Source organism: Agrococcus phoenicis, assembly GCF_047302415.1.
In the GTDB taxonomy this organism is placed as follows: Bacteria; Actinomycetota; Actinomycetes; order Actinomycetales; family Microbacteriaceae; genus Agrococcus.
The window spans coordinates 1625456-1681453 of the sequence record NZ_CP154854.1 but is presented as its reverse complement, the minus strand read 5'-3'; the positions used below and the strand labels follow the sequence as shown (position 1 = coordinate 1681453).

General features: G+C 72.8%; 54 protein-coding genes and 2 pseudogenes (2 of these 56 only partly in view). 39 read left to right on the top strand and 17 right to left on the bottom strand.

The window, feature by feature from the left end; genetic code table 11:
• From AA0Z99_RS08080 to AA0Z99_RS08065, 4 genes are all read right to left on the bottom strand, one after another.
• Positions 1–1729, bottom strand: the 5' portion of a protein-coding gene (locus tag AA0Z99_RS08080) for a prolyl oligopeptidase family serine peptidase (protein ID WP_413316582.1). Its footprint begins 350 nt before the window's first position; 1729 of the gene's 2079 nt are visible here — the first part of the coding sequence; it begins with the start codon at positions 1727–1729; the stop codon falls past the left edge of the window.
• 179 nt (positions 1730–1908) lie between these two features.
• Entirely contained in the window at positions 1909–3312 is a 1404-nt protein-coding gene (locus AA0Z99_RS08075) for a class II fumarate hydratase (protein ID WP_413316581.1), read from the bottom strand.
• A 43-nt stretch (positions 3313–3355) separates the two neighbouring features.
• Positions 3356–4003, bottom strand: a complete 648-nt coding sequence (locus tag AA0Z99_RS08070) for a DUF4245 family protein (RefSeq protein WP_413316580.1) — start codon at positions 4001–4003, stop codon at positions 3356–3358.
• Positions 4000–4245 (bottom strand): exodeoxyribonuclease VII small subunit, encoded by a 246-nt coding sequence (locus tag AA0Z99_RS08065; protein WP_413316579.1) that lies wholly within the window; start codon positions 4243–4245, stop codon positions 4000–4002. Before AA0Z99_RS08065 ends, AA0Z99_RS08070 begins: the two co-directional genes overlap by 4 nt.
• Before the next feature lie 96 nt (positions 4246–4341).
• Here AA0Z99_RS08065 and argE point away from each other — a divergent pair, with 96 nt between their 5' ends.
• Together argE and AA0Z99_RS08055 are read left to right on the top strand one after the other, a co-directional pair.
• Positions 4342–5517, top strand: coding sequence for an acetylornithine deacetylase (argE, locus tag AA0Z99_RS08060; protein WP_413316578.1), 1176 nt, complete (start codon positions 4342–4344; stop codon positions 5515–5517).
• 78 nt (positions 5518–5595) lie between these two features.
• Entirely contained in the window at positions 5596–6870 is a 1275-nt protein-coding gene (locus AA0Z99_RS08055; protein ID WP_413316577.1) for an MFS transporter, read from the top strand.
• A 4-nt stretch (positions 6871–6874) separates the two neighbouring features.
• Here the strand turns inward: AA0Z99_RS08055 and xseA are convergent.
• Positions 6875–8142, bottom strand: a pseudogene (gene xseA, locus AA0Z99_RS08050) (exodeoxyribonuclease VII large subunit); the annotation flags it as partial.
• A 126-nt stretch (positions 8143–8268) separates the two neighbouring features.
• Here xseA and AA0Z99_RS08045 point away from each other — a divergent pair.
• On the top strand, positions 8269–9264 hold the full coding sequence (locus tag AA0Z99_RS08045; protein WP_413320815.1) for a 4-hydroxy-3-methylbut-2-enyl diphosphate reductase: 996 nt from the start codon (positions 8269–8271) through the stop codon (positions 9262–9264).
• A gap of 59 nt (positions 9265–9323) precedes the next feature.
• Positions 9324–9821, top strand: coding sequence for a hypothetical protein (locus AA0Z99_RS08040; protein WP_413316576.1), 498 nt, complete (start codon positions 9324–9326; stop codon positions 9819–9821).
• 76 nt (positions 9822–9897) lie between these two features.
• On the opposite strand, the gene fbaA is transcribed toward AA0Z99_RS08040, so the two are convergent.
• Positions 9898–10923 (bottom strand): class II fructose-bisphosphate aldolase, encoded by a 1026-nt coding sequence (fbaA, locus tag AA0Z99_RS08035; RefSeq protein ID WP_413316575.1) that lies wholly within the window; start codon positions 10921–10923, stop codon positions 9898–9900.
• Positions 10924–11355: 432 nt separating this feature from the next.
• On the opposite strand from fbaA, the gene AA0Z99_RS08030 reads away from it, so the two are divergent.
• The 26 genes from AA0Z99_RS08030 to AA0Z99_RS07905 all read left to right on the top strand — a co-directional run bounded on the left by AA0Z99_RS08030 (position 11356) and on the right by AA0Z99_RS07905 (position 36766).
• On the top strand, positions 11356–13083 hold the full coding sequence (locus tag AA0Z99_RS08030) for a dihydroxyacetone kinase family protein (protein WP_413316574.1): 1728 nt from the start codon (positions 11356–11358) through the stop codon (positions 13081–13083).
• A 2-nt stretch (positions 13084–13085) separates the two neighbouring features.
• Positions 13086–13541, top strand: coding sequence for a ribose-5-phosphate isomerase (locus AA0Z99_RS08025; RefSeq protein ID WP_413316573.1), 456 nt, complete (start codon positions 13086–13088; stop codon positions 13539–13541).
• Between the two features lie 3 nt (positions 13542–13544).
• The gene (locus tag AA0Z99_RS08020; RefSeq protein WP_413316572.1) at positions 13545–14303 is read left to right on the top strand and encodes a triose-phosphate isomerase family protein; all 759 of its coding nucleotides are present in this window, start codon (positions 13545–13547) and stop codon (positions 14301–14303) included.
• The gene (locus AA0Z99_RS08015) at positions 14300–15055 is read left to right on the top strand and encodes a GntR family transcriptional regulator (protein ID WP_413316571.1); all 756 of its coding nucleotides are present in this window, start codon (positions 14300–14302) and stop codon (positions 15053–15055) included. Before AA0Z99_RS08020 ends, AA0Z99_RS08015 begins: the two co-directional genes overlap by 4 nt.
• A 157-nt stretch (positions 15056–15212) precedes the next feature.
• Positions 15213–16148 carry a sugar phosphate isomerase/epimerase family protein gene (locus AA0Z99_RS08010; protein ID WP_413316570.1) on the top strand — a complete coding sequence of 312 codons (936 nt, stop codon included), beginning with the start codon at positions 15213–15215 and terminating at the stop codon, positions 16146–16148.
• 2 nt (positions 16149–16150) lie between these two features.
• Positions 16151–17107 (top strand): 3-hydroxyacyl-CoA dehydrogenase family protein, encoded by a 957-nt coding sequence (locus tag AA0Z99_RS08005; RefSeq protein ID WP_413316569.1) that lies wholly within the window; start codon positions 16151–16153, stop codon positions 17105–17107.
• A gap of 26 nt (positions 17108–17133) precedes the next feature.
• Complete coding sequence (locus AA0Z99_RS08000) at positions 17134–17904, top strand: SDR family NAD(P)-dependent oxidoreductase (RefSeq protein ID WP_413316568.1); 771 nt, start codon at positions 17134–17136, stop codon at positions 17902–17904.
• A 151-nt stretch (positions 17905–18055) separates the two neighbouring features.
• Entirely contained in the window at positions 18056–19435 is a 1380-nt protein-coding gene (locus AA0Z99_RS07995; RefSeq protein WP_413316567.1) for an MFS transporter, read from the top strand.
• A 192-nt stretch (positions 19436–19627) separates the two neighbouring features.
• Positions 19628–20236 carry a DAK2 domain-containing protein gene (locus AA0Z99_RS07990; RefSeq protein ID WP_413316566.1) on the top strand — a complete coding sequence of 203 codons (609 nt, stop codon included), beginning with the start codon at positions 19628–19630 and terminating at the stop codon, positions 20234–20236.
• Positions 20237–20445: 209 nt separating this feature from the next.
• Positions 20446–21384, top strand: coding sequence for a class II fructose-bisphosphatase (gene glpX, locus AA0Z99_RS07985; RefSeq protein ID WP_413320813.1), 939 nt, complete (start codon positions 20446–20448; stop codon positions 21382–21384).
• Between the two features lie 36 nt (positions 21385–21420).
• The gene (locus AA0Z99_RS07980) at positions 21421–22590 is read left to right on the top strand and encodes a heparan-alpha-glucosaminide N-acetyltransferase domain-containing protein (protein ID WP_413316565.1); all 1170 of its coding nucleotides are present in this window, start codon (positions 21421–21423) and stop codon (positions 22588–22590) included.
• Between the two features lie 102 nt (positions 22591–22692).
• Positions 22693–23130 carry an ArsR/SmtB family transcription factor gene (locus tag AA0Z99_RS07975; RefSeq protein ID WP_413316564.1) on the top strand — a complete coding sequence of 146 codons (438 nt, stop codon included), beginning with the start codon at positions 22693–22695 and terminating at the stop codon, positions 23128–23130.
• Positions 23127–23603, top strand: coding sequence for an SRPBCC domain-containing protein (locus tag AA0Z99_RS07970; protein WP_413316563.1), 477 nt, complete (start codon positions 23127–23129; stop codon positions 23601–23603). Before AA0Z99_RS07975 ends, AA0Z99_RS07970 begins: the two co-directional genes overlap by 4 nt.
• Before the next feature lie 260 nt (positions 23604–23863).
• Positions 23864–25081 carry a substrate-binding domain-containing protein gene (locus tag AA0Z99_RS07965; protein WP_413316562.1) on the top strand — a complete coding sequence of 406 codons (1218 nt, stop codon included), beginning with the start codon at positions 23864–23866 and terminating at the stop codon, positions 25079–25081.
• Positions 25082–25092: 11 nt separating this feature from the next.
• Entirely contained in the window at positions 25093–25848 is a 756-nt protein-coding gene (locus tag AA0Z99_RS07960) for an ABC transporter ATP-binding protein (RefSeq protein ID WP_413316561.1), read from the top strand.
• On the top strand, positions 25845–26552 hold the full coding sequence (locus AA0Z99_RS07955; protein ID WP_413316560.1) for an ABC transporter ATP-binding protein: 708 nt from the start codon (positions 25845–25847) through the stop codon (positions 26550–26552). Before AA0Z99_RS07960 ends, AA0Z99_RS07955 begins: the two co-directional genes overlap by 4 nt.
• On the top strand, positions 26549–27427 hold the full coding sequence (locus tag AA0Z99_RS07950) for a branched-chain amino acid ABC transporter permease (RefSeq protein ID WP_413316559.1): 879 nt from the start codon (positions 26549–26551) through the stop codon (positions 27425–27427). Before AA0Z99_RS07955 ends, AA0Z99_RS07950 begins: the two co-directional genes overlap by 4 nt.
• A gap of 6 nt (positions 27428–27433) precedes the next feature.
• On the top strand, positions 27434–28543 hold the full coding sequence (locus tag AA0Z99_RS07945; RefSeq protein ID WP_413316558.1) for a branched-chain amino acid ABC transporter permease: 1110 nt from the start codon (positions 27434–27436) through the stop codon (positions 28541–28543).
• A 4-nt stretch (positions 28544–28547) separates the two neighbouring features.
• Positions 28548–30158: a class I adenylate-forming enzyme family protein gene (locus AA0Z99_RS07940; protein WP_413316557.1), complete on the top strand. Its 1611-nt coding sequence runs from the start codon at positions 28548–28550 to the stop codon at positions 30156–30158.
• Positions 30155–30793, top strand: coding sequence for a TetR/AcrR family transcriptional regulator (locus AA0Z99_RS07935; protein WP_413316556.1), 639 nt, complete (start codon positions 30155–30157; stop codon positions 30791–30793). The genes AA0Z99_RS07940 and AA0Z99_RS07935 overlap by 4 nt, the downstream gene beginning before the upstream one ends.
• On the top strand, positions 30790–31536 hold the full coding sequence (locus tag AA0Z99_RS07930; protein ID WP_413316555.1) for a 3-hydroxybutyrate dehydrogenase: 747 nt from the start codon (positions 30790–30792) through the stop codon (positions 31534–31536). The genes AA0Z99_RS07935 and AA0Z99_RS07930 overlap by 4 nt, the downstream gene beginning before the upstream one ends.
• Positions 31521–32486, top strand: a complete 966-nt coding sequence (locus AA0Z99_RS07925) for an alpha/beta fold hydrolase (protein ID WP_413316554.1) — start codon at positions 31521–31523, stop codon at positions 32484–32486. Before AA0Z99_RS07930 ends, AA0Z99_RS07925 begins: the two co-directional genes overlap by 16 nt.
• The gene (locus tag AA0Z99_RS07920; protein ID WP_413316553.1) at positions 32486–33256 is read left to right on the top strand and encodes a CoA transferase subunit A; all 771 of its coding nucleotides are present in this window, start codon (positions 32486–32488) and stop codon (positions 33254–33256) included. The genes AA0Z99_RS07925 and AA0Z99_RS07920 overlap by 1 nt, the downstream gene beginning before the upstream one ends.
• A gap of 1 nt (position 33257) precedes the next feature.
• Complete coding sequence (locus AA0Z99_RS07915; protein ID WP_413316552.1) at positions 33258–33887, top strand: CoA transferase subunit B; 630 nt, start codon at positions 33258–33260, stop codon at positions 33885–33887.
• The gene (locus tag AA0Z99_RS07910; RefSeq protein ID WP_413316551.1) at positions 33884–34972 is read left to right on the top strand and encodes an alpha/beta fold hydrolase; all 1089 of its coding nucleotides are present in this window, start codon (positions 33884–33886) and stop codon (positions 34970–34972) included. Before AA0Z99_RS07915 ends, AA0Z99_RS07910 begins: the two co-directional genes overlap by 4 nt.
• A 255-nt stretch (positions 34973–35227) precedes the next feature.
• The gene (locus tag AA0Z99_RS07905; RefSeq protein ID WP_413320900.1) at positions 35228–36766 is read left to right on the top strand and encodes a hypothetical protein; all 1539 of its coding nucleotides are present in this window, start codon (positions 35228–35230) and stop codon (positions 36764–36766) included.
• A 126-nt stretch (positions 36767–36892) separates the two neighbouring features.
• On the opposite strand, the pseudogene AA0Z99_RS07900 reads toward AA0Z99_RS07905, so the two are convergent.
• From AA0Z99_RS07900 to AA0Z99_RS07880, 5 genes and pseudogenes are all read right to left on the bottom strand, one after another.
• Positions 36893–37267 (bottom strand): annotated as a pseudogene (locus AA0Z99_RS07900) (DUF222 domain-containing protein); the annotation flags it as partial.
• A 223-nt stretch (positions 37268–37490) separates the two neighbouring features.
• Complete coding sequence (locus AA0Z99_RS07895) at positions 37491–38408, bottom strand: glycine betaine ABC transporter substrate-binding protein (RefSeq protein ID WP_413316550.1); 918 nt, start codon at positions 38406–38408, stop codon at positions 37491–37493.
• A 34-nt stretch (positions 38409–38442) separates the two neighbouring features.
• Positions 38443–39411 carry an ABC transporter permease gene (locus AA0Z99_RS07890; RefSeq protein ID WP_413316549.1) on the bottom strand — a complete coding sequence of 323 codons (969 nt, stop codon included), beginning with the start codon at positions 39409–39411 and terminating at the stop codon, positions 38443–38445.
• Positions 39401–40717, bottom strand: coding sequence for a quaternary amine ABC transporter ATP-binding protein (locus AA0Z99_RS07885; protein WP_413316548.1), 1317 nt, complete (start codon positions 40715–40717; stop codon positions 39401–39403). Before AA0Z99_RS07885 ends, AA0Z99_RS07890 begins: the two co-directional genes overlap by 11 nt.
• A gap of 342 nt (positions 40718–41059) precedes the next feature.
• On the bottom strand, positions 41060–41803 hold the full coding sequence (locus tag AA0Z99_RS07880; protein ID WP_413316547.1) for a 3'-5' exonuclease: 744 nt from the start codon (positions 41801–41803) through the stop codon (positions 41060–41062).
• Between AA0Z99_RS07880 and AA0Z99_RS07875 the strand changes: the two genes are divergently transcribed.
• Positions 41802–42173, top strand: coding sequence for an SseB family protein (locus AA0Z99_RS07875; RefSeq protein WP_413316546.1), 372 nt, complete (start codon positions 41802–41804; stop codon positions 42171–42173). The two genes, AA0Z99_RS07880 and AA0Z99_RS07875, sit on opposite strands and share 2 nt — an antisense overlap.
• 48 nt (positions 42174–42221) lie before the next feature.
• Here the strand turns inward: AA0Z99_RS07875 and AA0Z99_RS07870 are convergent, their stop codons facing one another.
• A complete protein-coding gene (locus AA0Z99_RS07870; protein WP_413316545.1) occupies positions 42222–42695 on the bottom strand; it encodes a DUF3515 family protein in 474 nt (157 codons plus the stop codon).
• A 112-nt stretch (positions 42696–42807) separates the two neighbouring features.
• On the opposite strand from AA0Z99_RS07870, the gene thiL reads away from it, so the two are divergent.
• Positions 42808–43809, top strand: a complete 1002-nt coding sequence (thiL, locus tag AA0Z99_RS07865; RefSeq protein ID WP_413316544.1) for a thiamine-phosphate kinase — start codon at positions 42808–42810, stop codon at positions 43807–43809.
• Here thiL and AA0Z99_RS07860 read toward each other — a convergent pair.
• Together AA0Z99_RS07860 and rsmD are read right to left on the bottom strand one after the other, a co-directional pair.
• Positions 43794–44405: a GNAT family N-acetyltransferase gene (locus AA0Z99_RS07860; protein ID WP_413316543.1), complete on the bottom strand. Its 612-nt coding sequence runs from the start codon at positions 44403–44405 to the stop codon at positions 43794–43796. The two genes, thiL and AA0Z99_RS07860, sit on opposite strands and share 16 nt — an antisense overlap.
• Positions 44402–45013, bottom strand: coding sequence for a 16S rRNA (guanine(966)-N(2))-methyltransferase RsmD (gene rsmD, locus AA0Z99_RS07855; protein WP_413316542.1), 612 nt, complete (start codon positions 45011–45013; stop codon positions 44402–44404). Before rsmD ends, AA0Z99_RS07860 begins: the two co-directional genes overlap by 4 nt.
• A 100-nt stretch (positions 45014–45113) precedes the next feature.
• On the opposite strand from rsmD, the gene AA0Z99_RS07850 reads away from it, so the two are divergent.
• The 7 genes from AA0Z99_RS07850 to cofC all read left to right on the top strand — a co-directional run bounded on the left by AA0Z99_RS07850 (position 45114) and on the right by cofC (position 53953).
• Positions 45114–47390 carry an ATP-dependent DNA helicase RecG gene (locus AA0Z99_RS07850; protein WP_413316541.1) on the top strand — a complete coding sequence of 759 codons (2277 nt, stop codon included), beginning with the start codon at positions 45114–45116 and terminating at the stop codon, positions 47388–47390.
• 72 nt (positions 47391–47462) lie between these two features.
• Positions 47463–47945, top strand: coding sequence for a pantetheine-phosphate adenylyltransferase (coaD, locus tag AA0Z99_RS07845; protein WP_413316540.1), 483 nt, complete (start codon positions 47463–47465; stop codon positions 47943–47945).
• Positions 47942–48763 (top strand): coenzyme F420-0:L-glutamate ligase, encoded by an 822-nt coding sequence (gene cofE, locus AA0Z99_RS07840; protein ID WP_413316539.1) that lies wholly within the window; start codon positions 47942–47944, stop codon positions 48761–48763. The genes coaD and cofE overlap by 4 nt, the downstream gene beginning before the upstream one ends.
• Complete coding sequence (locus AA0Z99_RS07835) at positions 48760–49740, top strand: AAA family ATPase (RefSeq protein WP_413316538.1); 981 nt, start codon at positions 48760–48762, stop codon at positions 49738–49740. Before cofE ends, AA0Z99_RS07835 begins: the two co-directional genes overlap by 4 nt.
• A complete protein-coding gene (locus tag AA0Z99_RS07830; protein ID WP_413316537.1) occupies positions 49740–50972 on the top strand; it encodes a DUF58 domain-containing protein in 1233 nt (410 codons plus the stop codon). The genes AA0Z99_RS07835 and AA0Z99_RS07830 overlap by 1 nt, the downstream gene beginning before the upstream one ends.
• Positions 50969–53248 carry a transglutaminaseTgpA domain-containing protein gene (locus AA0Z99_RS07825; RefSeq protein ID WP_413316536.1) on the top strand — a complete coding sequence of 760 codons (2280 nt, stop codon included), beginning with the start codon at positions 50969–50971 and terminating at the stop codon, positions 53246–53248. Before AA0Z99_RS07830 ends, AA0Z99_RS07825 begins: the two co-directional genes overlap by 4 nt.
• Before the next feature lie 27 nt (positions 53249–53275).
• Positions 53276–53953 (top strand): 2-phospho-L-lactate guanylyltransferase, encoded by a 678-nt coding sequence (gene cofC / locus AA0Z99_RS07820; RefSeq protein WP_413316535.1) that lies wholly within the window; start codon positions 53276–53278, stop codon positions 53951–53953.
• Here cofC and cofD read toward each other — a convergent pair.
• The 3 genes in view from cofD to AA0Z99_RS07805 are tightly spaced (each overlapping or abutting the next) and all read right to left on the bottom strand, a layout consistent with a single transcriptional unit that may run on beyond the window.
• Positions 53950–54924, bottom strand: coding sequence for a 2-phospho-L-lactate transferase (gene cofD / locus AA0Z99_RS07815; RefSeq protein WP_413316534.1), 975 nt, complete (start codon positions 54922–54924; stop codon positions 53950–53952). The genes cofC and cofD overlap by 4 nt on opposite strands.
• Complete coding sequence (locus tag AA0Z99_RS07810) at positions 54921–55799, bottom strand: ABC transporter ATP-binding protein (protein ID WP_413316533.1); 879 nt, start codon at positions 55797–55799, stop codon at positions 54921–54923. The genes cofD and AA0Z99_RS07810 overlap by 4 nt, the downstream gene beginning before the upstream one ends.
• Positions 55796–55998: the 3' end of an iron chelate uptake ABC transporter family permease subunit gene (locus AA0Z99_RS07805; RefSeq protein WP_413316532.1), read on the bottom strand. It continues 967 nt past the right edge of the window; only the last 203 of its 1170 coding nucleotides appear in the window; its start codon lies off the right edge, out of view; the stop codon is at positions 55796–55798. Before AA0Z99_RS07805 ends, AA0Z99_RS07810 begins: the two co-directional genes overlap by 4 nt.

Below are 55998 nucleotides of genomic sequence, written 5' to 3'. Positions count from 1 at the left end.
TGAAGCGGTGGAACCGCAGCATGTCGAGCACGCCCACGCCCGGCAGCACCGCCGCCCACAGCTCCGGCCGCTGCGTGAGCGCCGCGCCCGCGAGCAGCCCGCCGTTCGAGCGACCGTGCAGCGCGAGCTGCTCGGCGGTCGTGACGCCGGTCGCGATGAGGTGCTCGGCGATCGCGAAGAGGTCGTCGAAGACCTGCTGCTTGCGCTCCTTCGTGCCGCCCTTGTGCCACTCCGAGCCGAACTCGCCGCCGCCGCGCAGGTTCGGCACGACGAGCACGCCGCCCGCACCGACCCACGCCGCCAGCACGGCGCGGAACCCCGGGTTCATCGGGATGTTGAAGCCGCCGTAGGCCCAGATGAGCGTGGGGCGGTGCCGGTCGCCGACGTCGCCCTCCGGCCGCACCAGGAAGGCGGGCACGATCTCGCCGTCGGTCGAGGCGGTGCGGATCCGTGCTGTCACCGCCGCGGGCGCGCTCGTTCCGGGCGTGGCGAGCGCGCGGTGCGAGACGAGCCGCGCGCCGTCGGTCTCGATGACGTGCCGCGTGCCGCGGTCGACGAAGCTCTCGGTGCTGACGAGGACGGTGCTCGAGGCCTCCGTCGCATCCGATCCCGTGATCGAGATGCCCTCGCCGAGCGGCACGACGTCACCCAGCAGCCCGTCGAAGGTCGCGAGCTGCATGCGGTGGCTCGCGTCGTGGGAGTACTCGAGCACGATGCCGGATGCGGTGAGCGAGGCGTCGAGGAGCACGTCCTCGGGGTGCTCGGGCACGAGCGTCGTCTCTGCCCCCGTCTCGAGGTCGAGCACCGCGAGTCGGTAGCGAGCCGCGTCCGCGTCGGTGACGGCGTAGAGCCGGCCCTGGCGCACGCCGATCGCGCTCCACTCGTGCTCGTGGCCCTCGACGAGCTGCGTGAGCCCGTCGTCGCCGTGGCGGCCGACGGCCAGGTCGTTGCCGCTCGACGAGCCGGTGTCGGTCGAGAGCACGAACCAGGTGTCGTCGCGGGGCCAGTGGCGCGCGAACATGCGCGGCTCCTCCGGGTTCGACCACAGGATCGTGTCCTCGGCGGGGTCGGTGCCGACGCGGTGCGCCATCAGTCGGCCGGCGCCCATCTCGTCGGTGAGCGCATCGCCGGTGGGCGCGTCGTAGCGCCAGTAGGAGAAGGAGGCGTCGTCGAACCAGACCGCGCTGTTCCACTTCGTCCACGGGATCTCGTCGGCGAGGTCGTCGCCCGTGGCGACGTCGCGGACGCGGATCGTGCGCCAGTCGGAGCCGCCGTCGGCCGCGCCGTAGGCGAGCAGGCGCCCGTCGGGCGAGACGCTCGCCATCGTGACCGCCACGGTGCCGTCGGCCGAGAGGGCGTTCGGGTCGAGCAGCACGCGAGGCCGCTCCGCGCCGCCACCGTCGGCAGCGCTGCCCTCGAGCCCGTCGACCGAGTCGGCGACGACGAGCACCGGCTGGTTCTGGCCGTCGCTGTGCCATGCGAAGACGCGGCCGCCGCGCATCCACGGGCACCCGCGCGTCGGTGCCTGGAGCAGCGCCGTCAGGCGCTCGCGGAAGGCGGCGCGCGCCGGCAGCGCGGCGAGCACCGGCTCGGCGAACGCGTTCTGCGCCTCGATGAAGGCGCGGGTCTCGGGGGAGTCGCCGTCCTCGAGCCAGCGGTACGGATCAGCGATCGCCTCCCCGTGGATCGTCTCGACCGTGTCGTCTCTCCGCACCTCGGGGTATCGCATCCGACCACCCTACGAGGCGAGCCCTGCGCCGTGCTGCAGGTGACGCGGCCCAGGCGAGGGAGGTGCTCCCTCGCAGCAGCCGCATCGCCTGCAGAGCGCGAGGAGACAGGGGGATGGCCAGCCGAGAGGGGCACCCGCCGCAGCGGGTGCCCCTGGTGCTCGTGGCCGGCGCGTCGTCGCTACTTCGCGACGCCCGGGTGCGTCATCGACAGCAGGTCGAGCGCCTTGTCCATGTCGGCCTCCGAGAGCTCGCCGCGCTCGACGTAGCCGAGGTCGATGACGGCCTCGCGCACGGTGATGCCCTGCGTGACCGAGTGCTTCGCGATCTTCGCAGCGGCCTCGTAGCCGATGAGGCGGTTGAGGGGGGTGATGATCGACGGGCTCATGCCGGCGAGGGCCGCGGCGCGCTCCAGGTTGGCCTCGAGCCCCGCGACGGTCTTGTCGGCGAGCACGCGCGAGGCGTTCGAGAGCAGCCGGATCGACTCGAGCAGCGCCGTCCCCATCACCGGGATCTGCACGTTCAGCTCGAACGAGCCAGAGGCGCCGGCCCAGGCGATCGTCGCGTCGTTGCCGATGACGCGCGAGGCGACCATGAGCACGGCCTCGGGCACGACCGGGTTGACCTTGCCGGGCATGATCGACGAGCCCGGCTGCAGGTCGGGGATCGCGAGCTCGCCCAGACCCGTGTTGGGGCCGGAGCCCATCCAGCGCAGGTCGTTGGTGATCTTCGTCAGCGACACGGCGATGGTGCGCAGCGCGCCGGATGCCTCGACGAGGCCGTCGCGGTTGGCCTGCGCCTCGAAGTGGTTGCGCGCCTCGGTGATCGGCAGGCCGCTGGAGGCGGCGATCTCGGCGATGACCCGCTCGGGGAAGCCGAGGGGGGTGTTGATGCCCGTGCCGACGGCCGTGCCGCCCTGCGGCACCTCGGCGACGCGGGGGAGCGCGGCCTGGATGCGCTCGATGCCGTAGCGGATCTGCGCGGCGTAGCCGCCGAACTCCTGGCCGAGGGTCACGGGCGTCGCGTCCATGAGGTGCGTGCGCCCGGGCTTGACGGCGTCGGCCCAGAGGGCCGCCTTCTCCTCCAGCGCGCCGGCGAGGTGCTCGAGGGCGGGGATCGCCTGCTCGAGCAGGGCGCCGGTGACGGCGATGTGCACCGAGGTCGGGAACACGTCGTTCGACGACTGGGAGGCGTTCACGTGGTCGTTCGGGTGCACGGCCTCGCCGCGGTGCTTCGTCGCGAGCGTCGCGAGCACCTCGTTCATGTTCATGTTCGACGAGGTGCCGGAGCCGGTCTGGTAGGTGTCGACCGGGAACTGGTCGTGGTGGGCGCCGCCGATGACCTCGTCGGCCGCGGCGACGATCGCGTCGGCGATCGACGCCTCGAGGATCCCCAGGTCGCGGTTCGCGATCGCCGCGGCGTGCTTGATGCGGGCGAGCGCCACGATCTGGGCGGGTTCGAGGCCCGAGCCCGAGATCGGGAAGTTCTCGACGGCGCGCTGCGTCTGCGCGGCGTACAGCGCGTGCGTGGGCACGCGCACCTCGCCCATCGTGTCGTGCTCGATCCGGTAGTCGACGTCGTTCACTGCGCTGTGCCTTTCGTTGGCGGTATCGGTCGTGTCTGGAGGTCTAGTCGCCGGCGGGCTCGCCCGCGTCGAGCGCAGCGGTCACCGCTTCGGCGAAGTGCTGCAGCTCGGCGTCGTCGGCGGTGCCGGCGACGATCACGGTGGAGGCGCCGCGCTCGGTCGTGAGCACGAACTCGAGGTTGCCGGGATCCTCGGTCGCGCGCTGGTCGTGCTCGACCCAGGTCGTGCCGTCGATCACCCGCTCACCGGTCGGCACCGCATCCTCGATCTCGGTCACGAGCCAGGTGGGGTTCGCGTCGACCGCCTGCTGGAAGTACACGAAGTCCTCCTCGGGCGTGACGTAGCCGGCGTACCAGGTGAAGACCTGGTCCGAGCCGGTGCGGATCTCGGCCGCGTTCGACGCCCACGCGGCGTCCAGCTCCGGCACGATGAGCGGCTCGTCGGTGGTGGCCTGCGCCGCAGCCGCTGCCGCCGGGACGTCGATGGGCTCGCGCTCCGGCAGGCCGGGGCGCACGACGACGAGCACCATCACGAGCACGACACCGAGGCTGACCGCGACGGCGGCGACCAGGTTGATGAAGCTGCGGTTCTCGCGGTGTCGACGCGACGCCTCCGCCTTGCGCGCAGCGGTCTCCTCCGGCGTCTCGGGGCGCCCGAGCTCTGCGACGATGCGCGGCTCCTTGCGGCTCATGCCTCGTCGGCCTCCGCGGGCGTCGCCGCCGGAGCCGTGCCGCGAGCGGCGTCGAGCCGCTGCTTCGCGCCCTGCAGCCACTGCTCGCAGCGGTCCGCGAGGGCGTTGCCGCGCTCCCACAGCGCGAGCGACTCCTCGAGCGTCGCGCCGCCCGACTCGAGGGCGGTCACGACGCGCACGAGCTCGTCGCGCGCGGCCTCGTAGGAGAGCGCGTCGACGTCGCTGTTCTCGGGGGTGCTCACCCCGCCAGCCTACCGCTCGCCCCCGACATGCGAGACGTCGTCGCAGGCCTGTGCGACGATTGCCGCTTGCGCATCCGCCGACCGTCAGGAGCTCTCGTGCCCGCCTCGCCAGCCGCATCCACGATGGCCGAGATCACCCGCCTGAACCGCCTCGACACCACGAGCCGCGAGTCGAACCTCGCGCTCGTCGAGCACGTCGTCGAGCAGCTGCGGGCCGCCGGCGTCGAGCCGGTGCTCGTGCCGAGCCCCGACGGCACGAAGGCCAACGTGCTCGCGACCTTCCCCGCGGCCGACGGCGCGGTCGAGGGCGGCATCGTGCTCTCGGCCCACACCGACGTCGTGCCGGTCGACGGCCAGCGCTGGAGCAGCGAGCCCTTCGAGCCCGCCGAGCGCGACGGCCGGCTCTACGCGCGCGGCAGCGCCGACATGAAGTCGTTCCTGGGCGTGCTGGTGGCGAAGGCTCCGGCGCTCGCCGCCGTGCGGCTCGCCGAGCCCGTGCACCTCGCGCTCTCCTACGACGAGGAGGTCGGATGCGTCGGCGCGGTCGACCTCGTCGACGAGATCGTGCGACGCGGGCTGCGACCTCGCGGCTGCGTCGTGGGCGAGCCGACGAGCATGCGCATCGTGCGCGGACACAAGTCGATGAACGTCTTCCGCGCCGACGTGCGCGGCGTCGCGATCCACTCCTCGCTCGCGCCGCACGGCGTCAACGCCATCCGCTTCGCGACCGAGCTCGTGCGCTTCGTCGAGGGCGTCGCCGACGAGATGCGGGAGCACGGCCCCTTCGACGAGGGCTACCTCGTGCCCTCCACGACGGTCAGCGTCAACCGCATCGACGGCGGCATCGCCATCAACACCGTGCCCGCCGAGTGCGCGGTGCACTTCGAGTTCCGCGGACTGGCGAGCATCGACCACGATGCGCTCACCGCGCGCTTCGCCGAGGAGTGCCGTCGCATCGAGGCAGCCATGCGCGAGCTCGACGACTCGTGCCGCGTCGAGCTCGCGGTCACCGCCTCCGCGCCCGGCGTCGACACCCCGGCCGGCGCCGAGATCGTCGTGCTCGCCGAGCGGTGGGGCGGCGAGCCGAGCGACGCCAAGGTCACCTACGGCACCGAGGCCGGCCTGTTCGCCCGGGCCGGCATCCCGACCGTCGTCTGCGGCCCGGGCGACATCGCCCAGGCCCACGGTCCCGACGAGTTCGTCGAGCTCGACCAGATCGCGCGCTGCGAGGCCTTCGTCGATCGGCTGATCGACGACCTCCGCGCCGCCTGACCACCTGGTCCCGCACCCCTCCCTCCAGCGCGGCGACCGCAGCGCCGCCCGACCACCACGTCCCACCCAGGAGCACCCATGACCACGACCGCGCCCCAGGCCACGCCAGCTCGGCTCGCCGCCGCCCGCAAGGCGGTGATCTCCAGCTCGATCGGCGCCGCCCTCGAGTGGTTCGACATCATCGTCTACGCCTCGTTCGCGGTGGTGATCACCGAGGTCTTCTTCCCCGACGCCGGTGCCTACGGCCTCATCTACACGTTCGCGACCTTCGCGACGACCTACCTGATCCGGCCGCTCGGCGGCATGGTCCTCGGCAGCTTCGCCGACCGCAAGGGGCGCAAGAACGCCCTCACCATCACGCTGCTGCTCATGATGGTCGGCACGCTGCTGATGGCGGTCGCGCCCACGTACGCGATGGTCGGCGTCTGGGGCGGCGTGGTGATCCTGCTCTCGCGGCTCATCCAGGGCTTCTCCGCCGGCGGCGAGTTCGGCACGGCGACGACGTTCCTGATCGAGACCGCGCCCCACCGGAAGATGTTCTACGCCTCCTGGCAGATCGCCGCGCAGGGCGCCTCGATGCTGCTCGCCTCGGGCTTCGGCTTCGCGCTCAACACCTGGCTGTCGGAGGAGGACCTCTACGCCTGGGGCTGGCGGGTGCCGTTCTTCGTCGGCCTGCTCATCGGCCCCGTCGGCCTGTACATCCGCGCTCGCCTCGCGGAGCCGGATGAGCTCGGCGCGAACGAGCGCACGAAGTCGCCGCTCGGCTCGCTGCTGCGCGACCACGCAGGCCGGGTGCTGGCGGGCTCCGCCGTCATCGGCGTCGCGACCATCTCGGTCTACATGATCCTCTACATGCCGACCTTCGCCGTCTCGAACCTCGACATCCCGCCGACCGCCGCCTACCTCGGCGGCGTGGTGGCCGGGACGATCACCGTCTTCGGCTCGCCCCTCGTCGGGCGCCTCGCCGACCGCTTCGGGCCCGCGCGCATCATGACCTACGCCGCCGTCGCCGCGCTCGTGCTGGCGTGGCCGATCTTCCAGATCATCGTGACGCTGCGCAGCGTGCCGGCGCTGATCATCGCGATCGCGCTGCTGGGCACCATCATGGCGTTCTACTTCGCGCCGCTGCCGGGGCTGCTGTCGAACATGTTCCCCAAGGAGGTCCGCGGCACCGGGCTCTCGGTCGCCTACAACGTCGGCGTCACCCTGCTCGGCGGCATCGCGCCGCTCGTGCTGACCTGGCTCCTGCAGACCACCGGCTCGCTGAACGCACCGAGCTTCTACTACATGGCGATCGCCGTGCTGTCGCTCGTCGGCCTCTTCTTCGCGCGGAAGCGGTACGGCCAGCGCTGACGGCGGGCGCGGCCCCGGGCTGCGGCCCGGCGTCGCCGGGCGGCAGCGTCAGCGCTCGGGATGCGCGGCGCGTACGTCGGCGTCGAGGGTGCCGGAGGCGAGGGTCACCAGCAGCGCGTCGCCGGCCGCGATCGTCGCGGCGTCGCGCGCGACCGAGCCCGCGGCGGTCTGCACGACGGCGTAGCCGCGGTCGAGCGTCGCCTGCGGGCTGAGCGCGCGCAGCGTCTGCCGCAGGTGGTCGAGGCGCTGGCCGTGCTGCTCGACGCTGCGCGCCGCCAGCTCGTCGCTGCGCGCGGTCAAGCGGGCGAGATCCTGGCCGAGCGGCTCGAGGATGCTGCCGGGGCGCGCGAGCGCGGGCCTCGAGCGGAACGACTCCAGCCGCTCCGCCTCGCGCTGCACGTGCTGCGTGACGCGCGCGCGCAGCTGCGCCCGCGCCTGCGCGATCCGGTTCCGCTCCTCCGCGACGTCGGGCACGATGCGCTTGGCTGCATCCGTCGGCGTCGACGCTCGCAGGTCGGCGACGTCGTCCAGCAGCGGGCGGTCTGCCTCGTGGCCGATCGCCGAGACGATCGGGGTGGTGGCGGCCGCGACCGCGCGCACGAGCGACTCGTCGCTGAAGCCCAGCAGGTTCTGGAAGTCGCCGCCGCCGCGCGCGATGACGATGACGTCGACCTCGGGGTCGGCCTCGAGCCGCGCGAGCGCCGCGAGCACGGTCGGCACCGTCTGCTCGCCCTGCACGGCCGCGTGCTCGACGCGGAACTCCACGTCGGGCCAGCGCAGCTGGGCGTTGCGCAGCACGTCCTTCTCGGCGTCGGAGTCGCGGCCGGTGATCAGGCCGATGCGGTTCGGGAGGAACGGCAGCTGCCGCTTGCGCGAGGCGTCGAAGAGGCCCTCCTGCGCGAGGCTGCGGCGCAGCGCCTCGAGCCGGGCGAGCAGCTCGCCGAGCCCGACGTGACGGATCTGCGCGGCGACCATCGACAAGGTGCCGCCGCGCGGCCAGTAGTCCGGCTTGACGAGCAGCACGGCGCGGTCGCCCTGCGCGAAGTCGCCCTCGATGCGGCTGAGCGTCGAGCTCCAGACGTTGAACGAGATCGTGGCGTCGGCCGAGACGTCCTTGAGCTTGCCGAAGACGTTGCCCCTCGAGTTCGACCACTGCGTGATCTCGCCCTCCACCCAGAGGTGCCCGAGGCGCCCGATGTAGCCCTTCAGCTCTGCGCCGAGCCGCTCGACGCTCCACGGCTCGTCGGGGGTGCCGGTGATGCGCTCGGTCATCCTGCTCCTCTGCTGCGCGTGCTGCTGCGCTCGTGCTGTTCGCCCTGCGCGACCGCGGGGGTCGCCGGCTGGCTCCAACGGTAGACTGGGCCGGTGACGATCACGAACGGAAGGGTGCCGCTGGACATGCCGCGGCCTGCGCTCCGGAGGGGTCGGCTCCAGGATCTCCCGGTCGACGGCGGAAAGCGGATCCTGCTCGCGACCCCGCGGGGCTACTGCGCCGGCGTCGACCGCGCGGTGCTCGCGGTCGAGAAGGCGCTCGAGCAGTACGAGGGGCCGATCTACGTGCGCAAGGAGATCGTGCACAACAAGCACGTCGTCTCGCAGCTGACCGAGCAGGGCGCGATCTTCGTCGACGAGGTCGACCAGGTGCCCGAGGGCGAGCGCGTGATCTTCAGCGCCCACGGCGTCAGCCCCGCCGTCGTGCAGGGAGCCGCGGATCGCGGCCTCGACGCGATCGACGCGACGTGCCCGCTGGTGACGAAGGTGCATCGCGAGGCCGTGCGCTTCGCGCGCGACGACTACGAGATCCTGCTGGTCGGCCACGAGGGCCACGAGGAGGTCGAGGGCACCGCCGGGCACGCGCCCGAGCGCGTCACGATCGTGAACAACCCCGACGAGGCCGACACCGTGCAGGTGCAGAACCCCGACCGGCTGGTCTGGCTCAGCCAGACCACCCTCTCCGTCGACGAGACCATGGAGACCGTGCGCCGCCTCCGCGTGCGCTTCCCGAACCTCCAGGATCCGCCGAGCGACGACATCTGCTACGCCACGCAGAACCGCCAGGTGGCCATCAAGAAGGTCGCGGCGGATGCGGATCTCGTGATCGTCGTCGGCAGCGCCAACTCGTCGAACTCGGTGCGACTGGTCGAGGTCGCGCTCGAGTACGGCGCGAAGGCCGCCTACCGGGTCGACTACTCGACCGAGATCCAGCAGGAGTGGCTCGAGGGCGTGCGCTCGATCGGCGTCACGAGCGGCGCGAGCGTGCCGGAGGGCCTCGTGCACGAGGTGCTGCAGGAGCTCGAGGATGCCGGCTACCGCGATGTCGCCGAGATCCGCACGGCGGAGGAGGACCTGATCTTCTCCCTGCCGAAGGAGCTGCGCCCCAGCCGCAAGCGCTGACCCGCAGGCAGCCGGTCGATTCCTGGCGCGCTCCCAGCGGTCCTGGATACGCTCGCGGCATGACGGATCAGCAGCTTCGAGACGAGGACAGCACCCAGGTGACGGCGGCGGGCGCCGCTGCAGACGGCGCCGGCGGGATCGCGCCCGAGGGCACCGACGCGGTGCGCCAGGCGAGCGCGATCGACGCCGACCAGGTCGACGACGAGGAGGGCGCGCTCGGCTCGATGTCGACCGCCCCGGTCGACGCGGGCAGCGATGACGGCGCCGATCAGTGGGCCGAGCAGATGGCCGACGGCGAGGACTTCGACGAGTCGATGGGCGACCCTGCCGACGGTGACCGCGTACTCGCGACCGACGAGCTCGACGAGATCGACGACGAGGACGCGCCCGAGGGCGCCGAGGCGCGCGACGAGGAGTTCGAGGGCGACGATCCCGCCGACATCCCCGACGAGCACGGCGGCACGCAGGCCGGCGTGGACACCGACGACAACGGCGTCGACGACACGGTGATGCCCGAGGGCACCGACCGCATCATCGACGCGAGCGATTGGGAGTAGCGCGCGAGCGCACTGGCGGCGAGACCACGCAGGACGGGCACCCCGAGGGGTGCCCGTCCTGCGTCTGCCGCTGTGGCTACTTGCCGGACCAGCCGGCGGAGCCGAGCTGCTGCGTGGCGGAGGCGACGCGAGCGGCCATGGCGGTCTCGGCGGCCTTGCCCCATGCGCGGGGGTCGTAGACCTTCTTGTTGCCGACCTCACCGTCGATCTTGAGCACGCCCTCGTAGCCCCCGAACATGCTGCCCGCGACCGAGCGGGTGTAGGCGTACTGCGTGTCGGTGTCGATGTTCATCTTGATGACGCCGTTGCGCACCGCCTCGGCGATCTCCTCGTCGCTCGAGCCCGAGCCGCCGTGGAAGACGAGGTCGAGCGGCTTCGCGTCGGTGCCGTACTTCTCGGCGATCCCCGCCTGGATCTGCCCCAGCAGCTCGGGGCGGAGCTTGACGTTGCCGGGCTTGTACACGCCGTGCACGTTGCCGAAGGTGAGCGCCGCCATGTAGCGCCCGCGGTCGCCGAGGCCGAGCGCCTCGACGGTCGCGATGGCGTCGTCGAGCGTCGTGTAGAGCTGGTCGTTGATCTCGTGGCTGACGCCGTCCTCCTCGCCGCCGACGACGCCGATCTCGACCTCGAGGATCTGGTCGAGCGCGTGGGTGCGGGGGAGGATCTGCTTCGCGATCTCGAGGTTCTCCTCGAGCGGCACCGCCGAGCCATCCCACATGTGCGACTGGAAGAGGGGAGCGCGGCCGGCCTTGACCTCCTCCTCGCTCGCCTCCAGGAGCGGGAAGACGAAGCCGTCGAGGGCGTCCTTCGGGCAGTGGTCGGTGTGGAGCGCGACCTTGATCGGGTAGGCCTTCGCGACCTCGGTGGCGAAGCGCGCGAAGGCGATGGCGCCGCCGGCGCGGTTCTTGACGCTCTGGCCGGCGAAGAAGTCGGCGCCGCCCGTCGTCACCTGGATGATGCCGTCGGAGCCGGCGTCGGCGAGGCCCTGCAGCACCGCGTTGATCGTCGACGACGACGAGACGTTGATGGCGGGGTAGGCGAAGGCGTTCTTCTTCGCCTTGTCGAGCATCTCTGCGTACTCTTCTGGCGTTGCGACGGGCATGGCACAGCTCCTGTCAGGTCCGGGGTGCGGACCGCGGATCGCGGCCGCGCGGGTCTTGGTCAGTCTAGGTCGGCGCGCGTGCGGGCGCGCGCGTCCGTCACACCTCCCCGCCCCGTGCGCCTCCGCCACCGTCGCGCCCCGCAGTCCCGATGGCGCCTCGCAGCAGTCCGCGTCGCCTGCAACACGTGAGTGGCGCCTCCCGTGCCTGAGTGGCGCCTCCCGCGTCTGATTGGCGCGTTCCGCACGTGAGCGGCGCCTGCTGCGTCTCCGTGGCGCCGCTCGAGCGCGGCAGGCGCCGATGGATGGATGGAGGGAGGCGGCTGCGGCGGCCGGGCTGCCCGGGGGTGGCGGCGGTGTGACAGGGAACCCAACTTCCTATAGGATTTTGCGGACGCCTGCGGGACCGCGGGCATCCGATGCGAGGAGGCCGCGATGACGCGACTGTTCAATGACCCCAGCAGGTTCGCCGACGAGATGATCGAGGGCTTCGTCGCCGCCGCAGGCCGCTGGGTGCAAGCCGCACCGGGCGGCGTCGTCCGCTCCACCCAGGCGGACGAGGCCACGGTCGCCCTCGTGATCGGCGGCGGCAGCGGCCACTACCCGGCCTTCGGCGGCCTCGTCGGCCCGGGCCTCGCCCACGGCGCCGCGATGGGCAACCTCTTCGCCTCGCCCTCGTCGCAGCAGGTCTTCGCGATCGCGAAGGCCGCCGACCAGGGCAGGGGCGTGCTGCTGAGCTACGGCAACTACGCCGGCGACGTGCTGCACTTCGACCAGGCGCAGGAGAAGCTGCGCGCCGAGGGCATCGACGTGCGCACCGTCACCGTCACCGACGACATCTGGAGCGCGCCGAAGGATCAGCTGCACAAGCGTCGCGGCATCGCCGGCGACCTCGCGGTCTTCAAGGTGGCCGGTGCCGCTGCGGCGGCCGGCTACGACCTCGACGGCGTCGAGCGCGTCGCGCAGCTGGCCAACGCCCGCACCCGCTCCTTCGGCGTCGCGTTCTCGGGATGCACGCTGCCGGGCGCGGGCGAGCCGCTGTTCACGGTGCCCGAAGGGAAGATGGCGGTCGGCCTCGGGATCCACGGCGAGCCGGGCATCGACGAGGTGGACGTGCCGACGGCGGACGAGCTCGCCGAGCTGTTCATCGAGAAGCTGCTCGAGGAGGTGCCCGACGGCGTCTCGCTCGAGGGCGCACGGGTCGTGCCGCTGCTGAACGGCCTCGGCAACCTGAAGTACGAGGAGATGTTCGTCGTCTTCCGACGCGTCGCGCAGCTGCTCGACGAGCGCGGCATCGCCATCGTCGAGCCCGAGGTGGGCGAGCTCTGCACGAGCTTCGACATGTCGGGCGTCTCGCTCACGCTTCTGTGGCTCGACGACGAGCTCGAGACGCTCTGGGCCGCGCCGGCCGACAGTTCGGGCTTCACCAAGGGCTCGGTCGCGCCGCAGCGCGCCGCCGACGCGGTCTCCGCGACCGTGGCCGACACCGCGATCCCCGCGGCGAGCGACGAGTCGCGCGCCGCCGCAGCCGTGATCGATGCGGCGCTGACCGCCGTCGCCGCGGCGATCGACGAGGCCGCGGACGAGCTCGGCCGGATGGATTCGGTCGCCGGCGACGGCGACCACGGCATCGGCATGCAGCGCGGCTCTCGCGCGGGCGCCGACGCCGCGTCGACCGCGGCGGGGGCCGGGGCCGGCGCGCAGACGACGCTCGAGCGTGCGGCGGATGCGTGGAGCGACCGGGCCGGCGGCACGAGCGGAGCGCTCTGGGGCGAGATGCTCCGCACGCTCGGCGCGCACCTGGGCGACACCGATGCCGTGGCGGCCGAGGCCGTCGCCGAGGGTGTCGCGGCCGCGAAGGACGCCGTGATGGCGTTCGGCAAGGCCGCGGTGGGCGACAAGACCATGGTCGACGCCATCGTGCCCTTCGTCGACGAGCTCGCGCGCCGCGTCGGCGGCGGCGAGGGGCTGCGCGAGGCATGGGGCGCGGCGGCCGAGGTCAGCGGGGAGGCAGCGCGGTCCACGGCCGAGCTCGCGGCCACGCTCGGCCGCGCCCGCTCGCACGGCGACAAGTCGATCGGCACGCCCGACCCGGGCGCGATCTCCTTCGCGCTCATCACCACGACCGTCCACGACGTCCTCACGACATCCAAGGAGCAGTGACCATGGGCATCCGCCTCATCATCGGCAGCGACAAGGCCGGGTTCGACTACAAGGAGATCCTGAAGCGCGACATGGAGGCGAACGAGCTCGTCGACTCCGTCGTCGACGTGGGGGTCGACGACCCCGACGGCTCCACCTCGTACCCGAAGGTCGCGATCGAGGCCGCCGAGCGCGTCGCGCGCGGCGAGGCCGACCGCGCGCTGCTGCTGTGCGGCACCGGCATCGGCGTCGCGATCGCCGCCAACAAGGTGACCGGCATCCGCGCGACCGTCGCGCACGACTCCTTCTCGGTCGAGCGCTCGGTGCTCTCGAACGACTGCCAGGTGCTCACGATGGGCCAGCGGGTCGTCGGCATCGAGCTCGCGCGCCGACTGGCGGGGGAGTGGCTGACCTACACCTTCGACCCGTCGAGCCACTCGCAGGCGAACGTGGACGACATCTGCGCGTACGAGGGCTGAGCGGTGCTGATCGGCTCGAGCCTGAAGATGTACTTCGGGCGCGCCCGCACGCTCGAGTGGACGCGGGCCGTGGCCGCGATCTGCGCCGAGCACCCCGCCGTGCGGCGGGGGCTGGTCGAGCCGTTCGTGCTGCCGAGCTTCCCCTCCATCCCCGACGTCGTGCCGATCGCGACGGGGGCGGGGATGCTCGTGGGCGCGCAGGATCTGCACTGGGAGGACGCCGGGGCCTTCACCGGCGAGGTCTCGGCCGCCGAGCTCGCCGAGCACGGCGTCGCGCTCGCGGCGATCGGGCACGCGGAGCGTCGCCGGATGTTCGGCGAGACCGACGAGACGGTCGCGCTGAAGGTCGCGGCGGCGCTGCGGCACGGCATCGCGCCGGTGCTCTGCATCGGCGAGGAGGTGCGCGGTGACCACGACGCGGCCGCCCGCGCGTGCGTCGCGCAGCTCGACGCATCCCTCGCCCTCGCGCTCGAGGAGGGGCGCAGCGGACGACTGGTCGTCGCCTACGAGCCCGTCTGGGCGATCGGCGCGCCGGAACCTGCGGGCGACGAGCACATCCGCGCCGTCGGGCAGGCGCTGCGCGAGCACGCCGCGGGTCTGCCGCTCGACGTGCAGGTGATCTACGGCGGCAGCGCGGGCCCCGGGCTCCTGCCGCGCATCGCCGACTCGGTCGACGGCATGTTCCTCGGCCGCTTCGCGCATGACCCCGAGGCCTTCGCGGCGATCCTCGACGAGGCGCTGGGGCTCGAGGCGCCGCGATGAGCGTCACGGCATCGGCTGGAGGAGCGCAGGGCGGGGATGCCGACGACGCAGTGTCGATGCGCGTGAGCGAGATCGAGCGGCGCGGCCTGCGCGACCGCGTGTACGACCGCATCCTGGAGCTGCTGCTCGAGGGGCGCGTGGAGCCCGGATCGCGGCTGTCGATCGACATGCTCGCCAAGCAGCTCGACGTCTCGCCCACGCCCGTGCGCGAGGCCATGGTGCAGCTCGAGCGCACCGGGCTCGTCACGCGCGAGGCGCTCAAGGGCTACCGCGTCGCGCCGCCGCTGGATGCGCAGCAGCTCGATGAGCTCTTCGGCGCCCGGCTCATGCTCGAGCTCGAGGCGACCCGGCTGGCCCTGCCGCGCGCGGCGGCCCTGCTGCCGCGCCTGCGCCAGGCCCACCAGCTGCACCAGGAGCGCGCGGACCGCGTGATCGAGACGCTGCGCGGCGAACCGAGCCTGCGGGTGACGCAGGAGTACTTCGCGGCCGACGCCGCCTTCCACCGCGCCATCTTCGAGGGCACCGGCAATCGCTACCTCGTCGCGATGCACGACGACCTCGGAGCGATGACCCACCGGCTGCGGCAGGCCGTGATCCGCGGCGCGAACGACGTCAGCGAGGCGCATGCGGAGCACGGGGCCGTGCTGGAGGCCTTCGAGGCCGGCGACGCCGACACCGCGATCGCCGCGATGCGCGCGCACATCGACGGCGTGCGCGCCCGGTCGGTGGGCGAGGAGTCCGCGCCCGGCTGAGCGCGCCCGTGCCGGCGGTGCGGCGCGTCGCCCGCCGCTCGCGACGCGGTCGCCCGCCTGCGTGCACCTGCTTGCGCGCAGGCGATCCGACGGCTACATTTCCTATAGGATCTTCGATCAGGGCGCAGAGCCCGACGATTGCAACGGAGCAGACGACATGGCAGCGCAGCCCGCATTCACCGCAGAGACCTGGCCGATCGCCACGTGCCTGCACGGCATCCCCGCCGTCTCGACGGACGGGGTGGCCCTGCACGACGCGGATCCGCAGGTCTGGGACGACGCCTTCGCCCAGGTCGCCGACGTCGGCTTCAGCCTCGCCGAGCTGCCCGACAGCCACATCCGCCCGGCAGACCTCGAGCCGAGCCGCAAGGACGAGCTCTTCTCCATCCTCGAGCGGCACGGCGTGCGGATCCCCTCGGTGCACCTGCAGCGCCAGAGCGTCATCATGCCGGGCCACGAGGAGCGCAACCTCGCGTACGCCCACCGCACGATCGACGCCGCAGCCGAGTGGGGCATGGAGGTCTTCTCCACCGGCCTGCACCAGCCCTTCACCGAGGCCCAGCGCCGGGCGCTCTGGTTCTGGACGGCCCAGGGGCCGAAGGACCCGGACGACCCCGAGGTGTGGAGCGCGGCCGTCACGCGCCTGCGCGAGCTCGGGAAGCACGCGGCGGACGTGGGCCTGCGGATGTCCCTCGAGATGTACGAGGACACCTACCTCGGCACCGCCGACTCCGCCGTGCGCCTCGTCGAGGAGATCGGCCTCGACAACGTGGGCCTCAACCCCGACATCGCCAACCTCATCCGCCTGCACCGCCCGATCGAGGACTGGCGCGAGATGCACGCGAAGACGCTGCCCTACGCGAACTACTGGCACGTCAAGAACTACACGCGCGACGAAGCCGCGGACGGGTCGTGGGCGACGAGCGTGCCGAGCACGATGGAGGGCGGCCTCATCAACTACCGCCAGGTCGTGCGCGACGCGCTCGAGCTCGGCTTCGACGGCATCTTCCTCATGGAGCACTACGGCGGGGACAGCCTCGGCAACTGCTCCACCAACCAGCGCTACCTGCGCTCGCTCCTCCCGAAGGGCTGATCATGACCACCATCACGACCATCGCCGTCGTCGGCTCCGGCTACATGGGCGGCGGCATCGCCCAGGTGCTCGCGCTCGCCGGCTACGACGTGCAGATCGCCGACATCAGCGCGGAGATCGCCGAGAGCAACCGCCGTCGCCTGCTCGACGAGGCCGCGGCGTTCGTCGCGGACGGGCTCTTCCCCGAGGACGCCGTCGCGCGCATCGAGGCGCGCATCACGGCCGCCGAGTCGATCGAGTCGGCCGTCGCCGACGCCGACTTCATCGAGGAGGCCGTGCCCGAGAAGCTCGAGATCAAGCACGCGACGCTCGCGCGCATCTCGGCGGCCGCTCGCCCCGACGCGATCATCGGCTCCAACACCTCGACCATCCTGATCGGCACGCTCGCCGAGGCCGTCGAGCATCCCGAGCGGTTCCTCGGCGTGCACTTCTCGAACCCGGCCCCCTTCATCCCCGGCGTCGAGCTCATCGGCCACGAGGGCACGGACGACGCGGTCTTCGCGCCCGTCGAGGCGCTCGTCGCCGCCACCGGCAAGGAGACCGCGCGCGTCGGCGACGCCACCGGCTTCGTGCTCAACCGCCTGCAGTACGCGCTCTTCCACGAGGCGACGCAGCTGGTCGAGGAGGGCGTCGCGACGCCCGACGACATCGACACGATCGTGCGCACGACCTTCGGCTTCCGGCTGCCGGTCTTCGGCCCCTTCGCGATCGCCGACATGGCGGGGCTCGACGTCTACTCGTTCTGCTACGCCTCGCTCCAGACCCGCTGGCCCGAGCGCTTCGCCACGCCCGACTCGCTCAAGGAGCTCGTCGACGCCGGCAAGTTCGGCACCAAGTCGGGCGCAGGCTACCTCGACGTGCCCGCCGAGCGCACGGCAGCGCTCGTCGCCTACCGCAACAAGGCCTACGTCGCCATCAAGCAGCTCATGGACGAGCTCGGCCCGGCCCCCATCCACTGACCCGCACCACAGACTCGGAGACCCCCATGGCCACCGCCTTCCCCGAAGCCCGCACCGTCGTCCTCACCGGCGCCGCCTCCCCGCGCGGCATCGGCCGCGCATCCGCCCACTACCTCGCCGAGCACGGCTGGAGCATCGGCATCATCGACCTCGATGCCGACGCCGCCAAGGGCGTCGCCGCCGAGATCGCCGAGCAGCACGGCGTGCAGGCGGCAGGCGCCGGCGCGAACGTCGCCGACGAGGCGCAGGTGCGCGCCGCCTTCGACGAGCTCGAGGCAGTGCTGCCGCAGGTCGTCGCCCTGGTCAACCTCGCAGGCGTCTCGAGCCCCGTGCCCTACCTCGAGGTCACGGCCGAGGAGTGGGACCGGGTCATGAGCATCAACATGAACGGCGTGCACTACGCGACCCGACGCGCCGTCGAGTCGATGGTCGAACACGGCGTCGGCCGCGTGGTGAACCTCTCCTCCGTCTCCGCGCAGCGCGGCGGCGGCACCTTCTCGAAGACGGTGTACTCCGCTGCCAAGGCCGGCGTCATCGGCTTCTCGCGCTCGGTCGCGCGCGAGCTCGGGCAGCACGGCGTGACGGTCAACGTCGTCTCGCCCGGCCCGATCGACACCGACATCATGGGCGGCACGCTCACCGAGGAGCGCAAGACCGCGATGGCCGCCGACGGCGTGCTGCCGCGCATCGGCACGCCGCGCGACATCGCGGCCGCCATCGGCTACCTGATCTCCGAGGACGCAGGCTTCGTGACGGGGCAGACCCTGAACGTCGACGGCGGCCTCTACATGCACTGACCCATGAGCGGCCAGGGCTCGTGGTCCAAGTCCCGCATCCTCTTCCTCGCACTGGGCATCGTCCTGGTCGGGGTCGGGCTGTGGCTCATCCTCCCCTCGCTGCTCGGCTGACGCCGAGCGCACCCCTCCACTGCACTCGAAGGAGAGTCTCGTGTCCGACACGACAGTGACCCCCGCGTCGAAGAGCGATCCCGCTCTCGACTCCGCCATCAAGAAGGCCGCGAAGCATCTGATGCCGATGCTCGTGATCCTGTACTTCGTCGCGTTCCTCGACCGCACCAACGTGGGCTTCGCCGAGGAAGCGCTCCAGATCGACCGCGGCATCTCCGCCGGCGCCTTCGCGCTCGGCGCCGGCATCTTCTTCATCGGCTACGCGATCTTCGAGATCCCCTCCAACCTGCTGCTGAAGCGGTTCGGCGCCCGCTTCTGGCTCGCGCGCATCGCCATCAGCTGGGGCATCGTCGCCGCCTGCTTCGCGTTCGTGCAGGACGACACGTCCTTCATCGTGCTGCGGTTCCTGCTGGGCGTCACCGAGGCCGGTCTCTTCCCGGGCGTCATCCTCTTCCTCTCGGAGTGGTTCCCGAACAAGCACCGCGTGCAGATGTTCGCGATCTTCTACCTCGCGCAGCCCTTCTCGCAGATGCTCGGCGCACCGCTCTCCGGCGGTCTGATCAGCTTCGGCGAGCAGTTCACGCCGTGGCTGGGCTGGCAGGTCATGTTCTTCGTCGAGGGCATGATGGCCGTCGCGGCAGGCATCGCCGCCATCTTCCTGCTCATCAACGGCCCGCAGGACGCGAAGTGGCTCGACCAGAAGGAGAAGCGGGCCCTCATCGACGTCATGGCGAAGGAGGACACCGTCCGCGAGTCGGACGGCCCCACCGGCATCTGGCGCGCGATGGGCAACTGGAAGGTGTGGTACTTCACCATCATCTACTTCTGCCTCCAGATCGCGGTCTACGGCACGACCTTCTACCTGCCGCAGCAGGTCGCCGGCCTCATCGGGCAGGACGTCGGCTGGCAGGTCGGCCTCGTCGCGGCCATCCCGTGGCTCGTGGGCCTCTTCGCCTGCTACTTCTTCGGCAAGGCGGCCAACACCATCGTCCGGCGCCGCAGCTGGGGCACGACGTTCTACGTCGTCACGGGCGTCGCGATCCTCGCCTCGGCGTGGGCGGGGGCGAACGGGCAGCCGATCCTCGGCATCCTGTGCATCACCATCGCGGTGGCGAGCTTCCTCTCGGTCGGCCCGATCACGTGGTCCTACCCCACGGCGTTCCTGACGGGCACGGCGGCGGCGGCGGGCATCGGCCTCATCAATTCGCTCGGCAACCTCGGCGGCTTCGTCGCACCGCTGATGCGCACGGGCATCAACGAGGCCGTGCCGACCGATTCGGGAGCATGGGGCGTCGTCTCGCTCGGCGTCTTCGCGTTCCTCGCGGCCGTGATGCTCTTCTGCACGAAGTTCTTCAGCTCGAAGGCGGATGCGCTGCTGGAGGCAGACGCCGACGTCGACGCGGCAGCGCCCGGCCACTAGCCGGGGCCGGCGCCGCGGGCGCAGACGTGCACCCTCGGGTGCACCACAGGCCGGATCGGGACCGCGACACCCGATCCGGCCTGCTCCGCGCGCAGGAGCCCCGGCCCCGACGACAGCACCCACGTGGGGCCAGGGTGGGCGGTCTAGGCTGCTGGCGAGCGCCGGGGCCGCCGGGCGCCGAGGGAGGCACCGATGCATCCGCAGGACGAACAGGCACTCGACACGCTCGTGCGCGCAGCGCTCGAGCGGATCGTCGCCGCACTGGAGGAGGCGCGCGAGGAGCTGGACGAGCTCGACGCCGTCGCCGACGACGGCAACCACGGCAGGAACATGCTGGCCGGAGCGACCGCTGCCAGCGCCGCAGCCGCAGGGGCCGCGCCGGGCCGGGCGCTCGCCGCTGCCGCTGAGGCTTGGGCCGGCCAGGAGGGCAGCGCCAACTCGCTCTGGGGCGCGATGGGCACCGCGGCCGCAAGCGTCGTCGACGCGGGCCCCCTCGCCGTCGTCGACGCCGCGCTGCGGGCGCTCGAGTCCTCGACGGACGCCCACATCGGCGACAAGTCGATCGTCGACACCCTGGCGCCGGCGCTCGGTGATGCGCACGTGCACCTCGAGCGCGGTGAGCCGGGGCTCGACGCGGCCGCCCATGCGGCCGGCGTCGCTGAGGAGGCCGCGGTGGAGACCGCGGCGTTCCCCGATCGCTTCGACGCCTCCACCCCTGACCTCGGGTTCCCCGATCCGGGCGCGACCTCCTCGGCGCTGATCCTCTCGGCGATCGCCGAGGTCATCGCCGAGCACAGCTGAACCGATCCGTATGAGGCCGCGGCGAAGGAACCGCGGGACTTTCGCCGGTGCCCCGCGGTCGCCGCGCGCATCCGCTCACTAGGCTCGAGGCAGACCCAGCCCGCAGCCGTGCCCGACGGCCGCTGGCAGTGACCCGATGGAGGACACCCGTGCCGCAGAGCGACTCGCCGAAGGCTCCCGTCTTCGACAACCCCGACCGCAACCTCGCGATGGAGCTCGTGCGAGCGACGGAGGCAGCGGCGATCCGCGCGGTGCCCTACATCGGCAGGGGCGACAAGAACGCCGCCGACGGCGCAGCGGTCGACGCGATGCGCACGTTCCTCGCCACGGTCGCCTTCGACGGCGTGATCGTCATCGGCGAGGGCGAGAAGGACGAGGCGCCGATGCTCTTCAACGGCGAGCACGTCGGCAACGGCCGCGGTCCTTCCGCGGACATCGCGGTCGACCCGATCGACGGCACCTCGCTCACCGCCACCGGGCGCCCGAACGCGCTGAGCGTCATCGCCGTCGCCGACCGCGGCTCGATGTACGACCCGGTCGACGCGTTCTACATGGACAAGCTGGTCGGCGGCGCCGAGGCTCGCGGCGTGGTCTCGCTCGAGCAGTCGATGGGCGACAACATCCGCGAGCTCGCGCGGGCCAAGGGCAAGGACGTCGGCGACATCGTCGTCGCGGTGCTGGATCGGCCGCGCCACGCGGCGCTCATCGAGGAGATCCGCTCGGCCGGTGCCGGCACGCGCCTGATGCGCGACGGCGATGTCGCCGGCGGCATCAACGCCGCGCGCTGGGAGAGCCGCATCGACCTGTGCGCCGGTGCCGGCGGCACGCCCGAGGGCGTCATCACCGCGTGCGCCATCAAGGCGCTCGGCGGCTTCATGGAGGGCCGTCTCGCGCCGCAGAGCGACGACGAGCACCGGAACGTGGTGGCCGCCGGCCACGACCTGCAGCGCGTGCTGGGGCTCGACGACCTCGTCTCGAGCGACAACACCTACTTCGTCGCCACGGGCGTGACGGACGGCATGCTGCTCGACGGCGTGCGCCGCAAGGGGCCGCTGATCCGCACCGAGTCGCTCGTGCTGCGATCGAAGACCGGCACCGCCCGCCGCGTCATCGCCGAGCACCGCGCCGAGAAGTGGCTCGAGCACTAGGCAGCATCCGCGCCGCGCCTGCGAGAGCATGACGGGGTGAGCGGCGCGCGCCTGATCGGCATCGACCTCGCGCGGCTCGTCGCCGTCGCGGGCATGATGGCCGCGCACACCCTCGGCGCCTGGGAGCAGCAGCCCGCGGCCGTCACCGCGCTCGTCGACGGGCCGCCGTCGACGCTCTTCGCGGTGCTCGGCGGCGTCAGCGTCGTGCTCGCGGCGCGCGCTCGGCTCGCGGCGGGGGAGCGGGCGGCAGCCGCGCGCGCGACGCTCGCCCGCGGCGCGGTCGTCGCGCTGCTCGGGCTGCTCGTGATCCCCTTCGCCGCGGCGGTCTACGTCGTGCTCGTGCCCTTCGGGGTCGCGATCGTGCTGGCGGCCGGGCTCCTGCTGCTGCCCAGCTGGGCGCTCGCCGCGCTCGCCGCGGTGCTCGCCGCGGCGGGCGGCTGGGTCGCCGCGCTCGCGCGGCTGCACCTGCCGGGGGTGGAGGGCACGCACAGCATCGCCTCGCTCGTCCGCGATCCGCTCGGGACGCTGCTCGACGTGACGCTGTCGGGGGTCTACCCCGTGGTGACCTGGCTCGCCTACGTCGCGATCGGCATGCTGGCCGCCCGGGCGCTGCTAGCCGCCCGAGCCGCTGGCCGCGAGCGGCGCGCGCTCTCGGCGCTCGGCGGCATCGGCGCGCTCCTGATCGTCGTCGGCGTCGCCTCGAGCGAGCTGGGGCTGCGGCTCGTCGCCGCACAGCTCGGCGGCGACCTCGCCGCGCACCGCAGCGTGCTGCTCGAGAACGGCTACGGGGCCGCGCCCGGCACCGATCCGCTGCTGCAACTGATCGCTGCTCCCCACACCGGCACTCCGGCCGACATCGCGCGCACTGCCGGCATGGCGCTGGTGGTGATCGCTGCGCTCGGCCTGCTCGCGACTGCGCTGCCGCCGCGCGCGCTGCGGATGCTCGAGCCGCTCCGAGCGGCGGGCGGCGCGCCGCTGACGATCTACGTCGTGCACGTTGTGCTGCTCACGCTGCTGGGCAGCACCCTGCAGCAGGCGGCGCCGGGGCTGGTGGGCGGATGGGGCGCATGGGCGCTGCAGGTCGGGGTCGCGCTCGCGATCGGCGCGGTCCTCGCTGCGACGCGCGCGAGGGGACCGCTCGAGCGAGCGGTCGGCGCCGCCGCCGAGCGAGCAGCAGGCCCGCGCGAGCCGGCGCTCCCGGGCTGACGCAGCGCATCGGCTCCCGCGGATCGACGGTTGACGTCGCGCCGCCTCCCGCGTACATTGCCAGTAGGTTATAGAACTGCTTGGCGATGGAAGGAGCGATTCGTGGACCACGACGCATCGGTTCGGGGCACGTCGGCCGCTGCCGACGCGAACACCCCCGAGCTCGACGACGGCGACCTCGATCGCATCTTCGCCGCGCTCTCGGATCGCACGCGCCGCCGCATCCTGCTGCGGCTGCGCTCCGGTCCTGCGACCGTCACCGAGCTCACGGCGCTCGCCGGCCTCTCGCAGCCCGCCGTCTCGAAGCACCTGAAGGTGCTCGGTGACGCGGGCCTCGTGCGGGCCGAGCGCGACGCGCAGCGCATCCACCGCCTGATCGAGCTCGCGCCGCTGATCCGCGCCGCGGTCTTCGTCTCGCGGTTCGAGACCGAGGTCGACGCCCGACTCGACCGCCTCGACGCGCACCTCCTGACGGGCACCACCACGATCACCGACCGCGGCGCGACCGCCGCACCCGACACCGAGGAGCACCCATCATGAAGACCCGATTCAGCCTGCCCGACGACACCTCCATCGCCTACGAGCGCGAGTTCCAGGCTCCTGCCGCCGAGGTCTGGCGGGCCTACACCGACCCCGAGATCGTGCGCACGTGGCTGCTCGGCCCGGGCGAGGACACCGAGTTCACGACCTGCGAGATGGACATGCGCGCCGGCGGCTCGTTCCGCTGGGTCTGGGTGGATGCCGCAGGCGAGCTCATCATCGCCGGCGACGTGCTGGAGGCCGAGGCGCCGCACCGCATCGTGACGACCGAGACCATGGGCGGCTCGGCCATGGGCGGCCTCGAGCTGCCGGCCAGCACCAACACCGTCACCTTCGCCGAGGTCGACGGGGTCACCACGATGCGCACCGTCTCGGTCTACGCCTCCCGCGAGATCCGCGACGGCGCCTACGCGAGCGGCATGGATGTCGGCGTCGACGCGAGCTACGAGCGGCTCGCGGCACGCTGGGGCTGAGCGCCGCAGCGCGCGGAGCCTGGGCCGTCGCGGCGCAGCAGCGCCCGGCGGCCCGAGCGCTCCACGCGGCGGCGGTGCTCGCGGTCACGATCCGGTCACGGTCGTGCGCGCGGTTTGACACGGCGGCGCTGACGACGCATCCTGGAACCTGAGACCTGAACCACCTGTCAGGTTCGTGACCACGTGAAGCCGCACGACGCCGTGCTGACTCGCTCGCCGAGCAGTGCCGGGTGAGGCTCGCACCGCTCGAAAGGCATCTCATGCGCAGGACAACGAAGTTCGCCGGGGTGGGCATCGCCATCGCCGCGCTCGCGCTCACGGCGTGCGCGCCCACGACCGCTCCGGGCTCCGACGACGGTGGAGGTACCGCTGCCGACGGCAACGGCGAGAGCGTGACCGTCGACGTCGGCATGATCACCTCGATCACCGGCCCGCTCGCGGCCTACGGCGAGAGCTACCGGCAGGGCTTCGAGGCCGGCCTCGACTACGCCACCGAGGGTACGGGCGAGATCGAGGGTGTCGAGCTGAGCATCGAGTGGATCGACGACCAGGGCAACCCCGACACCGCGGTGACCCAGGCGAAGGACGTCATCGGCCAGGGCTACCAGATCATCGGCGGCTCGGCCGCCTCTGGCGTCGCGCTCGCCGTCGCCGAGCAGGCCGCGCAGAACGACGTGCTGTTCCTCTCGGGCCCGGCCGCCGCGGACACGATCACCGGCATCAACGACCAGACCTTCCGCTCCGGCCGCCAGACGCTGCAGGACGTCGCGACCGCCGCGACCTTCCTCGAGAGCGTCGAAGGCTCGAACATCGTGGTCTTCGCGCAGGACAACGCCTTCGGCCAGGGCAACGTCGCCTCGGTCGAGGCGGTGCTCGGCGAGCAGGGCGCCACCGTCACGCCGATCCTGGTCGCCGAGGACGCGACGGAGTTCACGCCCTTCGCGCAGCAGATCTCTGCCGCGAGCCCCGACCTGGTGTTCGTCGCCTGGGCGGGCGCCACCACGGGTGCGATGTGGGAGGCGCTCGCGCAGCAGCAGGTGCTGGCGGACACGACCGTCGTCACCGGCCTCGCCGACCGCGCCTCCTACCAGGCCTACGGTCCCGGCTCGGGCGACATCCAGTTCCTGAACCACTACTTCCCGGGCGCGACCGACACCGAGGCCGCGCAGGCGATGGACGCCTACCTCGAGGAGCAGGGTCACGAGGCCGACCTCTTCACCCCGGACGGCTTCGTCGGCGCGCAGATGCTCGTGCACGCCATCACCGAGGGCCGCGGCGACGTCGCCGCGATGATCGGCGCGCTCGAGGGCTGGGAGTTCGAGTCGGTCAAGGGCACCCTCACCATCCGCGCCGAGGACCACGCGCTGATCCAGCCCATGTTCCAGGTGCGGCTGGTCGACGAGGACGGCACGTGGGTGCCGGAGCTCATCGACACGGCAGACGCCGAGGCCGTCGCCCCGGCCGTCGCCGCCGAGTAGGGCGCCGCGCGATGACGGATCGACCCGCGCTCGTCCTGGATGCCGTCGGCCTGCAGATCGGAGGCGCCCGCATCCTGCAGGACGTCTCCCTCGAGGTCGCGACCGGCGAGATGGTGGGGGTCATCGGCCCCAACGGCGCAGGCAAGACGACGCTGTTCAACATCGTCTCCGGCGTGATGCTGCCCACGAGCGGCAGGGTGCTGCTCGCCGGGAGCGACGTCACGGGCCACAAGGTGCACCAGCGAGCGCGGGTCGGCCTCGGCCGCACCTTCCAGACCTCGAGCGTCTTCCCCGGCCTGACGGCGGGCGCGAACGTGCGGCTCGCTGCGCAGGCGAGGCTCGGAGGCGCGACGAGCCCCTGGCGGTTCCCGCGCGCGGGCGACGAGGCAGCGGGCGTCGCGGGGCGCTGCCTCGACGAGGTCGGCCTCGCGCACCACCGGGACACCGCCGCCGGCGTGCTCTCGCACGGCGACAAGCGCAAGCTCGAGATCGCGATGCTCATCGCCACGGAGCCGCAGGTGGTGCTGCTCGACGAGCCCATGGCCGGTGTCGGCTCCGGTGACGTCGCCGGCCTCGTCGAGGTCATCCGCCGCCTGCACGCGTCGGGTCGCACCGTGCTGATGGTCGAGCACCACATGGAGGTGCTGCTGGGGCTGGTCGACCGCGTCGCGGTCATGCACCACGGCGAGCTGCTCGCCATCGACACGCCCAAGGCCGTCATGGCCGACCCCGCCGTGCAGCAGGCCTACCTCGGGACAGCCGCGTGAGCGCCATCCTGAGCGTGCGCGGCCTCAGCGCCCGGGTCGCCGGGCAGCAGGTCGTCGAGGATGCCTCCTTCGAGGTCGCCGAGCACGGCGTGACGGCGCTGCTCGGCCGCAACGGCGTCGGCAAGTCATCGACCATCAAGGCGCTGCTCGGCCTGTACGAGCGCACGGGCGAGGTCACGTTCGCCGGCGAGCGCATCGACGCGCTCATGACGCACCGGGTCGTGCAGCGCGGCATCGCGTACGTGCCGGAGGACCGAGAGGTCTTCGGGCAGCTGAGCGTCGAGGAGAACCTGCGCCTCGCAGAGCGCGGCGGTGCGCCGAACAGGGCGATCATCGCCGAGCTGTTCCCCGAGCTGATCGACCGCGCCAAGCAGCAGGCGGGGACGCTCTCGGGCGGCCAGCAGCAGATGGTCTCGCTGTCGCGCGCGCTCATGAACGAGAACCGGCTGCTGCTCGTCGACGAGCCCACGAAGGGCCTCGCGCCCCGCATCGTCGGCACCGTCACGACGGCGCTCGAGACCGCGGCGACGCGCACCCCGATGCTGCTCGTCGAGCAGAACCTGCAGGTGGTGCGGGCGCTCGCGCACACCGTGATCGTGCTCTCCGGCGGTCGCGTGGTGCACACCGGCCCCGCCGCCGAGTTCCTCGACTCCGACCTGGTGCACCGGCACCTCGGCGTCTCCACCGACGAGGAGGCTGCATGAGCACCGTCCTGCTCCTGCTCATCACCGGCGTCGGCCTCGGCGCGCTCTACTTCCTGGTCGCGAGCGGCCTCTCGCTCATCTACGGCCTCATGGGCGTGCTGAACTTCGCGCACGGCTCGTTCCTGACCCTCGCCGGGTTCCTCGGCTGGGAGGTCGGGCGCCGCATCGGCGACGGCTCGTGGGGCGGCCTGCTCGTCGGCATGCTCGTCGGGCTCGTGGCCGGCGCGCTCATCGCCGCGATCACCGAGCTCGTCTTCATCCGGCCGCTCTACAACCGGCACATCGAGCAGGTGCTGGTCACGGTCGGCCTCGGGCTCGCCAGCGTCGCGCTCTTCGAGGGCATCTGGGGCACCGACCCGATCCAGATCCGCCTGCCGGCATGGCTGGGGGAGACGACGAGCGTGCTCGGCGCCAACATCCCGAACGACCGCTGGCTGCTCATCGGCAGCGCCGTCGTGGTGCTGCTGCTCATCGTGCTGTTCCTGCAGCGCACGAGCTACGGCCTCGTGATCCGCGCCGGCGTCGAGAACCGCACGATGGTGACGGCGCTCGGCATCGACGTGCGCCGCGCCTTCACGATCGTCTTCGCGATCGGCGGCGCCGCAGCGGGCCTGGGAGGCGTGCTCGCGTCGGTCTACTACGGCCAGGTCGGTGCGCACCAGGGCACGTCGCTGCTCATCTACGCGTTCATCGTCACCGTCATCGGCGGCCTCGGCTCCCTCACGGGCGCGGCCATCGCCTCCGTGCTCGTCGCCGTCATCCAGCAGTTCGCGAACTTCTACCTCGGCGGCACGGGCGATCTCGCGATCGTGCTCGCGCTCGCCGCGGTGCTGCTCATCCGACCGACCGGCCTCATGGGCAAGGTCAAGCACTAGGAGCCGATGATGCGCACCTTCCTGACCTCGACCATCGGCCGGCTCGCCATCGGCGCGGCGATCATCCTCATCGCCGCCGTCCTGCCGCTGCTGGACATCAGCATCCCGGGCGTGCTGCCCGGCCCGACCTACACGCCCGGCACGCTGACGGTGCTCGCCTACGCGATGCTCATCGCGGCGCTCGCGCTCAGCTACCACCTGATCTTCGGCGTCGCGGGCCTGCTGTCGTTCGGCCACGCGATGTTCTTCGCGGCCGGCGCCTACGGGCTCGGCATCATCCTGCGACTGCTCGCCCCGACCGGCATGCCCGACACCGCGGTGTTCCTCATCGCCATCGGGCTCACGCTCGTGCTGGCGCTCGTCCTCGGCAACCTCGTCGGGGCGCTCGCGCTGCGGGTGACGGGCATCTCGTTCGCGATGGTCACGCTCGCCGTCGCGCAGGCGGTGAACGTGCTGATCCGCCGCAACGTCGGCGGGCTGACGGGCGGCGAGGAGGGCGTGCGGCTCGACGTCTCCGTGGTGCCCGAGGCCCTGGTCGGCGTCGTCAACACGCGCAACCTCTACTGGCTCGCGCTCGGGATCCTCGTGCTCGTCTACCTCGCGTGCGTGTGGGTCGAGCGCTCGCGGCTCGGGCACGTCGTGGCGGCTTCGCGCGAGAACGAGCTGCGCGTGACCGTGCTCGGCCTGCGGCCCTACGCCGTGCGGCTGTTCCTCTTCGCGACGGCCGCGGTGCTCGCGGCGGTCGCCGGGATCGGCTTCATGCTGCTGCAGTCCGCAGCGACCCCGCGCATCTCGACGAGCGACTTCACGCTCACCCTCCTCGTGATCGTCGTGCTCGGCGGCGTCGGCTACCGCTGGGGCGCGATCGTCGGCGGCATCGTCTACACGCTGCTCGACCAGCGGCTCTCGGCACTCGCCTCTGCGGCGTGGATCCAGGAGCTGCCGGCCGTGCTGCGCATCCCGCTCTCGGAGCCGCTGTTCATCCTCGGCATGCTCTTCGTGCTCGTCGTGATGTTCGCGCCGGGGGGCATCGCGGGCCTCGCGCACCGGATCACGAGGCCGCGCGGCACGCGCGACGCCGAGCAGCCCGCTGCGCTGCAGGATCTGGAAGCCTAGGCGGATGGCACCCGACGCGCAGTCACCGGGCCCGCAGCCAGCGGGCCCGCAGCCAGCGGGCCCGCAGTCACCGGGCCCGCTCACCCTGGGCCGGTGGACGACCGACCGCGCCGCCGTCGACCCGGCGCGCCCGGCGATCCTCGATCGCGGCGTCATCGTCTCATACGGCGAGCTCGAGGCGCGGGCGACGGCGCTCGCGCACGCGCTCGGCGAGGCCGGCCACGGCCGCGGCGCGCGCATCGCGACCGTCACGGGCTCCACCGCGGACCAGGTCGTGCTGCTGTTCGCCTGCGCGAAGGCCGGCGCCATGCTCGTCCCGCTCTCGTGGCGGCTCACCGCCGGCGAGCTCGCGGCGCAGCTCGCGATCGCCGACCCCGGCCTGCTGCTGGTCGAGGAGGACCACGTCCCGCTCGCCGAGGCCGCGCTCGCGCGCCTGGGGGAGCGCCAGATCCCGACCACGACGCTCGGGGCAGCCGGTGCCGAGCACGCGGTGCCGGGAGCCTCGGCACGGCCCTCGCGCGCCCGCGAGGAGGCGCACGCCGCCGGGCACGGTGACGGCAGCCCCGCCGATGACGACGGCCTGCTGATGCTCTTCACCTCCGGCACCACGAGCGCGCCGAAGGCCGTGGTGCTCACGCACGCGAGCTGCGCCTGGGCCAACCTCGCGCTCTCGCGCGCGACGCCGCTGACGCCCGACGACGTCGTGCTGCAGGTGCTGCCGCAGCACCACGTGGCGGGCTGGAACATCCAGCCGCTGCTCGCCTGGTGGGTGGGCGCCTGCGTCGTGCTCGAGCGCACCTTCGACGCCGGCCGGGCGCTCGCGCTCATCGAGCGCCACCGAGTGACGGCGACCATGGGCGTGCCGACGGTGCTCCGCGCGCTCACGCAGCACCCCGACTTCGCCGTGCGCGACCTGACGAGCATCCGCACCGCCATCGTCGGCGGCGGCATGCTCGACCCGCGCACCGCCCAGCTGCTCGCGGAGCGCGGCGTGCACGTGCAGCAGGGCTACGGCCTCACCGAGGCCGCGCCCAACGTGACCATCTGCCGCGACGCCTCCGACGCGGGCACCGTCGGCCGCGCCTACCCGCACGTCGACCTGGCGCTGCTCGTCGACGGGCGCGTCGTGCAGGGGCCGGGGCAGGGCGAGCTGCTCGTGCGGGGCCCTGCCGTCTTCCCCGGCTACTTCCGCGACCCCGAGGCCACCGCGGCGGCGTTCCACGGGCAGTGGCTGCGCACCGGCGACCTCGTCGCGCGCGACGGCGCAGGGCGCATCCGCATCGTCGACCGCGTGAAGGACATCGTGCGCTCGGGCGGCGAGTCGATCGCGCCGATCGAGGTCGAGCTGGCGCTGCTCGAGCACCCGGCGATCGCCGATGCCGCGGTCGCCGGCGTGCCGAGCGAGCAGTGGGGTGAGGCGGTCGTCGCCTGGCTCGTGCTGGCGGAGCCCGTCGACGACCTGGCGCTGCGCGCGCACCTCGACGGCCGGATCGCCGACTTCAAGCACCCCAAGCGGTTCCTGCGCGTCGACGCGATCCCGCGCACCTCCAGCGGCAAGCCCCTGCGCCGCGCACTGACCGCCGCCTACGCGGCAGAGACGGCGGATGCGTCGTGAACGAGCCGAGGACGAAGCGCGGCGAGCAGACCAAGGCCAAGCTGCTGGCCGCCGCCGAGCAGGTGTTCGCCGAGCAGGGCTACCAGACGGCGTCGATCTCGCGCATCACCGAGCGGGCGAGCGTCGCGCAGGGCACCTTCTACCTGTACTTCTCGTCGAAGCTGGACCTCTTCGAGCAGCTCGTCGAGGATCTCAACCGGCGCGTGCGCAAGGCGATGAGCGACGGCGCGGCGCGCGGCAGCACGCGCGCCGAGGCCGAGGCCGAGGGGTTCCGGGAGTTCTTCGCCTTCACCGCCGAGCATCCGGCGCTCTACCGCGTCGTGCGCGAGGCGGAGTTCGTCTCGCCGGGCGCCATGCGGGCGCACTACGAGCGCATCGTCGAGGGCTACCGCGAGGGGCTCGAGCGAGCCCGCGCGAACGGCGAGATCGCCGACATCGACCCCGAGGTCGCCGCCTGGGCGCTCATGGGCGTGGGCGAGATGATCGGGATGCGCTACGTGCTGTGGCCGACGGGCGAGACCGGCGCGTACGGCACCGGAGCGACCCCCGTGCCAGACCGGGTGTTCGACGAGATGGTCGCCTTCGTGCGGCGCGCGCTCGGCACCGCAGCACCATCGATCGAGGAGGAACCATGAGCACGCTCGCTGGACGCAGGGCCGTCATCACCGGGGGCGCCGCCGGGATCGGCGCGGCCATCGCCCGCTCGTTCGCTGCGGAGGGCGCCGAGGTGGTCGTCGCCGATCGCGACGGCGCAGCCGCGGCGGCGCTCGCGGCCGAGCTCGGCGGCGAGGCGTGGGAGGTCGACCTGCTCGACACCGCCGCGCTCGAGTCGCTCGAACTGCGCGCCGACATCCTCGTCAACAACGCCGGGATCCAGCGGGTCGCGCCGATCGACGAGCTCGAGCCCGAGATGTGGCGACGCATCCACGCGCTCATGCTCGAGGCGCCGTTCCTGCTGATCAGGGCGGCGCTGCCCGGCATGCGCGAGCGCGGCTTCGGCCGCGTGCTGAACCTCTCGAGCGTGCACGGCCTCCGCGCATCCGCCTTCAAGTCCGCGTACGTGGCCGCGAAGCACGGCCTCGAGGGCTTGTCGAAGGTGACGGCCCTCGAGGGCGCCCCGCACGGCATCACCTCGAACTGCATCAACCCGGGCTACGTGAGGACGGCGCTCGTCGAGGCGCAGATCGCCGACCAGGCCACCACGCACGGGATCCCCGAGTCGGAGGTGCTCGAGAAGGTCATGCTGACCGAAGCAGCGATCAAGCGCCTCGTGGAGCCCGAGGAGGTCGCCTCGCTCGCGACCTGGCTCGCGGGGCCGAACGCCGCCATGGTGACGGGCAGCTCGTACGTGATGGATGGCGGATGGAGCGCGCGGTGAGGCCGGGCATCGAGCGCGACGTCGTGCGCCGCGCCGAAGCCCCGTCGCCGACCGAGGCGCCGCTGCGCGTGCCCGTCGACGGCGGCGAGCTGACCGCGACCGTCTTCGACGCGGATGCGCCCGGCGTGCCGGTCGTGGCGATCCACGGCATCACCGCGAACCACCGATCCTTCGCGCCGCTGGCGGCGCGGGTCTCGGCGCCGGTGCTCGCCGTCGACCTGCGGGGCCGCGGGGGCTCGCGCGCGCTGCCCGGCCCCTACGGCCTCGAGCAGCACGCCGACGACGTCGCCGCCGCCGTGCGGGCAGCCGGCTTCGAGCGAGCGCGCGTCGTCGGGCACTCGATGGGCGCGTTCGTGGCCGTGCGGCTCGCGCAGCGGCACCCCTCGCTGGTCGACGCGCTCCTGCTCGTGGACGGCGGGCTGCCGCTGCGCCCAGCGGACGGCGGCGAGGGGCTGCGCGCGGAGGACGTGCTGGGGCCGGCGATCGAGCGGCTCGCCAAGACCTTCTCCTCGCGCGAGGCGTACCGCGACTTCTGGCGCGCGCATCCGGCCTTCGGCCCCTACTGGAGCCCGGCGATCGAGGAGTACGTCGACTACGACCTCGTCGAGGTCGACGGCGCGCTGCGACCCGCGGCGATCGCCGACGCCGTGGTGGCGAACCTCGTCGAGCTCGACGGCCGAGACGGCTACGCCGAGGCGCTGCTGTCGCTCACCGTTCCCATCGAGCTGCTGCGCAGCCCGCGCGGACTCTTCGACGAGGCGCCGGGACTCTACGATGATCAGTGGCTGGCGACATGGAGGTCGCGCCTGCCGCAGCTTCCCGTCACCGACGTGGAGCACACGAACCACTACACGATCCTCATGGGTCAGGGGGTGGATGCCGTGGCCGCCGCCGTCGCGCGCCTCGCCCCTGCACCAGCTGACGGAGCACGGCAGAAGGAGGCACGCTGATGATCGACAAGACCTACGCGTCCGCGGACGAAGCGGTCGCAGACATCCCGGATGGCGCGACGCTCGCCGTGGGAGGCTTCGGCCTCTCCGGCAACCCGATGGCGCTGATCCGCGCGCTCGAGGCGCGCGGGGTGCGCGGCCTGCGGGTCGTCTCGAACAACTGCGGCGTCGACGACTGGGGCCTCGGCCTGCTGCTGCGCAGCGGGCAGATCGACAAGATGACCTCCTCCTACGTGGGCGAGAACAAGGAGTTCGAGCGCCGCTACCTCACGGGCGAGCTCGAGCTCGAGCTGACGCCGCAGGGCACACTGGCAGAGAAGCTGCGCGCGGGCGGATCGGGCATCGGCGCCTTCTACACCCGAACGGGCGTCGGCACGCAGGTGCAGGAGGGCGGGCTGCCGCAGCGCTACAACCCCGACGGCTCGATCGCCAAGGCTTCCGCCCCGAAGCCGACCGCGACCTTCGACGTCGACGGGGAGCCGAAGGAGTTCGTGCTCGAGGAGGCGATCACGACCGACTTCTCGCTCGTGCACGCGCTGCGCGGCGACCGCCACGGCAACCTCGTGTTCAACAAGGCGGCGCGGCAGTTCTCCCCGCCGGCTGCGATGGCGGGCCGCATCTGCATCGCGCAGGTGGAGGAGCTCGTCGAGCCCGGCGCGATCGATCCGGATGCGGTGCACCTGCCGGGCGTGTTCGTGCACCGGATCGTCGAGGTCGGCTCCGACATCGAGAAGCGCATCGAGCGACGCACCGTGCGAGAGGACGACTGAGATGGCACTGACCCGCAACGAGATGGCTGCGCGAGCGGCGCAGGAGCTCGAGGACGGCATGTACGTCAACCTCGGGATCGGCCTGCCGACGCTCGTGCCGAACCACGTGCCCGACGACGTCACCGTCGTGCTGCAGAGCGAGAACGGCATCCTCGGCGTCGGCCCCTACCCGACCGAGGCCGACGTCGACCCCGATCTCATCAACGCCGGCAAGGAGACCGTGACGACGCTGCCGGGCACCTCGTTCTTCGACTCGGCCACGTCGTTCGCGATGATCCGCGGCGGCAAGATCGACGCGGCGATCCTCGGCGCGATGCAGGTCTCAGCAAGCGGTGACATCGCCAACTGGATGATCCCCGGCAAGATGGTCAAGGGTCCGGGCGGCGCGATGGACCTCGTGCACGGCGCGGCCAGGGTGATCGTGCTGATGGAGCACGTCGCGAAGGACGGGTCGCCGAAGATCGTCGACGCGTGCTCGCTGCCGCTGACCGGCAAGGGCGTCGTCGACCGCATCATCACCGACCTCGCCGTGCTCGACGTGACCGACGAGGGCCTGCGGCTCGTCGAGCTCGCGCCCGGCGTGACCCTCGAGGAGCTGCGGGAGCAGACCGAGCCCGAGATCCTCGCGTGACGACGCTGCTCGAGGGCATCGCGCAGGAGACGGTGCAGACCGATCGGCTGCGCGCATCCGTGCTGCGCTGTGCCGGTACTGGTGCCGAAGCCGATTCTGGCGCCGGGGCCGCGGAGGACGCCGCGGCGCCGATCGTGCTGATCCACGGCAACGTCTCGTCGTCGCTGTTCTTCCAGCCGCTCATGCTCGCCCTGCCGCGACCGTCGATCGCGATCGACCTGCGCGGCTTCGGCGACAGCGAGACGCTGCCGGTCGATGCGACGCGCGGCCTGCGCGACTTCTCCGACGACGTCGCCTCGGTGCTCGACGCGCTCGGCGTCAGCGGTGCGCACGTGGTCGGCTGGTCGATGGGTGGCGGCATCGTGCTGCAGCTGCTGCTCGACCGGCCAGAGCTGGTGCGCTCGCTGACGCTGCAGGCGCCGGTGCCGCCACAGGGCTTCGGCACGCGGCTCGACGGCTCGCTGTGCACGACGGATGCCGCGGGCACCGGCGGCGGCGGAGCGAACGCCGACTTCGTGGCGCGACTGGCGGCCGGCGACGCCTCGGCCGACGAGCAGTCGAGCCCGCGCAGCGTCTACCGCTCGAGCTACGTGGCGCCCGGGTTCCAGGACGGGCACGAGGACCTCTGGGTCGAGTCGATGCTGACGACGAGGACCGGCGTCGGGAACTACCCGGGCGACGGCGTCGAGTCGGCGTCGTGGCCGGGCTTCGCGGCCGGCGACTTCGGGGTCCTGAACGCCATGTCGGGCAAGCATCTCGATCTCGCGGGCATCGTGGACGCCGCCTCCAAGCCCCCGATCCTGTGGGTGCGCGGCGCGCACGACGCGATCGTCGGCGACGAGTCGTTCTTCGACCTCCACACGCTCGGCAAGCACGGCGTCGTGCCGGGCTGGCCGGGTGAGGCGATCGCGCCGCCGCAGCCGATGCTGGCGCAGACGCGTGCAGTGCTCGATGCGTATGCGTCGAACGGCGGTTCCTACCAGGAGGTCGTGTTCGAGGGCGCGGGGCACTCGCCGCACCTCGAGGACCCAGCGCGGTTCCGAGAGCTGCTGCTGCAGCACGTCGCAGCCGCAGAGGCGGCGTAGCCGGCACGAAGCTGGGCGAAGGAGCCGGTACGCAGCTGGGCGAGCAGCAGGGACTGCAACTGGCGCGAGCAGGCGACGCAGGCTTTGTGAGTGGAACGCTGGGCGCAGCCTCGGGCTGGCGGCACGTGCAGGAGTGCTGAGGAGCGAGCGGTCCGCCCTACGGAGCCGACCGCGTGCCACTCACCGCGCTAACGGCTTCCGAGTTATGTTGCAGATTCGAGTCAAGCCGTGCTCCGCGCGTGCGACACTCTTCCCATGCCAGAGTCCAGGTACGAGTTCGGTGCCCGTCGTGTCCGTCAGGCTAGGAACGTCTTCCTGTTGTCCCAGGCAGCTGCGCTCGACCTCGCAAGAATGTCCTCACTAGAAGCGGCGCGGCTGGACTTCCCGGAGGCGCGGGCGAAGCGGCTTGCGGAATGGTTAGGGAAGCCGGGCATCAGCCTGGAAGACGCGATGCAGATCTACACGTCAGTCAGTCGACTCGTGGAGATCACTGATGCGAAGCGCATCAGCAACCGGGAGACGGAGCCTGCAGAAGAAGCGACTCCCGTTGTCGATGGCTCTTCTGTCGGATCCGAGAACGCGAACGATGGAGCGTCGAAGACGCGCCCCCTGACAGAAACTGGTATATCCGACGGCCGGGCAGAAGCGGAGGCTGATCGTGCTTTCGGCGGGGACGCGATGGAAGCATCGAATGATATTGAGTACGCCCTCGAAGCAGCGGGTCTGCCTGAGTATGCCTCGTTTCGCGCGATTCAACTATTAATCAAAATCCAGGCGGAGAAATCTAGAAGTGCTCTGATGTTGGAGTCCCTTCTATTGTCGGCCGTGGCGCAGTTCGAAGTCCTAGTGTCAAGGCTCATGCTGACGAGCATCCGACTCGATCCGTCTCCGCTCGAGGACTCCGAGAAGATGTACACGTTCTCGGACGTGACTGAGCACCCTTCCTTGGAAGCGTTCTCCGTTGCCGCTGCCAATGCCTATGTCGATGGGCTCATGTACAAGGGCATGGACTCGTGGATGAAATTCCTGACGCGCGTCACTCGAACGGACATGGTCTGGGTGACGGACCTTCTGGCAGAGGTCATCATGCGTCGGAATGTTCATGTTCACGCAGGAGGCGTTGCATCTTCTCAATATCTAAGCGAACTCGGAAAGCGCGCGGGCAACGCCAGAGTTGGCGATGAGTTGCCCGTGACCGCCGAATACCTCGAAGACGCGTTGAACCGTATGGCGCGTGCGGCGGTGGTGCTCTCTCAAGCGGCCGTGTCGGCAATATGCTCGGGTGCGAAGCAAGACAAAAGTTCGAGTCATGGGATTGATCAGGATCGCGGAATAGTGGAGGCGAGCTTCGACCTGCTGACTTCCGGACGGTACGGCGCCGTCGAGCATCTGGCGGAGCAACTAGACTCGCTCGTCGCCACCAATTTTACGAGAGAACGCCTCAGAGCCAATTCGCTCGCAGCTCGAAAAGCGCTCTACGGGGTGGAGGCGATCCGTCCTGACCTCGAAGACTGGGACGTAACCGCGGCGGAGGACGAGATCGTCCTCGCCAAGCATTGCCTGCAGGACGAGATTGCCGAAGCGAGGGTGATTTATGAATCGCTCAGTGCTGCGAACAAGATCTCCGTAATGGAACTGGCGACGTGGCCAATCCTCGAACCACTGCGGGCCGCGATCGAGGCGGAACAGAGGGCCGGTGTGGCCGGCGAGAGTGATGAGCCGCGCGGCGAGACCGAGACCAAGGCAGAGGCCGACGCAGAGGCCGAGCCACCAGTTGAGACCGAAGGGGACTGATCGAGATTTGGTCCCGTTGTCCACGTCGGTGGGGCCGCCGTGCTCCCACCAGATGACGTGGTGCGCCTCGCACCAGGCGGCGGGGACACCGCAGCCCCGCACGCGGCAGCCTCGATCGCGAACAGCCAGCGCCCGCCGCTGCGCGCGGCTGAACAGTCGCTCGGTGCGATCGAGCACGAGCACGTGGCCGTCAGCATCCACCACCGCTCGCTGGATCGCACCGTTGCAGGCGAAGCGGCCGATGCTCTCGATCGGCAGCGCGTCGCCGGTGTGCTCGATCGTCAGTGTGCGGTCGGTCGAGGGCCGGTCGCGCAGGTCGTCGTCGGACGCCTGGATGGTGCCGGTGAGCACCAGCACCGGCGGCTCGCCAGCGGCGACCGGAGCGTCGCCCGAGGCCGCCTGCGCGTGCACCAGCCCGACGAGCACGTCGTGGCCCTTCTGCTCGCGGATCCGATCGTCGAGCGGACGCGCCGGCCTCGGCGAGCAGCGCGCGAGCGGCATCGGCCGCTGCCGCTGCCTGCTCGATGCCGGTCACCTGCGCTCCTTCGTCGCGAGCACTCTCGGCGGGGCCACTTACATGGCTCGAGCGCCGTGGAGGAGCGGGGTGTGCGCCCCACCCGAGCTCGAGCGCGCGCCGCGCGCCGCGCATCCGCCGCACCATCGCGACGCAGCAGGGCCCCGCACCGGAAGACCGGATGCGGGGCCCTGCGTCGAGCGCGAGGGGCTACGAGGTGGCAGTCAGCCCGTCGACGTACTCCTGGTTCTCCGAGATCCAGGTCTCGACGATCTCGGGGTAGTCGCTCGCCTCAGCGTCGCTGTTGAACATCGCGTTCTCGAGCGAGAAGAGCAGCTCCGAGTCCATCGTGAAGGCCGACAGCCACTCGGTGAGCTGCGGGAAGTCGGCGTCGAAGCCGGTGCGGGCGATCGAGTGGATGCCCTCAGCCTCGCCGAGCGTGCCCTCCGGGTCCTCGAGGTCGCGGATCGCGAACTCGTCGTAGGCCCAGTGGGGACGCCACAGCGTGACGACGACGTTCTCGCCGGCGTCGATGGCGCCGCTGAGCTCGGCCAGCATCGCCGGCGTCGACGAGGTCTGGAACTCCATGCCCTCGAGGCCGTAGGTCGGGATGACCGAGTCCTGCGTCGCGGCTGTGAGGCCGGCGCCGGGCTCGATGCCCACGATGCGGTTGCCGAACGCGTCGGCGTTGTCGGCGAGCTCCTCGATCGAGGTGATCGGCGCATCCTCGTTCACCGCCATCGTCAGCACGGCCTCGTCGTTCCAGGCGCCGAGGTCCATGACGTCGTCGCCGTACTCCTCGAGGTACTGCTCGTGCGTCATCGGCAGCCACGCGTCGAGGTTGACGTCGTAGTCGCCGCTCGCGACCGCAGCCCAGACGGGCCCGGCGTCGGCGTACTCGAGCTCGACGTCGTAGCCCTCCTCCTCGAGGATGGCCTGCCACAGGTAGGAGACGGCCTCGCCCTCGGGCCAGCCGTTGAAGACGCCGATCGTCAGATCGGTCTGGTCGCTGGTGGCGGCGCCCTCGGTGCCCTCGGGGGCCTCGTCGTCGCCGGCTGCCGAGCAGCCGGCCAGGGCCAGTGCGCCGACGGCCGCGATGGCCGTGCCGCGGATGAATCGCTTGTGCATGCTGTGTCCTCTCTCGTTTCGTGTCATCGGTTCGTCAGCGGCCGCTGGAGACGGTCGCTTCGGTCTGTGGGGTTGCAGGCGGGTTGGCCGCGGTCGACACCGAGGGCATCCCGGCGCCCTTGATCTGCCGGGCACCCCAGCCGAGCGCCCGGTACTTCGCGATCGGGCTGTGATCCTGCAGGCTGCCGAGCGCGTTCGTCATGCGGTCGAGCACGATCGCGAGGATCACGACCGAGAGCCCGGCCTCGGATCCGAGGCCGATGTCGATGCGCTGCAGCGCCTGCACGATGGGCTGGCCGAGGCCGCCCGCGCCGACCATCGCGGCGATCACGACCATCGAGAGCGACAGCATGATGATCTGGTTGACGCCCGTCATGATCGTCGGCAGCGCGAGCGGCAGCTGGATCTGCCGCAGGATGCGGCCGGGTGAGGCGCCGAAGGCGGTGCCCGCCTCGACGATCTCCTTGTTCACCCCGCGGATGCCGAGCTCGGTCAGGCGCACACCCGGCGCCATGGCGAAGGCGATGGTCGCGATGATGCCCGGCACGACGCCGATGTTGAACAGCACGATCGCGGGGATCAGGTAGACGAAGGCCGGCATCGTCTGCAGGAAGTCGAGCACCGGGCGCACGAGCGTCGAGACGGTGTCGTTGCGCGCGGCGATGATGCCGAGCGGGATCGCGATGGCCAGCGCCAGGAGGGCAGCGACCAGGGTCAGCGCGAGCGTCGCCATCGCGTTGTCCCACTGGTTGACCAGCACGATCACGAACAGGCCGACGGCCGTGCCAACACCCATCTTCCAGCCGCGCACGGCGAAGGCCAGGAGCGCGAGCACGACGATGATGACCAGCGACGGCGGCTCGAGCAGCACCCACTCGACCCCGTCGTAGAGCGCCGAGACGATCGACTTGATGACGTCGAAGACGACCTTCAGGTTGTCGGTGACCCAGTCGACGGCGGTCTCGACCCCGTCGCCGAGGGGAAGTCGAAGATCATCCAGCATCGCGCACCTCCGTGGCGTCGAGGGTCTGCGTGACGAGGGAGGAGTCGACCGCCGGCGGCAGGTCGACGATGTTGAGCTCGCTCGTGGTGGTCGTGACGTTGCCGAGTGCCGCCAGCAGCAGCACGCGGGGGATCACGCCCTGCAGCCGGTCGTCGTCGCCGACGACCGCGATGGGTAGGCCGCTCGTGACCGCGAGCTCGGGCAGGTCGGCGAGGCTGGCGTCGGGGCCGACGCGCGGCACCTCGGCATCGATGAGGCCTGTGAGGTCGCGCGTGCCGCGCTGCACGGCGCGCAGCACGTCGCGATCGGTCACCGCGCCGAGCACCGTGCGGCCGGGACCAAGCACGAGCAGCGTCGAGGTCTGCAGGTCGCGCATCACCTTGAGCGCGCCGCGCGGGCCGACGGTGATGGGCACGGCTGCGGCGGGCGGCTCCATGACGCTGGACGCGGTGAGCACGCGGGTGCGGTCGACGTCCTGCACGAACTGGGCGACGTAGTCGTTCGCCGGGTCGGTGAGGATGTCCTCGGGCGTGCCGATCTGCACGATGCGGCCGTCCCGCATGACCGCGATGCGGTCTCCGAGGAACATCGCCTCGTTCAGGTCGTGGGTGATGAAGACGATCGTCTTGCCGAGCTCGGCCTGCAGCTCGACGAGCTGCTCCTGCATCTCGCGGCGGATCAGCGGGTCGAGGGCGCTGAACGCCTCGTCCATGAGCAGCACGGGGGTGTCGGCGCACAGCGCGCGCGCGATGCCGACGCGCTGCTGCATGCCGCCGGAGAGCTCGCTCGGCAGCCGCTGCTCCCAGCCCGAGAGCCCGACGCGCTCGACGACGTCGTGAGCCAGGCGCAGGCGCTCGGCGCGGTCGACGCCCTGGATCTCGAGCCCGTAGGCCACGTTCTCGAGCACCGTGCGGTGGGGGAGCAGCGCGAAGTGCTGGAAGACCATCGACACCTGCGAGCGGCGCACGGCGCGCAGCCGCTTCGGCTCGATGCCGGTGACGCGCTCGCCGTCGATCTCGACCGAGCCAGCCGTCGCCTCCAGCAGCCCGTTGAGCATGCGGATCAGCGTCGACTTGCCGGAGCCCGAGAGCCCCATGACCACGAAGATCTCGCCGCGTCGCACCTCGAACGAGGCGTCGATCACCGCCGCGGTGCCGAGCTTGGCGACCTCGTCGCGAGTGGCGCCCTGCGCCAGCCGGTCGGCTGCCTCTCGGCCGCGTCGGCCGAACACCTTGGTGAGGTGCTCGACGCGCACGGCGATGTCGTCGACGACGGTCGGGTCGTCGGTCGCGCGGGATCCGCTCACGTTCGCTCCTGTCGCCCCCAAGGGGGCTCAGTCGTGGACGGGTGCAGCCGCGCGGGCGGTGTTCGTCTGCCGTTCTCGCACGAGTCCCCTCGTTCGCGAAGCGGCACCATACGCTCGCCGACAGGATGGTCGGCGATCGCGTCCTTGTGGGCGCGGTCGGCCGGGGCAGTCGACCGCGTGGATTCCAGGCTAGCGAGGGCCAGAAGCGCAGATTCTTGCCTCGCGACGCGGCGTGCAGCAGGATCCGCGGAACGACGCGGATGTGTCGCGCGGACCGCGCCCGGATCGTAACGGGTTCGTTATGGCATGGGGGACAAAAAGCCGAGGATCACTACAACCCTCTCACTGCCACCAGGGCCGCTCGCGCTGCGCAGCCCGCCGCTTCGCCTCGAGCTCCGCCATCTGCTCGTGCCGCTCGCCGATCTCGTGGATGGCCGACACGCAGCACGCGACGAGCGCCTCGAGATCCGCTGCCTCGTGCCGCCTGGCGGCACCGATCACGATCGCCGCGCAGGCCTCGGCGTCGCCGGCGGCGTCGTGGTGCTGGAAGTCGTCGAAGCCCGCCGCGAGCGCCGCGACCGGCAGGCGGTAGGACTCGAGGGCGTAGGTCTTGCGCGCGATGCGGAGCGAATCCGTCCAGCGCATGTCGGGCACCGGCAGGTGCGAGGCCTTGGCCGCCGCGCGCATGACGCCCTTGTCGAAGCCGGCGTTGTGCGCGACGAAGACGTCGCCACCGCCGAAGGCGAGGATCCGCTCCTGCGCCTCTGCCCAGCGGGGAGCGTCGAAGACCTGGTGCGGCTGGATGCCGTGGATGCGGATGTTCCACTCCCAGAACTCGTCGTAGGGCGCTGGAGGCTGGATGAGCGTCGACCAGCGGTCGACGATCGCGCCGTCGCGCACCTTCACGAGGCCGACCGAGCAGGCGGAGGCGGCGTTGCCGTTGGCGGTCTCGAAATCGATCGCGGTGAAGTCGAGCGCCATGCCGACCAGTGTTCCAGAGCGCACCCACACCGCAGACCGCGCCCGGGCATCCGGCACCGCCCGCGGCCGGTCGTCGGCGCTCGCGGTCTGCCACCATTGAGCCATGGCAAACCCGACGCTCGACGCCCTGCACGCCATCGACGCCACCGATCACGCCGGCGCGTGGTCCCTCGTGCGCGAGGCGGAGCTCGTCGTGCCGGCCGTGGTGGAGGACCCCCGCGACCCGGGCTCCGGCAAGTTCCTGGTCCTGCCGCACCGCGAGATGCAGCTGGTCGTCGCGTTCACCGCGACCGACCGCATCGGCGGCTTCGCCACCCGCGCGCGCACGCACCTGAGGCTCACGGGTGCAGAGCTCGCCGCGGGCATCCCCTCGGGGCACGCGATCGTGCTCGACCCCGGCCACGACGACGGTCGCGTCTTCCTCCCGGAGGTCATCGCCGCCGACGCTGCGGGCGAGCACGCGCCGGTCGAGTGACTCGGTGCGGTCGGGCCACGGGGCGCTGCTGCGCGCGATCAGGCCGGGCTACGAGCAGGCGCCGACGAGCTCGGTGCGGTCGACGGCGCTCGAGACCGCCTCGAGCGCGGTGATCGCGCTGACGACGTTCGTGTCGACGACGACCTCGGTCGCCGGCGAGCGGCCGTAGCTGACGAAGGTCCAGACGGCACCCTCCTGGGCCACCTCGAGCCAGTGCACCTCGCGGTCGATCCCGACCTGGATGCCGGTGCAGCGCTGCGTCGACGGGGCGGGCTCCGGCATGCCGCAGCGCAGCGTCATCGCGCTCGGGTCGCCCCACGCGGCGGTGCCCTGCGAGCTCGTCGTGCGGCGCTCGAGGGGATCGGGCAGGCTCTCATCCCCGATGACCGGCGGCAGCGACACGATCACGCCGGCGCAGCCCGGATCCGTGGCGTCATCGGCTACCGGGAGCGACACCGTGCTCGCGCAGCCGGCCAGCGCGAGGAGCGCGACGGACGCGGCGAGGATGCGGAGGCGGGGCACCAGACGAGCCTACCGAGGCACGGAGGTCGACCAGCGGCAGGGGAGCGGCTCCCAGCGGGCGACCCCGGCCCCGGGGCCCGCCTCCGCGCCCTCGGCGGCTAGCGTTGCTGGCATGGACGACCCCACGCTGCAGGAGGCCGGCGAGCTCGAAGCACTCCGCCGCTTCCTGCCGCTGCTGCCGACCGGCGATGCCACCGCGGTGGGCCCGGGCGACGACGCCGCCGTCGTGCGCGCGCCGGACGGCCGCTTCGTCGTCACGACCGACACGATGCTGGAGGGCGCCGACTTCCGCCTCGCGTGGTCGAGCTGGCACGACCTCGGGTGGAAGGCCGTCGCGACGAACCTGATCGACGTCGCGGCGATGGGCGCCGCGCCGACCTCGCTCGTCGTGGCGCTCGCGGTCGCACCGACCACGCGGGTGTCGGCGCTCGAGGCGTTCGCGCGCGGGCTCGCCGACGCGATCGCGGCGCTCGCGCCCGGCTGCGGCGTCGTCGGCGGCGACCTCGGCACGGCGCCGCACGCCACGATCGCCGTCACGGCGTTCGGCGACCTCGGCGGCCGCGGGCCCGTGCTGCGCTCGGGCGCTCGGGCGGCGGACGCGGTGTGGTGCGTCGGTCGGCTCGGCCTGGCTGCGACGGGGCTGCGCGCACTCTTCGCGGTGGGCGACGACGCGGGCGCTGCGCCCGCGCTCGCGCGAGCGCTCCGCGAGGGCGCGGCCGGCGCTGCCGTCGCCGCGCAGCTCGCGCCGCGCACACCCGTCGGCGCCGGCGTCGCCCTGGCAGATCTGGGCGCGACGGCGATGCTGGACGTCTCCGACGGTCTCGCGCTCGACGCCGCTCGCATCGCCCGCGCATCCGGTGTGCGCATCGCGCTCGAGTCGGCGGCCGTCGCCGCCGCATCGCCGGGCGCTGCGCTCTCGGCTGCGCTGCACGGCGGTGAGGATCACGCGCTGCTGCTCACGCTGCCCGCCAGCGTCGAGCCCCCTGCCGAGCTCGCCGGGCACCCGGTGCACCGCCTGGGGGTCGTCGAGCCGGCCGCCGACGGCCAGGGCTCGGTGACGCTCGACGGCGCGGTGCTCGAGCCGCGCGGCTGGGATCCCTACCGGGCGAGCTGATCCTGGCCGGGCGAGCTGATGCAGGCGCGCGGGGGCGGCGTCGCGCTCGAGGCCTCGATGGCGAGCGTCATGAACGTGCTGTTCGGATCGGGCCGATAGCGGCCGAAGGGCGCGCACTCGACGAACCCGTGCTTGGCGTAGAGGGCCCTCGCGGGCGCGAAGAAGGGCTGCGCGCCCGTCTCGAGCGAGACGCGGTCGAGCCCTCGCGACCGGGCGTCGTCGAGCGCGTGCCGCAGGAGCGCCGTCGCGATGCCGGCGCCGCGCCGCGCAGGATCGGTGCGCATGCTCTTCAGCTCGTCGAGGCCCGGCTCGACGCCGGCGAGGGCGACGGTGCCGACGAGCGCGCCGTCGTGCAGCCGCGCGACCCACAGCCGCACACCGTCGCGCTGCAGCCCGGCGAGGTCGAGCGCGTGCTGGCTGCACGCGGGGGCGGTGGGCGCGAGGTCGTCGAGGTGCGCCTGGAGGAAGGAGCCGAGCGCGGGATCCTCGAAGTCGGCGCGGGCGATCTCGAGCGGCGCGGTGACCGCTGCGCTGGTCGGCCCCGCGCTGGAGGGCGCGCCGCTGCTCGGCCCTGCGCCGGCCGGCACTGGGCTCACGGCTCCGGCTCCGGCTCCGGCTCCGTCGCAGCGTGCTGCGCGTCGGCGGCAGTGCCGGCGGTGGCGAGGTAGTGCAGCCTCGTGTCGCCGTAGTCGCGGGTGCGCTCGACCTCGAGGTCGCCGGGCGGCTCGAGCGGCGCCGCCTTGCGCGACCGCTCGACGACGACCGTCGCGGGATGCCGCAGCAGCGGCGCCAGATCGGCGAGCACGGCCGTGAGGTCGACGTCGGGGAGGTCGTAGGGCGGGTCGACGAAGACGAGGTCGAAGGTGCGACCCGATCGCTGCAGGTACGTGCGCACTGCCGTCTGCTCGACGAGCGCGCGCGCGGCGCCCGCCTTCGCGACCGCCTCGGCGTTGCGCTGCGCGACCTTCGCAGCGGCCTTGTCGCGCTCGACGAGCACCACCGACTCCGCGCCCCGGCTGGCGGCCTCGAGCCCGAGCGCGCCGGAGCCGGCGAAGAGGTCGAGCACGAGCGCGCCGTCGCACAGGCTGCGCGCGTCGAGCGCGCTGAAGATCGCCTCGCGCACGCGCTCCGAGGTGGGCCGCGTGCCCCGCAGCGGCACGTGCAGGCGCGCACCGCCGGCGAGTCCTCCGATGATCCGCGTCATGCCCACATCCTGGCGCATCCCGCCCACGCGCGGCGCGCATCCGCGCACAGCCGCGGGCGCATGCGCGGCGCCCGTGGGCGCCCGCGCATACGCTGGCGGGGTGGCGAGTGAGGAAGCGGGCGGCAGCGCCCTGCCCGACGGGTTCGGGCGACCGCTCGAGCGGGTCGTCGGCAAGGCGACGGCGGGCAAGCTCGAGCGAGCCTTCGGGATGACGACGCTCGGCGACCTCGTCTGGCACCTGCCTCGGCGCTACGCGAAGCGCGGCGAGCTCACCGACTTCGCGAGCCTCGTTCCCGGCGAGCACGTCACCCTCGTCGCTCGCGTGCGCTCGGTCGAGTCGCGCGACCTCGCGCGCGATCAGAAGGGCCGTCGCCGCTCGCTCACGACCATCACCATCACGGACGGCGAGGGCAGCATCGACCTCGCGTTCTTCAACCAGCCCTTCCGGAAGGAGCAGCTGCACCAGGGCGTCACCGCGCTCTTCTCCGGCACCGTCGGCATCTACAAGGATCGCTGGCAGCTCGCGCACCCCGACGTCGAGCTCTTCGACGAGGCGGAGGGCATCGACGCCGAGGAGTGGGCGAACCAGCCGGTGCCGATCTACCCCGCCACCGCATCCGTCACCACGACGAAGCTGCAGGGGCTCATCGAGCAGGCGCTCGACGCGATCGGCGACCAGCCCGATCCAGTCCCGCCGTCCGTGCGCACGGCCCATCGGCTGCTGCCGCTCGTGGAGGCGCTGCGGATGGTGCACGCGCCGAGCGTCGAGCAGGACGCCTACCGCGCGCGCCACAGCCTCGCGTGGCAGGAGGCGTTCCTGCTGCAGACCTACCTGCTCGCGACCCGCTCGTGGCTCGACACCCTGCCGACCGCTCCGCGGCATGCGGGCGCGCTGCTCGAGCGCTTCGACGCCGCGCTGCCCTGGCGGCTCACCGACGACCAGGTCGCCGCAGGCGAAGCCATCGCCGCAGACCTCGCCAGCGGCACGGCGATGCATCGGCTCGTGCAGGGCGAGGTGGGCTCGGGCAAGACGGTCGTCGCGACCCGCGCGATGCTCGCCGTCGCCGAGTCGGGCGGCCAGTCGGCGCTGCTCGCGCCCACAGAGGTGCTGGCCGTGCAGCACCTGCGCTCGATCGCGCGTGCGCTCGGGCCAGACCTCGCCGCCGAGCTGCAGCCGACCCTGCTCACCGGCCAGATGCCCGCGGCCGAGCGCAAGCGGGCCATGCTGCGCATCGCCGCCGGCCAGGCGCGCATCGTGGTCGGCACGCATGCGCTGCTGAGCGAGAAGACCTCGTTCGCCGAGCTCGGGCTCGTCGTGATCGACGAGCAGCACCGCTTCGGCGTCGCGCAGCGCGAGGCCCTGCGCGCCAAGGGCACCCACCCCCACACGCTCGTCCTCACCGCCACCCCCATCCCGCGCACGATCGCGATGACGGCCTTCGGCGACCTCGACGTCTCGACCATCCGCTCGCTGCCCGCCGGTCGCAGCCCCATCCAGACCTTCGTGGTCGACAAGGAGGATCCGGTCGTCTTCCACCGCATCTGGGGCCGCATGCGCGAGGAGCTCGAGCGCGGTCGGCAGGCCTTCGTCGTCTGCCCTGCGATCTCGCCGGGCACCCTCGAGGGCGTCAGCGCGCACGACGGGGGCGCGGCAGGCGAGGCGGGCGGCGGCTCCGAGGGCGGCACGAGGGCTCGCGCCGGCGCAGGCAGCGGGCCGGGCGGCAGCGGCGCGGATGCGCCCGCGAGCGCCGCGCCCGCGGCCCCGGTCGACGACGTCGTGACGACCCTGCGGCAGCTGCAGGCGAGCCCGGCGCTCGCGGGGCGCCGCATCGAACCGCTCACGGGCACCATGTCGACCGACGCGAAGGACGCCGTGATGCAGGCCTTCCGCGCCGGGGAGATCGATGTGGTCGTGGCGACGACCGTCATCGAGGTGGGCGTCGACGTGCCGAACGCGACGATGATGGTCGTGCTCTCGGCCGACCGCTTCGGCGTCTCGCAGCTGCACCAGCTGCGCGGCCGCGTCGGTCGCGGCGAGCACGCGGGCCTGTGCATGCTCGTGACCTCCGCCGACCCGCTCAGCGACGCGATGGTGCGGCTGGAGGCGGTGGCCGGCACGCTCGACGGCTTCGAGCTCGCCGAGGTCGACCTCGAGCAGCGCGGGGAGGGCGACGTGCTCGGGCACGTGCAGTCGGGCGGCCGCAGCGGGCTCCGAGCGCTGCGGGTCGCCCGCGACGGCGGCATCATCGAGGCGGCCCGGGCCGCCGCGCACGAGGTGCTGGCCGACGACCCGAAGCTCGAGCACCACACCACGCTGCGCCTGGCGGTGCACGCGCGCCTCGATCCCGACGCGCGGGCCGCGCTCGTCACCGCCTGAGGCGCGCCGCCTCCGCTCGGCCTGCCGCCGACGCTCGCGTCGCCCAGAGCGACGTGACCTAGGCTGGAGGGCATGCCCCGCATCGCTGTCGTGCCCGGTTCGTTCGACCCCGTGACCCTGGGTCACCTGGATGTCGTGGCGCGCGCCGCGAAGCTCTTCGACGAGGTGCACGTCGTGGTCACCCACAACCCCGACAAGGCGGCCTTCCTGCCGGTGCCCGAGCGGGAGCAGCTCATCGAGCGCGCGATCGCCGAGGCCCGCATCGACGGTCAGATCCGCATCGCGAACTGGTCGATGGGCCTGCTGGTCGACTACTGCCAGCAGGTGGGCGCCGAGGTGCTCGTCAAGGGCATCCGCTCGTCGACCGACCTCGCCTACGAGACGCCGATGTCGATCGTGAACCGCAACCTCGCGGGCGTCGAGACCATCTTCATGCTGCCGAACCCCGAGAACGCGCACGTCTCGTCGAGCCTCGTGCGGCAGGTCTCCGAGCTGGGCGGCGACATCAGCCCCTACGTGCCGCGAGCGGTCGCCACCTTCCTCCAGCAGCGATGACCGCGCGGGGCGGCGCAGACCTCGAGCTGCTGGCGGTGCGCGGGATGGGTGAGATCCGCCCGGGAGACGACCTGCCGGCGCTGGTCGCCGAGGCGCTCGCGCCCCTCGAGCCGCGGGACGGCGACGTCGTCGTCGTCACCAGCAAGGTGGTCTCCAAGGCCGAGGGGCGCATCCGCCCCGCCGAGGAGCGCGAGCAGGCGATCGACGACGAATCGGTGCGGCTGGTCGCCTCGCGCCCGCACCCGGGAGGTGTGACCCGCATCGTCGAGCACCGCACCGGCCTCGTGCTGGCGGCGGCGGGCATCGACGCCTCGAACACCGACGAGGGCACCATCCTGCTGCTCCCGATCGACTCGGACGCCTCGGCGCGCGCGATCGCCGCGGCGCTGCGGGAGCGCTTCGGCGCCACCATCGGCGTCATCGTCAGCGACACGCTCGGGCGCGCGTGGCGCGTCGGCCAGACCGACGTCGCGATCGGCGCCGCAGGCATCCGCGTGCTCGAGCCGCTCAGCGGCCAGCTCGACGCGGGCGGCCGGCCGCTCGTCGTCACGGCACCCGCGATCGCCGACGAGATCGCCGGCGCGGCCGACCTGGTCGCGGGCAAGGCCGACGGCGTGCCCGTCGTGCTCGTGCGGGGGATGGGCCGCCACGTCGCGGGGCTCGACGAGCCGGGCGCGACGAGGCTCGTGCGCGCCGCGGAGGACGACATGTTCCGCCTCGGTGCCGACGAGGCGCATCGCGCGGGCTACGAGGCGGGCAGGCGCGACGCCGAGGCAGCAGCCGCAGCGACGACGGACGAGGCGAGGGTGCAGGCATGAGCGACGCGAGGTTGGGCGACGCCGGCCAGGGCCACCAGCACGCCGAGCAGCAGACCGCCGGCGAGCGCATCGAGGCCGCGGTGGCGAGCGTGATCTCCGGCAAGCGCGCCGAGATCCGCACGGTGCTGACCGTGCTGCTCGCGGAGGGGCACGTGCTGCTCGAGGATGTGCCGGGCGTCGGCAAGACCCAGCTGGCCCGGGCGTTCGCCGCGGCCGTCGGCGGCAGCGTGCGCCGCATCCAGTGCACCCCCGACCTGCTCCCGAGCGACATCACGGGCATGTCGGTGCTCGACCAGAAGTCCGGCGAGCTGCGGTTCCAGCCCGGCCCCGTCTTCGCCAACATCGTCATCGCCGACGAGATCAACCGCGCGAGCCCCAAGACGCAGGCGGCGCTGCTGGAGTGCATGGCCGAGGGGCAGGTGACGGTCGACGGGGTCACGCACGTGCTGCCGACGCCGTTCCTGGTCGTCGCGACGCAGAACCCGATCGACATGGAGGGCACCTACGCGCTGCCGGAGGCGCAGCGCGACCGCTTCATGGCGCGGCTCGAGCTCGGCTACCCGGATGAGGCGGCCGAGCACGCGATGGTCACCGCGCGCGAGACGGCGCAGCCGCTCGACGCCGTGCGGGCCGTGACGAGCCAGGCGCAGTTCCAGGCGGAGATCGACCAGGCGCGCGCCGTGCGCGCGCACGAGCTCGTCGAGCGCTACGCGGTGCGGCTGGCGCGGGCGACGCGCGGTCACCCCGACGTGCGGTTGGGCGCGAGCCCGCGCGCGACGCTGCAGCTCGTGCGCGCGGCCAAGGCGCACGCCCACCTGCTCGGCCGCGACTGGCTCTCTCCCGACGACGTCAAGGCCCTCGCGCCGCACGTGCTGCCGCACCACCTCGTGATGCACGACCCGCAGGCGCGCCACGACGAGGCGCGAGCGGTGGTCGCGCAGGCGCTCGCCTCGACGGCCGCCCCCGTCATGCGCTGATGGCCCGAGGCTCCCGCACGGCTCCCGGCGAGGTCGCGCCGAGCGGTGCGGGCGCGCGCGGGCCGTCCGCGCCCTCGCTGCGCGCGGGCACCTCGGCGAGGGTGCGGCCGACCGCGCGGGGCGCCGTGCTGCTGCTCGTGGGCCTGCTGCTGCTCGTCGGTGCGTACTGGGAGCGGCAGGTGGTGCTGCTGGTGCCGGCCGCGCTGTGCCTCGGGGTGCTGCTCATCGGGCTCTGGTGGGTGCTCGGCGCCGTCGGCGCGGTGCGGCTCGGCGTGCCGGGCGTGCTGCAGGAGGGGCAGGAGGCGTCCCTGCGCATCGTGGGCGACCGCCGGCACGCGGGTGCGGCCTGGTCGACGTGGGCGCCCGGGCCGGAGCGCTACCTGCTGCTCGAGGGCGAGCTCGACGACGACGGGCGCGCCCTGGTCGACCTCGGCGCGCATCCGCGCGGTCGCTGGCGGCTCGCTCCCGTGGCGGTCGTGGCGCTCGACCCGTTCCGAGTGATGCGCTCGCTGCGCACCGTCGACGCGCGCGCGAGCCTCGTCGTGGGCCCAGCGGTGCTGGCGCTGCCGACGACCTCGCTGCGCTCCATCCGCGAGGAGGGGCGGCTGTCGCAGTCGCGCACCGCCGACAGCGTCGACGCGATGGTGCGCGAGTGGCGGCACGGCGATCCGCAGCGCCGCGTGCACTGGCGCCAGAGCGCGAAGCGCGGTCACCTGATGGTGCGCCAGGAGGCGAACCCGGCGACCGACGACGACGTCATCGTGATCGACACGGCCAGCGCGGCCGGAGCCGACCGCGACGCGCAGGATCGGCTCGCGCGGGCGGCGTGCTCGCTGGTGCGCGCGCTCGCAGCCGGTCAGCGGCGCGTGGTGGTGCGCGAGACGGGTGCGCCGAGCATGCCGACCGCCGACTGGCGCGACCTGCCGGCGACGCTCGCCGCGTTCGCTGCGCTCGAGGCGCACCCGCGCGGCGGATCCGGCTCCACGGACGCGGGGGAGGGACCAGGGCGCCCAGGGCGCGACGACGGACCGCGGGCGCCATCGAGCGGCCGCTCGGCTGCGCACCTGATCGCGCTGGCGGAGCATGCCCCGGAGACCTGGACGCTGCCGCCGGGCACCACGCTCTGGCTCGTGTCGGCGCGCGATGCCTCGCCGCCGCGCATCCCGCCGGGCGCGCGCGTGCGCATCCGCCGCTGGATCGACCGCGTCGGTACCGTGCGGGAGCTCGCGTGAGCGGTGCGAGCACGCGCGAGCCCCGGGTGCATGCGCAGGAGCGCACGGCCGCTCGAGCCGGCGACGACCAGCGGGATCCCGAGCGGATGCCGCGACGCGTCCGCGCGGGGGTCGTCGAGACCGTCGCGCTCGCCCTGCTGCCCGTCGCCTGGCTGTGGTCGGCGATCTCCGTGCTCGGCCAGGCGTGGCTCTGGCCCGCTGTGCTCGCGGTCGGCTCGCTCGCGCTCACCGCGGCGCTCGTGCGCTCGGCGGCCCCGCCGCTGATCGGCACGGTGGCCGCGGCGATCGTCGGGGTCGGTTGGGTGACGGCCCTCGCGGCGCCCGAGGAGGCGATGCTCGCGGTGGTGCCGACGCGCGAGTCGGTGCCGCAGGCGTTGCGCGTGCTGGATCAGGGCCTGGTCGACATCGCCTGGGCGGTCTCGACCCCGGTCGCGGCGATCGGCCCCGTGCTCGCCGTCGTCGTGGCGGCCGCGATCGCGCTCGCGCTGCTCGTCGACGTCGTCGGTCATGCGCTGCGCGTGCCGGCGATCGCGGTCGTGCTCGCGGCGACCCCGCTCGTGCTGCCGCTGGCATTCCGCATCGACGTGCCCTGGTGGCACGCGCTGCCCGGCGTGATCGTGAGCGCGCTGGTGCTCGCGGCGCCGACGGTCGATGAGCGCGCAGCGCGCGGGAGCGGCTGGCGCGCGCCGCTCGCGCTCGTGGGGGTGGCGGCGGTGCTCTCGGCCACTCTGCCGGTCGTGGCGCCGGCGCCCCGCGAGAGCGCGCTCGAGCTGCCGACGCTCGACGAGCTCTTCAGCCCGGCGACCCCGATGCTGGACGCCGGCATCGATCTGGGCGATCAGCTGCGCCGCCCGGCCGACCGACCCGTCTTCACCTACTCGACGACCGACGGCGCGCCGCTCGTCACGCGGCTCATGACGCTGCCGCTCGCCGGTGAGGCCGGCTTCGAGGCCGCGCCCGCCGAGCCGGGCAGCCCCGCGGTGCTGGTCGAGGGCGCCGACAGCGGCCAGCCGATGCAGATGACGGTGCGGATGTCCGACGTGCGCGCCGAGAGCCTGCCGACCCCCGAGCGGGTCGTGGCGGTGCCGCGACCCAAGGGCAGCAGCTGGGATGTCGCGAACGACGCGCTCCGCATCGGCGACGACGTCGACACCGCCGGCCTCGAGTACACCGCCTCGGGGTCGCGCTCGACACCGCTCGACGCGCTCCCGGCGGCGAGCGGCGCCTCCGGCCACGACGAGTACCTCGCGATGCCCGAGGCCGCTGAGGCGATCGCGCGGCAGGGCGCAGCGCTCGTCTCGCCCGGCATGAGCGCTGCGGCGCGCGTGCTCGCCGTGCACGACTTCATGACCGCAGGCCTCTGGGACTACTCCGAGCAGCTCGACCTGCCCGGCTTCGGCGGCACGGGCGGTGAGGGGTGGGATGCGCTCGCCGGGTTCCTCGAGACGCGCAGCGGATACTGCGTGCACTACGCGAGCGCGACGGCCGGCCTGCTCCGCGGCGCGGGAGTGCCGGCGCGCGTGGTGGTCGGGTTCCTGCCGGGCAGCGAGATCAGCGGCGGATGGGCCGTGTCCACCAACGAGATGCACGCCTGGGCGGAGGCGTGGATCGACGGCGCCGGCTGGGTGCGGGTCGAGACGACTCCCGGGGCCGGCACCGGCTCGGCGAGCCCCGAGGGCGCGCTGCCGACCCGCAGCCCCACGCCCGAGCCGACGCCGAGCGTGCCGCCGGAGAGCGCGGGGCCGACGCCCTCGCCCACGCCGAGCGACGCAGCGGAGGCGTCGACGCCGCCCACCGCGCCGACGCCGACGGGCGGCGCCGCGCCCGGCGAGCGCGGTCCGGTCATCGACCCTGCCGTGCTGCGCGCGATCCTGCTGGTGCTGGGCGCGCTGCTGCTGCTGGCCCTGCCCGCGATCGCTCGGGCGGTGCAGCGGGTGACGCGGCTGCGGCGCGGGGCGCCGGGCGCCTGGCTCGAGCTGCGCGCGACGCTCGCCGACCTGGGCGCGCGGCTGCCGGCCTCGGCGACGCCGGGCGAGGTGCAGGAGGCGATCGCCGCGCGGAGCTCCGACGCGTCCGGAGCGGCCGGCCGTGTGCGGATGGCGGCCGAGCGCGCCGTGTTCGACGCGGGGCCGAGGGAGCCCGGCGCCGTCGACGCCGACGTGCGCGCGGCGCGCAGGGCCCTGGTCGCTGCCGCCCCTCGACGGCGGCGTGCGCTCGCGGTGCTGCTGCCGCCGAGCCTGCTGGGGGTCGAGGCGGAGCGCGGCCGCGACGCGTGAGGTCGTCAGGCACCGGGCCGAGCGCCCGTGGCGGTCTCTGAGGCCTTCCTGAGCATCGCCGGTCGGATGCGGCATCCCGGCAGACGTAGTGTGGAGGGCATGCTGTGGTCGATCGTGATCCCCGTGAAGGGGTCGATCGGCAAGTCGCGCCTCGATGCGGGTGACGCGCGGGCCGCGCTCGCCGTGGCGTTCGCGCGCGACGCGATCGTCGCTGCGGGCGCCGCCGCATCCGTCGACCGGGTCGTCGTCGTCACGAGCGATGCGTCCGTGTGCTGCGGGCTGACCGGCGTCGAGGTCGTCGCCGACCCCGGCACCGGGCTCGCCGCCGCGATCAGGGCGGGCGTCGCCGTGCTGCCCGGCGACCGGCCGGGCGCCGTCATGCTCGGCGATCTGCCGGCGCTGACGCCCGCGGCGCTCGATGCCGCGCTCGAGCTCGCCGGCCGCGAGCACCGCGCCTACGTGCCCGACGCGATCGCCACCGGCACCACCCTGCTCACCGCGACGCGGGCGGATGCGCTGCGACCGCGCTTCGGCCCGGGCTCCGCCCGACTGCACCGGCTCGCCGGCCACGTCGAGCTGCCCGTCGACCCGGAGTCGGGGCTGCGCACCGACGTCGACGAGCTCGCCGACCTGCACATCGCGATCGACCTCGGGGTCGGTGCGCACACGCAGGCGGTGCTGCAGGAGGCGGCGATCGCGGCCTAGCCACCGGTCTGCGCCTCGACGAGCGCGAGCGCATCGCGCGCGACCTGCGCTGCCGGCCCGCCGGGCGTGAGCAGCAGCGGACGCGCCGCAGCGCGCAGGCCGAGCTCGCGCAGCGCCGGCAGCGACCCGGCGTCCTCCTCGGCGACGAGCCACGCGTCGAGGAGCCCGCCCTGCGACCGCGCCCCGTAGTGCGCGGCGACCGCAGCCGCATCCGCCTCGACCCCGATGGTCTCGAGGCACGCGGCCGCCATCCCGCGCAGCGCGCGCCCGCCGATGATGGGCGAGACGCCGACGATCGGCGCCGTCGCAGCGGCGAGCGCCTCGCGCACGCCCGGGATGCCGAGGATCGTCCCGATCGAGACGACCGGGTTCGAGGGGGCCACGAGCACCGCGTCCGCGCTCGCGATCGCGGCGCTCGCGGCCGGCGAGATGCTGGCGCGCTCGAGCCCCTGCTGCACGAAGCGCCGCGCGCGCACGGTCGCGCGCGTGCGCACCCACCACTCCTCGAAGTGCAGCACGCCCTCCTGGGTCTCGACGTGGGTGGGCACCTCGTCGTCGGTGACCGGCAGCAGCGTGACACCGAGCGGCCAGCGGGCGGTGAGCCGCGCGGTCGCCTCGGTGAGCGTCGCACCCTCGCGCAGCAGCGCCGTGCGGGCCAGGTGCGTGCCGAGGTCGAGATCGCCGAGCGTGAACCACGGCCAGCCGACGCCGAAGGCGGCGAGCTCTGCGGCGACGCGCTCGCTCTCGCCCTCGCGGCCCCAGCCGCGCTCCGCGTCGTTCACGCCGGCGAGCGCGTACATGAGCGAGTCGAGGTCGGGGCAGACCTTCACGCCCGCGAGCCACAGGTCATCGCCGACGTTCGCGACGATCGTGATCTCGGCCTCGTCGCCGAAGCGCTCCTGCGCAGCCTCGCGGAGGCCGAGCGCGAAGCGCGCCCCGCCCACGCCGCCGGCGAGCACGGTGATCCTCATGGGTGCACCCTTCGGTAGCGGATGGCGACGCCGCCCTCGTCGGCGTCGATCGACGCCTCCACGCCGTACACCGCGCGGATGCGCTCGGCGGTGAGCACCGCATCCGCCGTGCCCTCGGCGACCACCCGGCCGCCGTCGACCAGCACGATGCGGTCGGCGTGCGTGGCGGCGAGCGCGAGGTCGTGCACGGTCAGCACCACCGGGCGGTCGGCGGCGAGGCGGCGGATGAGGTCGAGCAGCTCGAGCTGCCAGGCGACGTCGAGGTGGTTCGTGGGCTCGTCGAGCAGCAGCGCGCTGCCGGTGACCGCGCCCGACTGCTGCGCGAGGGCGCGTGCGATGTGGACGCGCTGCAGCTCGCCGCCGGAGAGCTCGCCGAGGCGCCGCTCCGCGAGCGGCGCGGCGCCGGCGTCGGTCAGCGCGGCCTCCACCACGTGCTCGTCGCCGATCGAGAACCCGAGCATGCGGTGGTGCGGCGTGCGGCCCAGGCGCACCGCCTCACGAGCGGTGAGCTGCGGGGCGGCGTCGGCGAGCTGCTCGACGAGCGCGACGCGGCGGGCACGGGCGCGGGCCGGCATGGTGTCGAGCCGCTCGCCGCCCAGGTGCACGCTGCCGGAGCGGGTCGCCCGCTCGGGCACGACGCCGGCGATCGCTCGCAGCATCGTGGACTTGCCGGCGCCGTTCGGGCCGACGAGGGCGGTGATGCCGCCGGGTTCGGCGCGCCAGCTCGCGCGCTGGACCAGCGCGCGGCCGCGCACCGCGATGCTGAGGTCGCGCACCTGCAGCGCGTGCGGCGAAGGGCCGTGCCCGCTGCGGCTGCTCGAGCGCGCCGCCTCGCCGGCGTGCGCCGCCTCGCCGCCCCGTCGCCAGCTGCTCACGTGCGCACCCTGCCCGTCAGCATGAGCGCGGCGAACACGGGCGCGCCCAGCAGCGCCGTGACGATGCCGACCGGCAGCTCCCGCGGGTCGAAGGCCGCGCGCGCCGCGGTGTCGGCGACGAGCAGCACGATGGCCCCTGCGACGCCTGCGGCCGGCAGCAGCAGGGCGTGCGCCCCGCCGACCACGAGGCGCACCGCGT

What these genes read in the sequence shown, in the direction of transcription:
- AA0Z99_RS08040 (WP_413316576.1), top strand. Translation starts at nt 9,324, where the DNA reads ATGACGGATCAGCAGCTTCGAGACGAGGACAGCACCCAGGTGACGGCG.
- AA0Z99_RS07835 (WP_413316538.1), top strand. Translation starts at nt 48,760, where the DNA reads ATGAGCGACGCGAGGTTGGGCGACGCCGGCCAGGGCCACCAGCACGCC.
- glpX (WP_413320813.1), top strand. Translation starts at nt 20,446, where the DNA reads ATGGAGCTCGTGCGAGCGACGGAGGCAGCGGCGATCCGCGCGGTGCCC.
- AA0Z99_RS07950 (WP_413316559.1), top strand. Translation starts at nt 26,549, where the DNA reads ATGAGCACCGTCCTGCTCCTGCTCATCACCGGCGTCGGCCTCGGCGCG.
- AA0Z99_RS07965 (WP_413316562.1), top strand. Translation starts at nt 23,864, where the DNA reads ATGCGCAGGACAACGAAGTTCGCCGGGGTGGGCATCGCCATCGCCGCG.
- AA0Z99_RS08010 (WP_413316570.1), top strand. Translation starts at nt 15,213, where the DNA reads ATGGCAGCGCAGCCCGCATTCACCGCAGAGACCTGGCCGATCGCCACG.
- AA0Z99_RS07990 (WP_413316566.1), top strand. Translation starts at nt 19,628, where the DNA reads ATGCATCCGCAGGACGAACAGGCACTCGACACGCTCGTGCGCGCAGCG.
- rsmD (WP_413316542.1), bottom strand. Translation starts at nt 45,013, where the DNA reads ATGACGCGGATCATCGGAGGACTCGCCGGCGGTGCGCGCCTGCACGTG.
- AA0Z99_RS08070 (WP_413316580.1), bottom strand. Translation starts at nt 4,003, where the DNA reads ATGAGCCGCAAGGAGCCGCGCATCGTCGCAGAGCTCGGGCGCCCCGAG.
- AA0Z99_RS07920 (WP_413316553.1), top strand. Translation starts at nt 32,486, where the DNA reads ATGATCGACAAGACCTACGCGTCCGCGGACGAAGCGGTCGCAGACATC.
- AA0Z99_RS07830 (WP_413316537.1), top strand. Translation starts at nt 49,740, where the DNA reads ATGGCCCGAGGCTCCCGCACGGCTCCCGGCGAGGTCGCGCCGAGCGGT.
- AA0Z99_RS07930 (WP_413316555.1), top strand. Translation starts at nt 30,790, where the DNA reads ATGAGCACGCTCGCTGGACGCAGGGCCGTCATCACCGGGGGCGCCGCC.
- AA0Z99_RS07940 (WP_413316557.1), top strand. Translation starts at nt 28,548, where the DNA reads ATGGCACCCGACGCGCAGTCACCGGGCCCGCAGCCAGCGGGCCCGCAG.
- fbaA (WP_413316575.1), bottom strand. Translation starts at nt 10,923, where the DNA reads ATGCCCGTCGCAACGCCAGAAGAGTACGCAGAGATGCTCGACAAGGCG.
- thiL (WP_413316544.1), top strand. Translation starts at nt 42,808, where the DNA reads ATGGACGACCCCACGCTGCAGGAGGCCGGCGAGCTCGAAGCACTCCGC.
- coaD (WP_413316540.1), top strand. Translation starts at nt 47,463, where the DNA reads ATGCCCCGCATCGCTGTCGTGCCCGGTTCGTTCGACCCCGTGACCCTG.
- AA0Z99_RS07945 (WP_413316558.1), top strand. Translation starts at nt 27,434, where the DNA reads ATGATGCGCACCTTCCTGACCTCGACCATCGGCCGGCTCGCCATCGGC.
- AA0Z99_RS08015 (WP_413316571.1), top strand. Translation starts at nt 14,300, where the DNA reads ATGAGCGTCACGGCATCGGCTGGAGGAGCGCAGGGCGGGGATGCCGAC.
- AA0Z99_RS07905 (WP_413320900.1), top strand. Translation starts at nt 35,228, where the DNA reads ATGCCAGAGTCCAGGTACGAGTTCGGTGCCCGTCGTGTCCGTCAGGCT.
- AA0Z99_RS07880 (WP_413316547.1), bottom strand. Translation starts at nt 41,803, where the DNA reads ATGGCTCAATGGTGGCAGACCGCGAGCGCCGACGACCGGCCGCGGGCG.
- cofD (WP_413316534.1), bottom strand. Translation starts at nt 54,924, where the DNA reads ATGAGGATCACCGTGCTCGCCGGCGGCGTGGGCGGGGCGCGCTTCGCG.
- AA0Z99_RS07925 (WP_413316554.1), top strand. Translation starts at nt 31,521, where the DNA reads ATGGAGCGCGCGGTGAGGCCGGGCATCGAGCGCGACGTCGTGCGCCGC.
- AA0Z99_RS07890 (WP_413316549.1), bottom strand. Translation starts at nt 39,411, where the DNA reads ATGCTGGATGATCTTCGACTTCCCCTCGGCGACGGGGTCGAGACCGCC.
- AA0Z99_RS07875 (WP_413316546.1), top strand. Translation starts at nt 41,802, where the DNA reads ATGGCAAACCCGACGCTCGACGCCCTGCACGCCATCGACGCCACCGAT.
- AA0Z99_RS07895 (WP_413316550.1), bottom strand. Translation starts at nt 38,408, where the DNA reads ATGCACAAGCGATTCATCCGCGGCACGGCCATCGCGGCCGTCGGCGCA.
- AA0Z99_RS08025 (WP_413316573.1), top strand. Translation starts at nt 13,086, where the DNA reads ATGGGCATCCGCCTCATCATCGGCAGCGACAAGGCCGGGTTCGACTAC.
- AA0Z99_RS07915 (WP_413316552.1), top strand. Translation starts at nt 33,258, where the DNA reads ATGGCACTGACCCGCAACGAGATGGCTGCGCGAGCGGCGCAGGAGCTC.
- AA0Z99_RS08000 (WP_413316568.1), top strand. Translation starts at nt 17,134, where the DNA reads ATGGCCACCGCCTTCCCCGAAGCCCGCACCGTCGTCCTCACCGGCGCC.
- AA0Z99_RS07970 (WP_413316563.1), top strand. Translation starts at nt 23,127, where the DNA reads ATGAAGACCCGATTCAGCCTGCCCGACGACACCTCCATCGCCTACGAG.
- AA0Z99_RS08055 (WP_413316577.1), top strand. Translation starts at nt 5,596, where the DNA reads ATGACCACGACCGCGCCCCAGGCCACGCCAGCTCGGCTCGCCGCCGCC.
- cofE (WP_413316539.1), top strand. Translation starts at nt 47,942, where the DNA reads ATGACCGCGCGGGGCGGCGCAGACCTCGAGCTGCTGGCGGTGCGCGGG.
- AA0Z99_RS07960 (WP_413316561.1), top strand. Translation starts at nt 25,093, where the DNA reads ATGACGGATCGACCCGCGCTCGTCCTGGATGCCGTCGGCCTGCAGATC.
- AA0Z99_RS08030 (WP_413316574.1), top strand. Translation starts at nt 11,356, where the DNA reads ATGACGCGACTGTTCAATGACCCCAGCAGGTTCGCCGACGAGATGATC.
- AA0Z99_RS08005 (WP_413316569.1), top strand. Translation starts at nt 16,151, where the DNA reads ATGACCACCATCACGACCATCGCCGTCGTCGGCTCCGGCTACATGGGC.
- AA0Z99_RS08045 (WP_413320815.1), top strand. Translation starts at nt 8,269, where the DNA reads ATGCCGCGGCCTGCGCTCCGGAGGGGTCGGCTCCAGGATCTCCCGGTC.